This is a genomic window from Streptomyces sp. NPDC017202, from assembly GCF_044331705.1.
In the GTDB taxonomy this organism is placed as follows: domain Bacteria; phylum Actinomycetota; class Actinomycetes; order Streptomycetales; family Streptomycetaceae; genus Streptomyces.
Genome location: NZ_JBIRNP010000006.1, coordinates 168539 through 224521, shown reverse-complemented (window position 1 = coordinate 224521; position 55983 = coordinate 168539). Strand labels below are relative to the sequence as shown.

The 55983-nt window shown below is 72.9% G+C and carries 52 protein-coding genes, 3 tRNA genes and 1 riboswitch (1 of these 56 running past the window's edge); of the genes, 33 read left to right on the top strand and 22 right to left on the bottom strand.

Annotation, left to right across the window (positions count from 1 at the left end; all coding sequences use genetic code 11):
* The 4 genes from ACH4N1_RS15180 to ACH4N1_RS15165 form a co-directional block, all read left to right on the top strand.
* Window positions 1–2189, top strand: the 3' portion of a protein-coding gene (locus tag ACH4N1_RS15180) for a lipopolysaccharide biosynthesis protein (protein WP_398097540.1). Its footprint begins 385 nt before the window's first position; the window shows 2189 of its 2574 coding nt (coding positions 386–2574); its start codon lies beyond the left edge, outside the window; it ends in the stop codon at window positions 2187–2189.
* Window positions 2190–2312: 123 nt separating this feature from the next.
* Window positions 2313–4085 (top strand): glycosyltransferase, encoded by a 1773-nt coding sequence (locus tag ACH4N1_RS15175; RefSeq protein WP_398097360.1) that lies wholly within the window; start codon window positions 2313–2315, stop codon window positions 4083–4085.
* Window positions 4082–4507 (top strand): hypothetical protein, encoded by a 426-nt coding sequence (locus ACH4N1_RS15170; protein WP_398097359.1) that lies wholly within the window; start codon window positions 4082–4084, stop codon window positions 4505–4507. The genes ACH4N1_RS15175 and ACH4N1_RS15170 overlap by 4 nt, the downstream gene beginning before the upstream one ends.
* On the top strand, window positions 4504–5808 hold the full coding sequence (locus ACH4N1_RS15165; RefSeq protein WP_398097358.1) for a glycoside hydrolase family 26 protein: 1305 nt from the start codon (window positions 4504–4506) through the stop codon (window positions 5806–5808). Before ACH4N1_RS15170 ends, ACH4N1_RS15165 begins: the two co-directional genes overlap by 4 nt.
* 42 nt (window positions 5809–5850) lie before the next feature.
* On the opposite strand, the gene ACH4N1_RS15160 is transcribed toward ACH4N1_RS15165, so the two are convergent.
* The 3 genes from ACH4N1_RS15160 to ACH4N1_RS15150 all read right to left on the bottom strand — a co-directional run bounded on the left by ACH4N1_RS15160 (window position 5851) and on the right by ACH4N1_RS15150 (window position 9248).
* Window positions 5851–6657 (bottom strand): polysaccharide deacetylase family protein, encoded by an 807-nt coding sequence (locus ACH4N1_RS15160; protein ID WP_398097357.1) that lies wholly within the window; start codon window positions 6655–6657, stop codon window positions 5851–5853.
* Window positions 6654–8093 (bottom strand): glycosyltransferase, encoded by a 1440-nt coding sequence (locus tag ACH4N1_RS15155; protein WP_398097356.1) that lies wholly within the window; start codon window positions 8091–8093, stop codon window positions 6654–6656. The genes ACH4N1_RS15160 and ACH4N1_RS15155 overlap by 4 nt, the downstream gene beginning before the upstream one ends.
* Before the next feature lie 87 nt (window positions 8094–8180).
* Window positions 8181–9248 (bottom strand): GNAT family N-acetyltransferase, encoded by a 1068-nt coding sequence (locus ACH4N1_RS15150; RefSeq protein WP_398097354.1) that lies wholly within the window; start codon window positions 9246–9248, stop codon window positions 8181–8183.
* Window positions 9249–9487: 239 nt separating this feature from the next.
* Between ACH4N1_RS15150 and ACH4N1_RS15145 the strand changes: the two genes are divergently transcribed.
* Window positions 9488–10312, top strand: coding sequence for an HAD family hydrolase (locus ACH4N1_RS15145; RefSeq protein WP_398097352.1), 825 nt, complete (start codon window positions 9488–9490; stop codon window positions 10310–10312).
* A gap of 241 nt (window positions 10313–10553) precedes the next feature.
* Here the strand turns inward: ACH4N1_RS15145 and ACH4N1_RS15140 are convergent, their stop codons facing one another.
* Window positions 10554–11036 (bottom strand): transglycosylase SLT domain-containing protein, encoded by a 483-nt coding sequence (locus ACH4N1_RS15140; protein WP_398097350.1) that lies wholly within the window; start codon window positions 11034–11036, stop codon window positions 10554–10556.
* 5 nt (window positions 11037–11041) lie between these two features.
* Window positions 11042–11225: riboswitch (cyclic di-AMP (ydaO/yuaA leader) on the bottom strand.
* A 1000-nt stretch (window positions 11226–12225) separates the two neighbouring features.
* Here ACH4N1_RS15140 and ACH4N1_RS15135 point away from each other — a divergent pair.
* From ACH4N1_RS15135 to ACH4N1_RS15120, 4 genes are all read left to right on the top strand, one after another.
* Entirely contained in the window at window positions 12226–13236 is a 1011-nt protein-coding gene (locus ACH4N1_RS15135) for a polyprenyl synthetase family protein (protein WP_398097348.1), read from the top strand.
* A gap of 304 nt (window positions 13237–13540) precedes the next feature.
* On the top strand, window positions 13541–14767 hold the full coding sequence (locus ACH4N1_RS15130; RefSeq protein ID WP_398097347.1) for an outer membrane lipoprotein carrier protein LolA: 1227 nt from the start codon (window positions 13541–13543) through the stop codon (window positions 14765–14767).
* Between the two features lie 34 nt (window positions 14768–14801).
* Window positions 14802–15845 (top strand): ABC transporter ATP-binding protein, encoded by a 1044-nt coding sequence (locus tag ACH4N1_RS15125; RefSeq protein WP_398097539.1) that lies wholly within the window; start codon window positions 14802–14804, stop codon window positions 15843–15845.
* Window positions 15832–16824 carry an ABC transporter permease gene (locus ACH4N1_RS15120; protein WP_398097346.1) on the top strand — a complete coding sequence of 331 codons (993 nt, stop codon included), beginning with the start codon at window positions 15832–15834 and terminating at the stop codon, window positions 16822–16824. Before ACH4N1_RS15125 ends, ACH4N1_RS15120 begins: the two co-directional genes overlap by 14 nt.
* Window positions 16825–16870: 46 nt before the next feature.
* Here ACH4N1_RS15120 and ACH4N1_RS15115 read toward each other — a convergent pair whose 3' ends face one another.
* The 3 genes from ACH4N1_RS15115 to ACH4N1_RS15105 form a co-directional block, all read right to left on the bottom strand.
* Window positions 16871–17494: a flavodoxin family protein gene (locus tag ACH4N1_RS15115; RefSeq protein WP_398097345.1), complete on the bottom strand. Its 624-nt coding sequence runs from the start codon at window positions 17492–17494 to the stop codon at window positions 16871–16873.
* Between the two features lie 44 nt (window positions 17495–17538).
* Window positions 17539–18654 (bottom strand): amidase family protein, encoded by a 1116-nt coding sequence (locus tag ACH4N1_RS15110; RefSeq protein WP_398097343.1) that lies wholly within the window; start codon window positions 18652–18654, stop codon window positions 17539–17541.
* Window positions 18655–18761: 107 nt separating this feature from the next.
* Window positions 18762–19283 (bottom strand): hypothetical protein, encoded by a 522-nt coding sequence (locus ACH4N1_RS15105; protein WP_398097342.1) that lies wholly within the window; start codon window positions 19281–19283, stop codon window positions 18762–18764.
* Window positions 19284–19491: 208 nt separating this feature from the next.
* Between ACH4N1_RS15105 and ACH4N1_RS15100 the strand changes: the two genes are divergently transcribed.
* Window positions 19492–20904: a tetratricopeptide repeat protein gene (locus ACH4N1_RS15100; RefSeq protein WP_398097341.1), complete on the top strand. Its 1413-nt coding sequence runs from the start codon at window positions 19492–19494 to the stop codon at window positions 20902–20904.
* Between the two features lie 152 nt (window positions 20905–21056).
* On the opposite strand, the gene ACH4N1_RS15095 is transcribed toward ACH4N1_RS15100, so the two are convergent.
* Complete coding sequence (locus ACH4N1_RS15095; protein ID WP_398097340.1) at window positions 21057–22010, bottom strand: M28 family metallopeptidase; 954 nt, start codon at window positions 22008–22010, stop codon at window positions 21057–21059.
* Between the two features lie 160 nt (window positions 22011–22170).
* A complete protein-coding gene (locus tag ACH4N1_RS15090; protein WP_398097339.1) occupies window positions 22171–22647 on the bottom strand; it encodes a VOC family protein in 477 nt (158 codons plus the stop codon).
* Between the two features lie 21 nt (window positions 22648–22668).
* Between ACH4N1_RS15090 and ACH4N1_RS15085 the strand changes: the two genes are divergently transcribed.
* Entirely contained in the window at window positions 22669–23325 is a 657-nt protein-coding gene (locus ACH4N1_RS15085; RefSeq protein ID WP_398097337.1) for a CGNR zinc finger domain-containing protein, read from the top strand.
* Between the two features lie 108 nt (window positions 23326–23433).
* Here ACH4N1_RS15085 and rarD read toward each other — a convergent pair whose 3' ends face one another.
* The 8 genes from rarD to tnpA all read right to left on the bottom strand — a co-directional run bounded on the left by rarD (window position 23434) and on the right by tnpA (window position 33662).
* Window positions 23434–24444, bottom strand: a complete 1011-nt coding sequence (gene rarD, locus ACH4N1_RS15080) for an EamA family transporter RarD (RefSeq protein ID WP_398097537.1) — start codon at window positions 24442–24444, stop codon at window positions 23434–23436.
* A gap of 212 nt (window positions 24445–24656) precedes the next feature.
* Window positions 24657–25511, bottom strand: a complete 855-nt coding sequence (locus ACH4N1_RS15075; RefSeq protein WP_398097335.1) for an NAD(P)H-binding protein — start codon at window positions 25509–25511, stop codon at window positions 24657–24659.
* 290 nt (window positions 25512–25801) lie between these two features.
* Window positions 25802–26881: a 2-oxoacid:ferredoxin oxidoreductase subunit beta gene (locus tag ACH4N1_RS15070; protein ID WP_398097333.1), complete on the bottom strand. Its 1080-nt coding sequence runs from the start codon at window positions 26879–26881 to the stop codon at window positions 25802–25804.
* Entirely contained in the window at window positions 26874–28820 is a 1947-nt protein-coding gene (locus tag ACH4N1_RS15065) for a 2-oxoacid:acceptor oxidoreductase subunit alpha (protein ID WP_398097331.1), read from the bottom strand. Before ACH4N1_RS15065 ends, ACH4N1_RS15070 begins: the two co-directional genes overlap by 8 nt.
* A gap of 213 nt (window positions 28821–29033) precedes the next feature.
* A complete protein-coding gene (locus ACH4N1_RS15060; RefSeq protein ID WP_398097536.1) occupies window positions 29034–29693 on the bottom strand; it encodes a LuxR C-terminal-related transcriptional regulator in 660 nt (219 codons plus the stop codon).
* Between the two features lie 496 nt (window positions 29694–30189).
* The gene (locus ACH4N1_RS15055; protein ID WP_398097330.1) at window positions 30190–31623 is read right to left on the bottom strand and encodes a sensor histidine kinase; all 1434 of its coding nucleotides are present in this window, start codon (window positions 31621–31623) and stop codon (window positions 30190–30192) included.
* A gap of 177 nt (window positions 31624–31800) precedes the next feature.
* Entirely contained in the window at window positions 31801–33066 is a 1266-nt protein-coding gene (locus ACH4N1_RS15050; RefSeq protein WP_398097329.1) for a sensor histidine kinase, read from the bottom strand.
* A 134-nt stretch (window positions 33067–33200) separates the two neighbouring features.
* Window positions 33201–33662 carry an IS200/IS605 family transposase gene (gene tnpA, locus ACH4N1_RS15045; protein ID WP_398097534.1) on the bottom strand — a complete coding sequence of 154 codons (462 nt, stop codon included), beginning with the start codon at window positions 33660–33662 and terminating at the stop codon, window positions 33201–33203.
* Window positions 33663–33689: 27 nt separating this feature from the next.
* On the opposite strand from tnpA, the gene ACH4N1_RS15040 reads away from it, so the two are divergent.
* The 13 genes from ACH4N1_RS15040 to ACH4N1_RS14980 all read left to right on the top strand — a co-directional run bounded on the left by ACH4N1_RS15040 (window position 33690) and on the right by ACH4N1_RS14980 (window position 46937).
* Window positions 33690–34937: an RNA-guided endonuclease InsQ/TnpB family protein gene (locus ACH4N1_RS15040; protein ID WP_398097327.1), complete on the top strand. Its 1248-nt coding sequence runs from the start codon at window positions 33690–33692 to the stop codon at window positions 34935–34937.
* 123 nt (window positions 34938–35060) lie between these two features.
* Window positions 35061–35456, top strand: coding sequence for an NADH-quinone oxidoreductase subunit A (locus tag ACH4N1_RS15035; RefSeq protein WP_382779888.1), 396 nt, complete (start codon window positions 35061–35063; stop codon window positions 35454–35456).
* Complete coding sequence (locus tag ACH4N1_RS15030; protein ID WP_398097325.1) at window positions 35447–36172, top strand: NADH-quinone oxidoreductase subunit B; 726 nt, start codon at window positions 35447–35449, stop codon at window positions 36170–36172. Before ACH4N1_RS15035 ends, ACH4N1_RS15030 begins: the two co-directional genes overlap by 10 nt.
* Window positions 36169–37743, top strand: coding sequence for an NADH-quinone oxidoreductase subunit C (locus ACH4N1_RS15025; protein WP_398097323.1), 1575 nt, complete (start codon window positions 36169–36171; stop codon window positions 37741–37743). The genes ACH4N1_RS15030 and ACH4N1_RS15025 overlap by 4 nt, the downstream gene beginning before the upstream one ends.
* Complete coding sequence (locus ACH4N1_RS15020) at window positions 37740–38708, top strand: NADH-quinone oxidoreductase subunit H (protein ID WP_398097322.1); 969 nt, start codon at window positions 37740–37742, stop codon at window positions 38706–38708. The genes ACH4N1_RS15025 and ACH4N1_RS15020 overlap by 4 nt, the downstream gene beginning before the upstream one ends.
* A gap of 110 nt (window positions 38709–38818) precedes the next feature.
* A complete protein-coding gene (locus tag ACH4N1_RS15015) occupies window positions 38819–39391 on the top strand; it encodes a 4Fe-4S binding protein (protein ID WP_398097533.1) in 573 nt (190 codons plus the stop codon).
* The gene (locus ACH4N1_RS15010) at window positions 39388–40026 is read left to right on the top strand and encodes an NADH-quinone oxidoreductase subunit J (RefSeq protein ID WP_398097321.1); all 639 of its coding nucleotides are present in this window, start codon (window positions 39388–39390) and stop codon (window positions 40024–40026) included. Before ACH4N1_RS15015 ends, ACH4N1_RS15010 begins: the two co-directional genes overlap by 4 nt.
* Window positions 40026–40418, top strand: coding sequence for an NADH-quinone oxidoreductase subunit NuoK (gene nuoK / locus ACH4N1_RS15005; RefSeq protein WP_398097319.1), 393 nt, complete (start codon window positions 40026–40028; stop codon window positions 40416–40418). Before ACH4N1_RS15010 ends, nuoK begins: the two co-directional genes overlap by 1 nt.
* A complete protein-coding gene (locus tag ACH4N1_RS15000) occupies window positions 40415–42409 on the top strand; it encodes an NADH-quinone oxidoreductase subunit L (RefSeq protein WP_398097317.1) in 1995 nt (664 codons plus the stop codon). The genes nuoK and ACH4N1_RS15000 overlap by 4 nt, the downstream gene beginning before the upstream one ends.
* A gap of 6 nt (window positions 42410–42415) precedes the next feature.
* Complete coding sequence (locus ACH4N1_RS14995; RefSeq protein ID WP_398097316.1) at window positions 42416–43990, top strand: NuoM family protein; 1575 nt, start codon at window positions 42416–42418, stop codon at window positions 43988–43990.
* Window positions 43987–45504: an NADH-quinone oxidoreductase subunit N gene (locus ACH4N1_RS14990; protein ID WP_398097315.1), complete on the top strand. Its 1518-nt coding sequence runs from the start codon at window positions 43987–43989 to the stop codon at window positions 45502–45504. Before ACH4N1_RS14995 ends, ACH4N1_RS14990 begins: the two co-directional genes overlap by 4 nt.
* Window positions 45505–45687: 183 nt before the next feature.
* The gene (htpX, locus tag ACH4N1_RS14985; RefSeq protein WP_398097314.1) at window positions 45688–46548 is read left to right on the top strand and encodes a zinc metalloprotease HtpX; all 861 of its coding nucleotides are present in this window, start codon (window positions 45688–45690) and stop codon (window positions 46546–46548) included.
* Window positions 46545–46937: a YccF domain-containing protein gene (locus tag ACH4N1_RS14980; protein ID WP_382782503.1), complete on the top strand. Its 393-nt coding sequence runs from the start codon at window positions 46545–46547 to the stop codon at window positions 46935–46937. The genes htpX and ACH4N1_RS14980 overlap by 4 nt, the downstream gene beginning before the upstream one ends.
* 360 nt (window positions 46938–47297) lie before the next feature.
* Here the strand turns inward: ACH4N1_RS14980 and ACH4N1_RS14975 are convergent, their stop codons facing one another.
* Complete coding sequence (locus ACH4N1_RS14975) at window positions 47298–48560, bottom strand: APC family permease (RefSeq protein WP_398097312.1); 1263 nt, start codon at window positions 48558–48560, stop codon at window positions 47298–47300.
* A gap of 166 nt (window positions 48561–48726) precedes the next feature.
* On the opposite strand from ACH4N1_RS14975, the gene ACH4N1_RS14970 reads away from it, so the two are divergent.
* Window positions 48727–48993, top strand: coding sequence for a GlsB/YeaQ/YmgE family stress response membrane protein (locus tag ACH4N1_RS14970; RefSeq protein ID WP_363089004.1), 267 nt, complete (start codon window positions 48727–48729; stop codon window positions 48991–48993).
* Between the two features lie 179 nt (window positions 48994–49172).
* On the opposite strand, the gene ACH4N1_RS14965 is transcribed toward ACH4N1_RS14970, so the two are convergent.
* Complete coding sequence (locus tag ACH4N1_RS14965; protein ID WP_382782494.1) at window positions 49173–49661, bottom strand: YajQ family cyclic di-GMP-binding protein; 489 nt, start codon at window positions 49659–49661, stop codon at window positions 49173–49175.
* A gap of 226 nt (window positions 49662–49887) precedes the next feature.
* Between ACH4N1_RS14965 and ACH4N1_RS14960 the strand changes: the two genes are divergently transcribed.
* Window positions 49888–49969 (top strand) — tRNA-Tyr (locus tag ACH4N1_RS14960).
* A gap of 241 nt (window positions 49970–50210) precedes the next feature.
* On the opposite strand, the gene ACH4N1_RS14955 is transcribed toward ACH4N1_RS14960, so the two are convergent.
* Window positions 50211–50546 carry a hypothetical protein gene (locus ACH4N1_RS14955; RefSeq protein WP_398097310.1) on the bottom strand — a complete coding sequence of 112 codons (336 nt, stop codon included), beginning with the start codon at window positions 50544–50546 and terminating at the stop codon, window positions 50211–50213.
* 98 nt (window positions 50547–50644) lie between these two features.
* Here ACH4N1_RS14955 and ACH4N1_RS14950 point away from each other — a divergent pair, with 98 nt between their 5' ends.
* On the top strand, window positions 50645–50857 hold the full coding sequence (locus tag ACH4N1_RS14950) for a hypothetical protein (RefSeq protein ID WP_382795854.1): 213 nt from the start codon (window positions 50645–50647) through the stop codon (window positions 50855–50857).
* 18 nt (window positions 50858–50875) lie between these two features.
* Here ACH4N1_RS14950 and ACH4N1_RS14945 read toward each other — a convergent pair whose 3' ends face one another.
* Window positions 50876–51532 carry an SDR family oxidoreductase gene (locus ACH4N1_RS14945; RefSeq protein ID WP_398097308.1) on the bottom strand — a complete coding sequence of 219 codons (657 nt, stop codon included), beginning with the start codon at window positions 51530–51532 and terminating at the stop codon, window positions 50876–50878.
* A 217-nt stretch (window positions 51533–51749) separates the two neighbouring features.
* Window positions 51750–53018 (bottom strand): amidohydrolase family protein, encoded by a 1269-nt coding sequence (locus ACH4N1_RS14940; RefSeq protein ID WP_398097306.1) that lies wholly within the window; start codon window positions 53016–53018, stop codon window positions 51750–51752.
* A gap of 248 nt (window positions 53019–53266) precedes the next feature.
* Here ACH4N1_RS14940 and ACH4N1_RS14935 point away from each other — a divergent pair.
* The 6 genes from ACH4N1_RS14935 to ACH4N1_RS14910 all read left to right on the top strand — a co-directional run bounded on the left by ACH4N1_RS14935 (window position 53267) and on the right by ACH4N1_RS14910 (window position 55940).
* Window positions 53267–53339: transfer RNA gene (locus ACH4N1_RS14935), tRNA-Thr, on the top strand.
* Between the two features lie 46 nt (window positions 53340–53385).
* Window positions 53386–53458, top strand: a tRNA-Met gene (locus ACH4N1_RS14930).
* Between the two features lie 87 nt (window positions 53459–53545).
* Entirely contained in the window at window positions 53546–53710 is a 165-nt protein-coding gene (gene rpmG, locus ACH4N1_RS14925) for a 50S ribosomal protein L33 (RefSeq protein ID WP_003948671.1), read from the top strand.
* Between the two features lie 111 nt (window positions 53711–53821).
* The gene (locus tag ACH4N1_RS14920; RefSeq protein WP_398097304.1) at window positions 53822–54274 is read left to right on the top strand and encodes a MaoC family dehydratase N-terminal domain-containing protein; all 453 of its coding nucleotides are present in this window, start codon (window positions 53822–53824) and stop codon (window positions 54272–54274) included.
* A 1-nt stretch (window position 54275) separates the two neighbouring features.
* On the top strand, window positions 54276–54704 hold the full coding sequence (locus tag ACH4N1_RS14915; protein WP_398097303.1) for a MaoC family dehydratase: 429 nt from the start codon (window positions 54276–54278) through the stop codon (window positions 54702–54704).
* A 180-nt stretch (window positions 54705–54884) separates the two neighbouring features.
* The gene (locus ACH4N1_RS14910; protein ID WP_398097301.1) at window positions 54885–55940 is read left to right on the top strand and encodes a UDP-N-acetylmuramate dehydrogenase; all 1056 of its coding nucleotides are present in this window, start codon (window positions 54885–54887) and stop codon (window positions 55938–55940) included.
* Window positions 55941–55983: the final 43 nt, after the last annotated feature.

The window sequence follows — 55983 nt, the reverse complement described above, 5'->3', positions numbered from 1 at the left end:
TCACGCTCGACACGTGGGGGGCGTCGTACGCGCCGCTCGGCACGCCGGCCGCCGGGGCGGCGTTCGTCGTCGCGTGCGTGGCCTGGGCGCTGCTCACCCTCCAGGACGGCGTGCTGACCGGACTGCGCAGGTCCGGGTGGGTCCCGGTCGGCAACGCGGTGTTCTCGACCGGCAAGCTGATCCTGCTGGTCGTCCTCGCCACCGCGCTGCCGGCGCTCGGGATCTTCGTGTCCTGGGCCGCCGCCATCGCCCTGTCGACGGTGCCGCTGGGCTGGCTGATCTTCCGCAGGCTCATCCCGCGCCAGGCCGCGGACGACCGGGATCTGGAACCGCCCGGGGTCCGCGAGATGGGCCGGTTCCTGGCCGGGGACTCGCTCGGCGCGCTGTTCAGCCTGGCGATGATCAACCTGCTGCCGGTGATGGTCGCCGTCCGCTTCAGCGCGGCGGAGAACGGCTACTTCTACGTGGCGTACACCGTCGGCGGCACGATGGAGTTCATGGCCATCAACATGGCCTCCTCCCTCACCGCCCACGCCTCGCACGACCCGCGCCGGCTCGCCGACGGCGTCCGCGGGGCGCTGCGCCGGATGACGCTGCTGCTGGTGCCGGTGGTGCTGGTACTGGTGGTGTTCGCGCCGCAGATCCTGCTGCCGTTCAACGAGGACTACGCCGAACACGGCACCACCGTGCTGCGGTTGCTGGCCGCCGGGGCGCTGCCGCGGGTCGTGGTGGAGCTGTACATCGGGGTGCTGCGCGTGCAGGGCCGCACCGGCGTGCTCGCCGCGCTCCAGGGCGCCATGTGCACGCTGGTCCTGGGCAGCGCGGCCGTACTGTTCACCCCGGCCGGGATCGCGGGCGCGGGCTGGGCGGTGCTGCTGAGCATGTCGCTGATCGCCGTCGTGTCGGTCGCCGGGCTGCGGGCGGCGCTCCGCGAGGGCGGCCGGGGGCCCGCCACCGTGCCGGCCGACGCCCCGCCCGCGGACCGCTCCGCCCCGGCCGTCGCGACCGCGACCGCCACTCGCACCGCGACCGCGACCGCGCCCCGTACCGCGACCGTGACCGCGACCCGCCCTGCGTCTGCGCCCGAGCCCGAGCCCGAGCCCGAGGCCAAGCCCGAGCCCGTGACCACGCCCGCGTCCGCGTCCGCGGCCAGGACCGACGGCACGGTCGAGGTGGACGGCGTGCGCGGGGTCCGGCTGAACGCCACCGCCGGGTACGGCACGAACTGGGCGCGCCGGGCGGCGTACGAGCACGAGGCCCGCGACGAGGACACCGTCGCGCTGTTCATCGGCCGCCCCGGATACGAGAGGGAGGCCCTCCAGGCGGACACCCTCGCGCTGATCGTCCGCCCGCGCCGGGACGCACCGCCGGTCGGGCCCGGCGAGGGGCCGAGCGCGCCGGCGCCCGACCCCAGGGGCGACGGCCTCTGGTCCGAGCGCGGACAGCGCCGGCTGCGCGCCGGACTGTGGGGCCTCCTCGGCGTCGCCACGGTGTCCTACGCCGTGGCGCTGCGGAACCTGCCGTGGCTCGGCGGCCGGCTCACGGGCGGTCTCGCCAAGCCGTTGAGCGGGCGCGGGATGCTGGGCCTGCTGCCCGGCCCGGCGCTGCTCGCCGGGGGAGTGCTGCTCCTGCTGTTCGTCGCCGCCGTGACACTGGTGACGCGGCGCGAGGCGTGGCTGCCGGGCACGGCGCTGGGAGCTGTCGTCCTCGCGCTGTACGCCGTACCGGTGGCCCTCGGACGGGAACCCCGGGCACTGGGTGGGACGTTCTCCACGCGGACGGCGGATTTCTTCGCGCGGACCCTGGGTCTTCCCGGCCCCGACCCGCTGCTGCGCTGGGTGCCGCCGGTCTGCCAGCTGCTGTGCCTCGTGCTGCTGTGGCTGCTGCTCGACCGCGCCGGCCGGCGCTTCGGTGACCGGCGCTTCGGCGGCCGGCCGCTCGGGCGGCTGCCGTGGGCGGCGCGCTGGGGGATCGTCCATCTCGCCGCCGTGGGGGGCTGGGCGGGGAGAGAGACGCTCGCGCCCGCCGCGCCGCCGGCGCTCGGCCTGCTGTTCCTGCTCGTCCTGCTCCTGTCGCTGCGCCGTGCCGACCCGCCGTCGGAGCCCGCGCCGGATCCGCACCCGTCACCGACGGGCGGCGGAAGCGGCCCAGACGCCCCGAACACACCCAGCGACCCGTCCCGCGACTGATCAAGCCCAGAGCCGAACCGCCAGGGGGGAACCGTCGTGCGTCCGCCAACCACTCCACGGGAGAGATCCGAGCCGGAGCCCGCGACCGCTGCGGACGCGCCGGGCCCGGCGGGCGGGGAACCCGTGACCGACCTCTCCGACCTGCCGCCGGGCCGCCCCTGGTGGCACGCCGCGCTGCACCCCGCGTCCGCGCTGCTCGTCGCGCTCGCCCTGTGGGGCTGGGCGGTGACCCGCACCGACGTCTCCGACCTCGACGACTTCGGTCTCGTCACCGCCGTGCATCCCGCCTTCTGGGCGGGACTGACGCTGCTCACGGTCGGCTTCTGGGTCACGCTGCGCGGCCCGCGCCGCCACCCCCTCTGGGCACCGGCGTACGTCGTGGCCCTGCTGGTGATGGAGCGCGCCACCCAGGCGGTGCTGTACCCGACGCCCCTGTACGCCTGGGCGTGGAAGCACGACGCGGTCGTCGACCACCTGCTGACGGCGGGCCGGCTGGAGAACGCGGACGCGATCGGCGACATGGCCGTCTACGACCAGTGGCCGGGCTTCTTCGCCGCCCAGGCCACGCTGGTGCGGCTGCTGGGCGTGGACTCCGCCGCGCACGTCATGGCGTGGTGGCCGCTGGTGTCCGGCCTGGTGCTGCTGCTCCCGCTGCTGCTGCTCTACCGCACGTTCACCGAGGACCGGCGGCTGATCTGGACCGGAGTCTGGCTCTTCTGCGTCGCCAACTGGGTCGGCCAGGACTACTTCTCGCCCCAGTCCGTGGCCTTCGCCCTGCACCTCGGCGTGCTGGCCGTCGTCCTGCGCCGTTACGGCCGCCCCGGCGGGTCCGCCGCACGGCAGCGGCAGGCCGTGTGGACGGTGCTGCTCACCCTGCTGATCACGGCCGTCGTCATCACGCACCAGCTCACCCCCGGCATGCTGATCGTCTCGCTGGCCGCCCTCTTCCTCACCCGCCGCTACCGCGACAAGGTCCCGCTGATCACGGCCGTCGTGATCTTCCTGGCCTGGTGCCTGACGGCCGCCCTGCCCTTCCTCTCCGCGACGATGCCCGACATGATCCGCTCGATCGGCGACATCGGCGGCAACGTCTCCACCGGCTACGGCGCCACCCCGACCGGCACCGGCGCGGTGACCACGTCCTGGGCGGCCCGGCTGCTGTCGGCCTCGGTGCTGCTGCTCGCGGTGGTGGGCGCGCTGCGCCGGCCGGTGCTGCGCCACCGCGCGACGCCGCTGCTGCTGATCGCGGCGGCACCCCTGCCGATGCTCGGGGCGAGCAGCTACGGCAGCGAGATGATCTTCCGGGTGCTGATGTTCACGCTGCCCGGCGCGGCCTTCTTCGCCGCGGCGGCCCTGCTGCCGCAGGTGCGCACGCTTACGGCGATGGAGAAGTCCGGCCCGACCGAGCCCCGCCGCCACCTGTGGCTGCCGCCGCTCGCCCTCCTCGTCGGCACGCTCGCCTTCGTGCCGAGCTACTCCGGCAAGGACCGCATCAGCTACTTCCCGCCGGCCGAGGTGGACCTGGTGCGGCAGGTCGTCGACCGGGCGCCGGACGACTCCCTCGTCGTCGCGGCCGACCGCAACTACCCGCTCGCCTTCGCCGACTACTGGAGGGTGGACCACTACTGGTTCCTCGACGACGGCCGCGAGCACGTCGACGCCGTCGTGCGCGATCCGGCGGCCGTACTGGCCCGCGACATGTCCGTCGTGAAGTCACCGGGCCGGGCCTACCTGCTTTTCACCCGTGGCCAGTTCGCCGACGCCGAGATGAACGGGCTTCTCGAAAAGGGCCAGTTGGAAAGCATCCGGCGGTCCGTCGACGCCTCGCCCCTGTTCGAACGGGTGGCGGGGAACGACGCCGGGGTGGCCTACGTCCTGAAGGAGACGGGCCGATGACACCGCGGGAACTGGTCGTACGGGCACTGCCACCGCTCGGCGGCTGGCTTGCGCTGTCGGCGCTCGCGCTGCCCGACGGCTCCGTGCCGCGGGGCGCGGCCATGGTCGCCTTCCTGGCGGCGGGGCCGGGCGCCGCCGTGCTGAGGATCTGCGGTCCCGCGTTGGCCGTGGCGCCCGCCGCGGGGCCCGTGGAGCGCCGGGACCCGGCCTTCGAGCGCCACTCCGACCTGCTCGAACGGCTGATGCTGGCCGTCTTCGTCAGTGTGGCCCTCGTGCTGCTCGCCGGGACGGTGTTCATCGCCACGCACGCCTTCAGCGCGCAGCGCGTCCTGCTGACGCTCACGCTGCTCACCACGGTCGCCGCGTTCTGCCCGCGGCTGCGCGCCTCCCCACCGAGGACTGCGAAGGGTTCTGCTCCGTGAGGTTGCTCCACCCCGGCGGCGACGGACACTCGCCCCGTGACGACGACCGCCCGTCCGGCGGCGACGACCGCCCGTCTCCCGGCGACGGCCATGCGCCCGGCGGCGACGACCGCCCGTTCCCCGGCGACGGCCGGGCCCAGCGGCACCGGCGCCCGCGTGACCCCGGCCCCGCTCCCCGGCCCCGCGCGCCACGCTCCGCGATCCCCGGCCCCCGGCCCGGCCCCCGGCCCGGACCCCGGCCCCGCTTCCTCACCGTCGCCGCGGTCGCCTGTGCCGTCCTGACGGTCGTCCTCCTCCTGCGGGGCGGCACCGGCCTGGGCGACTCCGGTTCCGGGCCGGTGCCGGGCGGGTCGCGGCCCCCCGCCCTCGGCGGCAGGTGCGCGCCGACCGCGCTGCTCGAACCGCCCTGCGGGGCCTGGTTCGGCGCGTTCGTGCCGCACGGCAAGGACAACCTCGCGGAGAAGGTCCGCGGCTACGAGCGGCGCATCGGCCGCAAGCTCGACATCGTGTACACGTACCACGACATGTCCCTGGTCCAAGGGGACCGCCTGGAAGGGCAGTTGCTCACCCCGGAGGAGCAGCGCGTCGCCGGCGAGGAGCATCTGCTGCTGCTGTCCTGGGAGAGCAAGTGGTGGGGCGGCACGAAGGCGCAGCAGCCCACCTGGAAGCAGATCGCGGACGGCGACCTGGACGCCTCGGTCATCGACGTCCAGGCCGCACGGGTCAGGGATTTCGGGGAGAAGGTGTTCCTCTCCTTCGACCTCGAGATGGACACCCGCACGCCCGCCAACGGCACCCCCGAGGACTACGTGCGCGCCTACCGCCACATCCACGACCGGTTCCGGGAACTGGGCGTGACCAACGTGGTGTGGACGTGGATCACCACCGGCTACCTGGAGCACGCCGACCTGATCGAGCGGATGTACCCGGGCGACGACTACGTCGACTGGGTCGCCTACAACCAGTACAACTACTACCGGTGCCACGACGCGGGCTGGCTCTCCTTCGCCGAGACCCAGCGGGCCACGCACGACTGGATCCGCGAGAACATCTCCGACGACAAACCGCTGATGCTCTCCGAGTTCGGCACGGCCGACGACCCGTCCCGGCCGGGACGGCAGGCGCAGTGGTACGCGCAGGTGCCGGCGGTCCTGAAGGGCCTGACGGGCGTCAAGGCCGCGCTGCAGTGGAACTACCGCGACCCCGGCCCGCACTGTGACCTCGCGCTGGCGGGCGACGCGTCCTGGGCCAGCCTGCGCAAGGCGGTCTCCGACCCCTATCTCAACCAGCCGTTCGGATGACCCGGACGAGCCGCGAGCCCGGCATGATCCAAACGAGAGGCCCTAGCCCGCGAACACGGGCCCGCGCAGCACCGCGCGGGCCCGCCGGTACCAGCGCCACCCCACCGTCCTCGGGCCGTCCCGGTACGGCGCGACCCGTGCGCCCCCGCCCGCCAGCCAGTTCTCCACGTCGGCGACGGTGTGGGAGCGCCGCACGATGAGCCGGGCGATGCGGTACGCCTCGTCCCGTTCCGAACTCAGCGCGTGCCGCACGGCGGTGGCCGTCTCGTACCCGGCGGCGGCCGCCATGCGCCGCACCCGCCCGCTGTTGTAGCCGTGCGGATAGGCGAGATGGCGCACCGGACGCCCGAGGGCGTCCTCCAACACGGCCCGCGAATCGCGCAGTTCGCGGGCGAGGTCACGGGACGGCAGGGTGTCGAGCTGGGCGTGCGTGACGGTGTGGCTGCCGACCTCCATGCCGGACTGCTCCAGCCCGGCGGCCTGGGCCAGCGTCATCATCGGGGCGGGCGGCAGCAGACTGCGCCCGCCGGGGCTGATCGCGCCGGTGGTGAGGTAGGCGGTGGCGGCCAGGCCCCGCGCGGTCAGCGCCTGGGCGGTCGGTCCGGGCAGGTCGGCGAACCCGTCGTCGAAGGTCAGCAGCACGGGCCGGTCGGGCAGCGGCGCCCGCCCCGCGAGGTGGTCGGCGAGCGCGCTCACCGTCACGGGCGTACGGCCGCTGTCGACGACGGCGTCGAGATGCGCCGCGAACTCCTTCGGGGTGACGGTGAACTCCGCGATCCAGTCGGGCGGTTCCTCCATCACGGCGTGGTACAGGAGAACCGGGACGGCCTCGCCGCCCATCCCCGTCATCGCGACCTCCCGGCCGTCCCGGTCACCCCGGTCGTCCCGGTCGCCGGCACGGCGCGCAGCGCACGCCGGGCGCGCAGGTAGCCGACCGGCCCGTACACCATTCCCTTCCGCTGCAGCCGGGACAACCGGCGGGGCCACGGATGACCACGGTCGTCGTGCCCGCCCGGAGCACCCGAAGCACCCGGAACACCCGAAGCACCCGGCACGCCCTCCGTATCGCTGGCGTTCGTCCCCCGGGCGTCCGTGCTCCGGGCCGCCGTCAGCGTGCGGGCGTGCGCGAGTCCGCGGGGGAGCCGGGCGAGGAACGCCGGCAGCAGTGCGGGCCGGTTGACCAGGAGCGCGGTGAGGTAGGCGGTGAGGCCGGCGCCGTAGCCGTACGCCTGCGTCTCCAGGTCCCGCCAGGTCTCGCGGTGGTGGTGCCAGACCAGGGCCTGCGGGGTGTAGCGCAGGCGGTGTCCCTGGGCGAGCACGCGGACGAAGCCGTAGAGGTCGTCGCCGCCGCGCGCCGGCGTCCCCGCCCCCGTCGCGGGGTCGAAGCCGCCGACCGCGCGCAGCACGCCGGTCCGGAACGCCATGTTGGCGCCGGACCCGAACCGGCCCGCGGTGAACGGGAACAGCGGCTCGTCGGCGGGCGGGGCGGCGGGGTCGTACGTCCGTGGCGCGAAGCCCTTCGCGAAGCCGCCGTGGCTCTCCAGCAGCACCTGCGCGGGGGTGCGCAGCCGGGCCGGCAGGATCAGCCCGGTGGCGCAGCCGAGGCCGGGGTCGGCCGCGAAGGGCGCGGTGAGTTCGGTCAGCCAGCGCCGGTCGGCGACCACGTCGTCGTCGGTGAAGGCGACCACGTCGCCGCGCGCGGCCGCGAGGCCGGTGTTGTGGGCGACGGCGAGACCGGGCACGGGCTCGGTCACGTACCGCACGCGCTCGGCGTACTCGCGCCCGACCAGGTCGCGGGTCGCGTCCGTCACCGGGGCGTTGTCGACGACGACGATCTCGAAGTCGGGGTGGTCCTGGGCGAGCATCGAGTCGAGCGCGTGGGCGAGCCGGTCGGCGCGCTCGCGGGTGGCGATGACGACGGTGGTGAACGGGACGGCGCTCCCGGTGGCGACGGGTGCCGGTGCCGGTGCCGGTCCGCTGTCCGGGTGCTGCCGGGCGAGTTCGGTGAGGACCGCTGTCGGGTCGGCGCCCTCGGGCACCCGCCCGAGCAGTGCGGCGACCGGCCGGCCGCCCCTGCGGACCAGGAGGAACACCTCGCCGTGCGTCACGGGCGGGCTGCCCGGACCGGGTCTCAGCACACCGCCGCCGTCCGGCCCCGGCCCAGGCCCCGGCCCCGGCCCCGGTCCCGGTCCCGGTCCCGGTTCCAGGTCCAGTTCGGCGATCTGCACCGGCTCGATGGCGAGGTACCTCTGGATCTCCCGCCCTACACGTGTCACGTGGGACACGAATCCTCCCCTCCACTCCCATGGACCGTCGGAGCCCGTCGGAACCCGATGGAACCGCTGGAAACCGCCGGAACGCGTCGGGACGCCTCAGGGCCGGCGCAGCCGCCCGACGCCCCTCAGTGCCCGTGCGGCCGTCGCCGCCAGCCGCGGCCGGTTGCGCACGAAGTGGTGCGCCCGGCGCGCGGGCTCCCGGCTGAGCCAGTGGAGCGCGGCGCCCGCCCCCGGACGCGTCCACGCCCCTTCGTGGACGGGCAGTTCGCCCGTCTTCAGCGCGTCCTTGTACTCGGCGGCCCCCCGGCCGAGGTCGAGCAGGCCGATGCCCTCGGCGGCGGCCGCCTCGGCCATCCGCAGGTGCAGCACCAGACCGGGCGAGTACTTCGCGAACTCCGGGTCGTAGGCGGGGAACCAGCAGGCCAGCACGGCCGTCGAGCGCAGCCCGAAGTGCGCGGCGACCGGCTGCCCGCCGGCGTAGAGGACGGACAGGGCGCCGGAGCAGTCCGGGCCGCGCGTCTCGCGGGCGAGCAGGTGCACGAGCCGGGTGATCCACTCCTGCGCGAACCGGTCCCGGCGGCCGGTCCTGCGGTACTGCGCGGACTTCCACGCCATCAGCGTGCGCAGCGCGGCCGGGTCCCGCTCGTCGAACACGAACCGCAGGTCACCGACCTGACGGCCGAGCCTGCGCTCCTTGGCGAGCGTCGTCTTGAGGAACTTCGGGGACTGCGCGCGCAGGACGGACTCGTAGGTTTCGTACCCCTTCTCCACGTCGACGACGTAGGAGGTGTACTCGGCCGCCGCGTGCGGGACGAACAGCTCCTGCTCCGCCTCCAGGTTGTCGAAGGCGAAGCTCGACAGGGAGCAGGCCCGCAGGAGTTCGTCCGCGTCCAGCCCGAGACCCGGGCCGAGGACGGCTCCCTGGGCGTCCGAGACGCCGTGGGCGAGGGCCTGGCCCCGGCCGAACCGGCCCCGCTCGTGGGGCAGGAAGCCGACCGGTTCGCCCCCCTCGTACACCACCGCCACGCGCGTGCGGGGCCGCACGCGGCCCACGGCCTCGGTGAACTCCGGTTCCATGAACGGGTTGCGCGGAGCCGTCGACGCGGCGCGCAGCGCGCGCCACCGCTCCCGTTCCCCCTCGCCGAGATCCCCCGGATCCAGCACACGGATACGTCCGCCACGTCCGCCGCTCAACCTGACCCCCCGATCAAGTCCCCCCTGGACTGTCTGGACGGTACCGCTCCAGGTGCCGGGGGCGGTAGGTAGCGGACCAAGTTGTTGCCAACCGGTGCATAGGCCTTCAACGTTCCGGTACCCGGCGTTGCGGCGGAAAGCCGTTTCCCGCGTGAACGGTGCCGAACCGGAGGTGAGTCGGAGCCCGTCGCGGTCCGTATTCTCTGATCATGGCCGCACCCACCGCACCCGCCGCGCGCTGCGCGTACTCCCTCGTCGCCACCGACCTGGACGGAACGCTCCTGCGCGGCGACGACACCTTCTCCGACCGCTCGCTCGACGCGCTCGCGAGGGTGACGGCCGCAGGCGCCCGCCATCTCGTGGTGACCGGCCGGCCGGCCCCCCGCGTACGGCCGCTGCTGGACGTCCTGCGCGGACGGGGGCTCGCGGTGTGCGGACAGGGCGCGCAGCTGTACGACGCCGGAGCGGACCGTCTGCTGTGGTCGGTCACCCTGGACCGGGAGCTGGCCGAGACGGCGCTCGGCAAGATCGAGGCCGAGGTGGGCGAGGTGTACGCGGCGGTCGACCAGGACGGCGTCGACGGGCTCACGCTCATCGAACCGGGCTATCTGATGCCGCACCCGACGCTGCCGGCCCTGCGCGTCGGAGCGCGCGACGACCTGTGGTGCGAGCCGATCAGCAAGGTCCTGCTGCGCCATCCCACCCTGTCCGACGACGAGTTGGCGGCGACGGCCCGTTCGGTGGTCGGCTCGCTGGCCACCGTCACGATGTCCGGGCCGGGCACGGTGGAGCTCCAGCCGTGCGGCGTCACCAAGGCCACCGGACTGGCCCTGGCGGCCGAGCACCTCGGACTGCGGCCGGAAGACACGATCGCCTTCGGCGACATGCCCAACGACCTCCCGATGTTCGACTGGGCGGCGCACGGCGTCGCGATGGCCAACGCCCATCCGGAACTCAAGGCGGTGGCCGACGAGGTGACGACGTCGAACGAGGACGACGGCGTGGCCGTCGTCCTCGAAAGACTGTTTCCCTAGGGCGTGTCTGACAATTCGCGTCGGATCAGTGCGCGGCGTCTGGTGCGGTGCATCGCAAGGCGGAGGATCGCCCGTGTACTGGATGTACTCGGGTGATCCGACAACGCGGCGAGGTGCCGTGCCAGGCGTCGCGCGCCCGACGGGAATTGTCAGACACGCCCTAGCGCGGCGGGGCCCCGTCACCGGGGCCCTCGTCCCCCGAGGCGGATCAGCGGGGTGGACCGGCGGGGGGTGGCAGCCGTCAGTAGGCGCCGAAGACGTTGTCGATCGAGCCGTACCGCTGGGCCGCGTAGTTGCAGGCGGCGGTGATGTTGGCGACCGGGTCGAACGGGTCGAAGGCGGTGCCGGCCACGTGGTACGCGGCGAAGGTCGGGTCGATGACCTGGAGCAGGCCCTTGGACGGGATGCCCGCGGCCGCGTTGGAGTCCCACAGGTTGATGGCGTTCGGGTTGCCGGAGGACTCCCGCATGACGTTGCGGTAGATGCCGTCGTAGGTGCCCGGAATGCCCTTTTCGGCCATGATCGCGAGGGACTCGCGGATCCACCCGTCGAGGTTGTTGGTGTACCCGGCCGTGGTGGTGGCGGCCGTGGTGGCCGACGCCGTGGTGGCTGCGGAGGCGCTGGTCGAGCCGATGAGCGGGAGGGCCAGCACGGCGGCGCCGGTGGCGGCGACGGCGAGGGTGCGGGCGAGGCGGGTGCGGCGGTGCTGAACGGCGGCAGGCATGGCGAAAGGTTCCTCTCCGGCGCCTACGAGGTGAGCTGTCGGGTTCGGGCTGGAAAGTGCCCGGCCGGCCGCCGCGGGAGTGCGGCGACGCGACTTCACCCCGAGCCGGTCCGGTACGTGCGTGACGTGCGGTCCGGCGACTTACCTGGGTCCCCCGCTCCTGCCGTGCGTGAGTGTCGGTCGATGGATGACGGGCGGCGGCAGGATTAGGCGTCTGCCCGACAGGCCGGGAACGTATGCGAGAGCACATGTCCGGAACAAGTGCCGGATTCACAGATGGCACCTATTGACCTTGATCAGAGGTGTATGCCCGCTTGATCCTTTGCGTTCGCCAAGTGTCAACTCGCCTACGGGCAAAGTGGAATCACAACTTCCGTGCCAGGTCGGCCGTGTGTGCCCGCAGTGAGCCAACTCACCAGCGTCCACAAGAGGGGTAAAACGGGCATTGAGCGTCAAGTCCCTTTCAAAGGGGCGCGCGTGGGGTGTGTCTTCGCCGGGTCCGGTGGAGCACCGCCTCGTCGTCCTCCTCCGTGCGCGTGCCGTCGTCCGGTGGGACCTCGTCGCTGTCGCTGCCGCTGCCGCTGCCGCTGCCGCTGCCGCTGCCGCTGCCGCCGCCGCGGGCGGGCGCGGGCGGGCGCGGGCGGGCGCGTGCCGCGGTGCGGTCGCGGAGCCGGACCGGGGTGCTCCCGGGGATGCCGGTAGGGGCTCGTCCGTCGGTGGGTGCCGCGCGCGGGCGTACCGGAGGGCTCTGTCGGGCACACGGATGCGGAGGTGCTCGTGGGCCGTCTCGTGGGGGAGGGCGAACGGATGCGCAGGCGTGTGGTCCCCTCCCGCGGGGTCGGCGGGGAGGGCGGGTCCGACGGCTGTGGTCGGCCGGGGGCGAGGGCGGTCGGCCGGGGGTCGAGGGCGGCCGGGCGGGGGCGCCGGTCCGTTTCGCGGCCCGTTCCGGCCGCTCGTTCCGGCCGCTCGCGTCGGCCGCTCGTACCGATCGATCGGCGACATGACGGCAGTGATCCGGCGCCGCCCGGCCGCTCGGGGGACGCCTCCCGGTCGAGCGAAGTTCGAGACGGGGGGACGTGGGGCCTGTCGGTGATCGAAACGTGACCGGATACGCTGACTTGAGTGAGGGCAGCGACCTATCGACAAACCGCGTAATCGCCAGAAGACACCAGCAGACAGGAGACCCCTCGTGACCGTCGTCGGGCCGTTCGGGCTGAGCGTGCGGGACCAGGCTCTGGAAGCCGATGTCCAGGCAGGATTGACGGCTGTCGAGGAAGGCTTGCTCGAGGCCACCAAGAGCGAGGTCCCGTTCATCACGGAAGCCGCGCAGCACCTCGTCCGGGCGGGCGGGAAGCGGTTCAGGCCGCTGCTCGTGATGCTCGCCGCGCAGTTCGGCGACCCGTACGCGCCCGGCATCGTGCCCTCCGCCGTGGTGGTGGAGCTGACCCACCTGGCCACGCTGTACCACGACGACGTGATGGACGAGGCCGAGGTGCGCCGCGGGGTCTCCAGCGCGAACACCCGCTGGGGGAACTCGGTCGCCGTCCTGACCGGCGACTTCCTGTTCGCCCGTGCCTCGCACATCCTCGCCGACCTCGGGCCCGAGGCGGTGCGGGTGCAGGCGGAGGCGTTCGAGCGGCTCGTCACCGGACAGATCCTGGAGACGGCCGGGCCGGCCGACGGCCGGGACCCCGTCGACCACTACCTCGACGTGCTCGGCGGCAAGACCGGGTCGCTGGTCGCGGTGGCGTGCCGGTTCGGCGCGATGATGGCCGGCGCCGACGAGACCGTCGTGCACGTGCTCACCCAGTACGGCGAGCGGCTGGGCGTCGCCTTCCAGCTCGCCGACGACGTGCTCGACATCGCGTCGGACTCGCACGAGTCGGGCAAGACGCCGGGGACGGACCTGCGGGAGGGCATCCCCACGCTGCCGGTGCTGCGGCTGCGCGAGCGGGCCGCCCGGATGGCCCTGCCCGAGGACATCGCGCTGTGCGAGCTGCTCGACTCCGACCTGAGCGACGACGCCCGGCTCGCCGAGGCGCTCACCGCGCTGCGCGGGCACCCCGCGCTGGAGCAGGCCCGACGGGACACCGTGCGGTACGCCGAGGAGGCCCGGGCGGCGCTGGTGCCGTTGCGGGAGTGCGACGCGAAGGTGGCCCTGATGGAGCTGTGCGACGCGGTGGTCCACCGGGCGGGATGAGACGCGGCGGTCCACCGGGCGGCTGACGCGTACCGGGCCGGCCCCGCCCGTCCCGCCCCGGTCCCCGCCTCATCCCACCCCGGTCTCCGCCCCTCACCCCACCCTGACACTTCCGCCCCCGCGTCATACCCCAGGCGTACGTCGACTTGGGTCCGCGGGTTGACGTAAGCGTCCGGCCGATTTGGTCAGATGGGAGCTACGGAAATCACCACTCCTCACCGATTCGGGTGAGAATGGCGGCTCGGGTGGGGGACGCTGACCCGCGCGACGACCGGCCGCCGCCGACGACGGAGGTAAGGCACACATGGCACCGTACGCATCCGACGACAGCACGCACGCCGGGGAGGCCGACGATCTGCGGGTCGGGCGGCGCAGGGCGGTGCGGTACATCGTTCCGGTCACCGTGGTGGGTGTCGCGGCGGCGACGATCGGGCTGGTCCCGGCGCTCGCCGACTCGGGGGACCCCGACCTGCCGAAGATCACCGCACAGCAGCTCATCGAGAAGATCGCCGCGTCGGACGTACAGCAGCTGTCCGGCACGGTGAAGATCACCACCGACCTCGGCCTGCCCGACCTGGGCGGCCTGGAGAGCGGGCTGCTCTCCGGAGCCACCGGGGGCGACGACGGCGGGTCCGCCGCCGACCCCTCCACCAAGCTCACCGAACTCGCCTCCGGCACGCACACCCTGCGCGTCGCCGCCGACGGCCCGGACCGGCAGAAGCTGTCGCTCCTGGAGAGCGCCGCCGAGTACAGCCTCATCCACAACGGCAAGGACGTGTGGGGGTACGACAGCGCCTCCAACGAGGTCCACCACTCCACCGTCGAGCAGGGGAAGGCCACCGAGCCCGTCCCGGCCACGCCCAAGGACCTCACCGACGAGGCCCTGAAGGCCGTCGACGACACCACGTCCGTGACCGTGGACGGCACCGTCCAGGTGGCCGGCCGCGACGCCTACAAGCTGCTGGTCGAGCCGAAGCAGTCCGGTTCGACCGTCGGCGCGATCAGCGTGGCCGTGGACGCGAGGACGGGACTGCCGCTCAAGTTCACGCTGACCCCGGCGGGCGGTGGCGCCGCCGTCGTCGACGCGGGCTTCACCCAGGTCAGCTTCGCCAGGCCCGGTGCCGCCACCTTCGACTTCACCCCGCCCAAGGGGGCCAAGGTGACCGAGGGGGACGCCGCGGACGCCGCGGACGCCGCGGACGCCGCGGACGGGGTGCCCGGGCCGCCCAAGGGCGCGGAGGAGGGCTTCGCCGAGGGCCTGGCCGGGCTCGACGTCCTCGGCGAGGGCTGGACCTCCGTCGCCACCTTCGACACCGGCGGCGAGGGCGTCCCCTCCGCCGGTGACCTTCCCGACGCGGGCGGTCTCGGCGGCTTCCTCGACTCCTTCGGCGACAAGGTCGACGGCAAGTTCGGCTCGGGCACCGTCTTCTCCACCCGCCTGGTCAACGCCCTGGTCACGGACGACGGCAAGCTCTACGTCGGCGCCGTCACCAAGGACGCCCTCGTGAAGGCGGCGAACGCGGGGCAGTAAGTACCCTGACGTGAACCGACGATCGGGGGAGCCGATGGACGACGAGTCGGCGGCGCGGGCGCTGCCCCGCCCGCCCGCTCCGGGTGGCGTCGCCGGTGCCGGTGCGAACGGCGTCACGGACGGCGTCACGGACGGCGTCACGGACGCCGACAGCGTCATCCGCACCCGCGCCCTCACCAAGCGCTACCGCGGCGGACAGCTCGCCGTCGACGGCCTCGACCTGGCCGTCCCGGCGGGCAGCGTCTTCGGCTTCCTCGGTCCGAACGGCTCCGGCAAGACCACCACCATCCGCATGCTGATGGGCCTGATCGCGCCCACCTCCGGCACGGCGCGGGTGCTGGGGCACCCCATGCCCCGCGCGTCCCGCGCCGTGCTGCCGCACGTCGGCGCCCTCATCGAGGGCCCCGCCCTCTACGGCTTCCTCTCCGGCCGCGACAACCTCCTGCGCTACGACGCCGCCGATCCGACCGCCGACCCCCGCACCCGGCGCGTCCGCGTGGCCGAGGCGCTGGACCGGGTGGGCCTGACGACCGCCGCCGGCAAGAAGGCGAAGGCGTACTCGCTCGGCATGAAGCAGCGGCTGGGCCTGGCCGCCGCCCTCCTCCAGCCCCGTCGGCTGCTGGTCCTGGACGAGCCGACCAACGGTCTCGACCCGCAGGGCATGCGCGAGATCCGCGTCCTCGTGCGGGAGCTGGCGGCGGACGGCACCACCGTCTTCCTCTCCTCCCACCTCCTCGACGAGATCGAGCAGGTCTGCACGCACGCGGCCGTCATGGCACGCGGGCGGCTCCTCACCCAGGGGCCGGTGTCGGACCTGGCGGCCCGGGCGCGCGGCCGGCTCGCCGTGACCACTCCGGACACGGCGGACGCGGCCCGGGTGCTGAAGGAACAGGGCGTGACGGACGTCGTCGTCACCGAGGACCGGGTGACGGGCGAGCCCGCCGACCGCGAACTCGCAGATCTGAACGCGGCGTTGGTGACGGCAGGCGTCCGGGTGCGCGGCTTCGGCATGGAACGGGCCTCTCTGGAGGACGCGTTCGTCGCACTCACGGGGGAGGGTTTCGATGTCGCGGGCTGAGCGGGCTGAGCGGGCTGAGCGGGCTGAGGGGGCTGAGCGGGATGGGCATGCCGAAGCGGAGGCCGCACCGGAAGCGGCGCCGCGAGCCGTACCGGAAGCCGCACCGCGGGACGAGGGCGGCCTCCGGCGGGTGAACCCGCTGTGGAGCCTCGGACTCTTCCGCAGCGAACTGGCCGTCACCCTGCGCCGCTGGCGCACCCTCGCCCTGCTCGGTGTGCTGGCCGCCGTACCGGTGCTCGTCGGGATCGCCGTGAAGATCGAGACCGGTGACGGACCGGCCGGCGGTCAGCGGGGCGGCGGCGGTGAGGGGCCGGCCTTCATGGCGCAGATCACCAACAACGGCCTGTTCCTGGTGTTCACGGCGCTGGCCGCGACGCTCCCGTTCTTCCTGCCGATGGCCGTCGGCGTCGTCGCGGGGGACGCGGTCGCCGGCGAGGCGAACTCCGGCACCCTGCGCTACCTCCTCGTCGCCCCCGCCGGCCGCACCCGCCTGCTGCTCGCCAAGTACGCGGCCACGGTGACCTTCTGCCTGCTGGCCACCCTGGTCGTCGCGGTGTCGGCGCTGGCGGTCGGCGCGCTGCTGTTCCCGCTCGGCGACCTCACGACCATCTCCGGCACCCGCGTCTCCTTCGCCGACGGCCTGGGGCGGGCCCTGCTGATCTCCCTGGCCGTCACCGCCTCGCTGCTCGGCCTGGCCGCGCTCGGAATGTTCGTCTCCACGCTCACCGACAGCGGCATCGCGGCCATGGCGACGACCGTGGGCCTGCTCATCACCGTGCAGATCCTCGACCAGATCCCGCAGCTGCACGCGATCCAGCCGTACCTCTTCTCCCACTACTGGCTGTCCTTCGCCGACCTCATGCGCGACCCGGTCTACTGGGAGGAACTCCGCAGGAACCTCGGTCTCCAGGCGGTGTACGTCGCCGTGTTCGGGTCGGCGGCCTGGGCGCGGTTCACGGCGAAGGACGTGACGGCGTGACGGCCGTGCCCGCCGGTCACCCCCCTCGGCAGGCGGGCACGGGCCGTCAGCCGGTCTCGAGCGAGTGGTCGTTCTCGAACGCGTGGTCGGTCTCGAACGTGTAGCGGGCGAGCGGCGCGGGCCGCTCGAAGAAGGTCTTCGCGCGGGTCAGCGCCTGCGCGTCGGTCAGCACGTCACCCGGCTTGCTGCCGTTCCCCAGCAGCACCCCGCCGAACCGCATCCGCAGGTACGCGGCCGAGTTCCGCAGCGCGCCGACCAGCGGGTCCGCCACCGCCTGCTCCTCCTCGGCGAGCACCGTGACGCCCCACAGGGTGCGCCCGGCGAGGGTCGCCCCGAAGTCGACGCCGGGGACGCGCAGCCAGCCGGACCAGTGGTCCAGGTAGCGCTTGGCCTGGCCGGACAGCGTGTACCAGTACAGCGGCGACGCGATCACGATGTCCGTCGCTGCGAGCGTGGCGTCGAGCAGCAGGGCCGCGTTGCCCTCGGTGGGACGGACGTGGTCGGTGTCGTGGCGCTGGTCCTCGAAGTCGGGAAGCGGATGCTCGACGAGGCTGATCCACTCCTGCTCCACGTCGGCGGGCAGCTGCTCGGCGGCCGCGCGGGCCAGCCGCTCCGTGTTGCCGTCGGGACGGCTGCTGCCCAGCACGAACAGGAAACGGCGAGTGCTCATGGATCCCCCAAATGGTCGGCGCACGATCAATAAGCGCATCTGCATTATATGTATGTGCAATCACTGGTGCCAGGGGGAGCCCGGAACCCCGTGAGCGCCTCCGCGTCCGCCGCCAGGGCCAGCAGCACGCTCTCCCGCCCGTGCGCCGCCACCGCCTGGAGCCCCACCGGGCAGCCGTCCGCGCCGACCCCCGCCGGAATGCTGATCGCCGGATGCCCGCTCAGGTTGAACGCCCACGTCAGCGCCGTCGAGCAACGGTCGCCGGGGCCGTCGTGGCCGTGCGCCGGATCAGGGGTCGTAGGAGTCAGCAACAGGTCCGCCCGGTCGAAGAGGGCGGCCAGCCGGCGGTCGTTGACGCCCCGCTGTCCCCGGACCGCCGAGGTGGCACCCGGCCCCCGCAACGCGAACCAGGCGGGTGCGGGATCCTCCAGCCGCACCGGCGCCCCCGACCGCGACAGCCGTACGGCGCCGGCGTCGGCGAGGCGGTCCACGGCGGCCCGGGCGAGGGCCAGGGGCTCCGGGCGGGGCTCGGCGAACCCCAGACCGGGGGAGAAGACCGCGGTGGGCGCCCCGAGCCGCCGCCCCGGCCCCGCTCCGCACGGCACCGCCCGGCCGGACAGCACCGCCCAGTACGCCGCCGCGTCCGCCGCGTACCGTGCCAGGACGCCCGGTGCCGCCAGCCCCGTGCGGTCGGGGGACGGGAAGCGGCCGTTCGTGACCTTCAGGCCGAGGACGCCGCACCAGGCGGCCGGGATGCGCACCGAGCCCGCGCCGTCGCTGCCGGTCGCCAGCGGCACCAGGCCGGCCGCGACCGCCGCCGCCGAACCGGCCGAGGAACCGCCCGGTGTGCGGTCGGCCCGCCAGGGGTTGACGGTACGGCCGCGGGCGCCGAGACCCCAGGTCTGCCAGGGGGTTCCGGGCCCGGGCACGGCCGTCGCGCCCACCGGCACGCAGCCGGCGGCCACCAGCGGTCCCGCCGTCCGCAGCCCGTGCCGCCCCTTGACGCCGATCGGCACTCCCGCGAGCGGCAGCCGCTCACCGGCGGCGACCCGCGCGTCCACCTCGGCCGCCCGCTCCGCCGCCGCGTCCTCCCACACCTCGGCGAACGCCCCCAGCGCACGGTCCGCCCGCTCGATCCGCTCCAGGGCCCCGCGCACCACGTCGACGGCCCGCGACCGCCCCTCCCGTACGGCGGCCGCGAGCCCGACGGCCGAGGAGGCGGGCGGCGCCGCGCGCGGGGGTTCCCGCGGCTCCGACGGATCCGCGCTCAGCGCGTCCGCCGGACGGCCGTGCCCGTGAGGCGGATCAGGGGTTCCGTCTCGCGGGGCGGAGGGCCCGACAGGTCACCCAGGCGCCAGTCCTGGACCCACGGCACCCGGTACACGTCGACGGCCGACTCGATCAGCCGCACCCGCTGCGCCAGCGGGCGCGGCAGCCGGCCGGGCGCGTCCGCGACCAGCACGACCGCGTCCAGGTCGAGGCCCGGCGGCGCCTGCCCGCGCCGGAAGACCTCCAGGGCCCGCAGCACCGACTCCAGTCCGGCCGCGTGGGTCCGGGCCACGAGCAGCACGGACGGCGGGTCGTGCGGACCGGGCCAGTCACGTCCGCAGTCGTGGCCGCCGTAGACCGCGGCGAGCGTGGAGGCACCCGCCCCGCCGTGCGTGCCGAGCCAGGAGAAGCGACGGGGTCCGGCCGCCGCGCCGTACGGCCACGGCGGCGGCTGCGGCGCGGGCACCGGACCGCGGATCCAGATCTCCGGTCCCGGCCGCCGCCCGTCCGTCGTCCGCATGCCCGCACCCCCTCGTCGTCGCCACCGCCCGCCGCGCGGCCGGACCACCGCCGGACCCCCGTGGCCGCGGGTCCTTGGAACGAGGCTGTGACGCCGCGGTGACGTGCGGACGGGCACGGCCGGAGAGACTCAACAGTACGTGTACGTCCGAGTGCACGGGTGATGAGCACAACGTACGTGTACGGCGACGTGTCAGGGTGAGGAACCGATGTCTCGACTCAGCCGCGAGAAGAAGCGGGCACAGCAGTACGACGAGGGGCCGGCCGTCGCGGTGGCGCCGCTCGACGTGCGCGTCCCGGGGGGCGGGCCGGCGGACATCGGCGGCGTCCCCGTCGTCGCCGCCGACGGGCAGGAACTCCAGCAGGCCGTTCTCGGCCACCTCCACCGCATCGCCCTCGCCACCGGGCACCCGGTGCTCGCCACGGTCCACGACGAGCGCATCGGCTACGTCGTCCCGCTGCGCGTCGAGCCGGACGGTTCCAGCCATTTCGCGGGCGAGCCCCTACGGGTGCCCCCGCCGAGGGAGCCGGACGACCGGCCGTCGGCCCGGCCCACCGAGGTCCTCACCCCGCCGACCCCGCTCACCCCGCCGGCGCCGCCCGCCGAGGGGCGGACACCCACCGGACCGGACCGGCCCACGCGCTTCCTGCGCCGCGAGCCGGCGGCGGAGCCGCGGGACGAGGTCCCGGGCGCGGCAGCCGCCCCGACGGGCGTCTTCGGCCCACCACCGGTGATGGACCGTACCCCGCGGGACGCCCGCCCCGGTCCCGCACCGGAGCCGGTCCAGGAAGCGCAGCCGCACCGGGGCTCGCAGCCGGTCCAGGACTCCCGGCCGGTCCCGGTCCCGGCTCCGCACGCGGTTCAGGTTCCGGAGCCGGTCCAGGCCTCCCAGCCGTCCCCGGCCTCCGACCCGATCCCGGATCCGGCCCCCGACGCCGTGCCGCGCCTGGCCCCCGACGCCGTGCCGGGCCCGGTTTCCGACGCCGTGCCGCGCCCGGCAACCGACCCCGTGCCGCTCCTCGACCCCGAGGCGGCCCGGGGGTTCGAGCCCGATCCCGAGCCCAGGCCGACCCCCGCCCGCGGCTTCGACGCCGTGGCGGAGGCCGTGCTCGGGGACGACCCGCGCTCGCTCCCCGGCGCCGACGGCGCGCCCGCCCTGCTCGGCGAACCGATGGCGCGGATCAACGAGGCCGTGCGGGCGGGACGCACGGACACGGCCGCGGCGCTCGCGGAGCGGACCGTGACCGAGGCCTCGGCGACGCTGGGACCCGAGCACCCCGAGGTGCTCCGGCTGCGCGAACTCGCCGCGTACATCGCCTACCTGGCCGGTGACCCGGTCCGCTCCTTCCACCTCTCGCTCGACCTGGCCGGCATCCACCGCCGCCACCGGGACGCGGAGGCCGCGTACGGCAACGTGCAGAGCGCGGCGACGGCCTGGCGTGCCGTGCGCGACCCCTTCCAGGGCCTCAACCTGGGCACCGAACTCCTCGGCTTGTGGACCGAGTTGGCCACCGAGGAGGGTCCGGCCGCCGACGACGCCGAGGAGTTGGAGTCGGCCCGGTCCCGGATGACCCGGCTGGCCCGACGGGCCCGCGACGCGGGCGCGGGCCCGCAGGGTTAGGGGACGAGCCGGCAGGACCGGGGGGCGGGCCGTCAGGGCCCGGACCCGGACTTGCGGGGCCGGGGCACGAGCCCGTGGGGCCGGGGACGAGCCCGTGGGGCCGGGGCACCGGACCCACGGGGCACACGCCTGCTGCGGCAGCAGCCGCACCGCTACTGCGACAGGGTCCACACCGCGTACGCGAGCGCGTCCGCGTTGCGGTCGAGCGCCGTGTCGTTGACGTTGGCGGTGGTGTCGCAGGAGGAGTGGTAGCAGCGGTCGAAGGCCTGCCCGGCCGTACCGCCCCACTTGGTCACCTGCGCCGCCGTCTTGGTGCGGCTCGCCCCGGTGAACAGGCCGCCGACCGGGACGCCCGCGCTCTTGAAGGGCGCGTGGTCGGAGCGGCCGTCGCCCTCGGTCTCGATCTCCGTGGCGACGCCGATGCCCGCGAAGTAGTCCTTGAAGGTCTTCTCGATGGCCGGGTCGTCGTCGTAGACGAAGTAGCCGGGATTCGGCGAGCCGATCATGTCGAAGTTGAGGTAGCCGCTGATGCGGGCGCGGTTCGTGGAGGACAGGCTGTTGACGTAGTACTTGGAGCCGACCAGGCCGAGTTCCTCCGCGCCCCACCAGGCGAATCTCAGGTGCTTGGTGGGCTGGTAGCCGGTGCGGGCGACGGTGAGGGCGGCCTCCAGGACGGCCGAGGAGCCGGTGCCGTTGTCGTTGATGCCGGCGCCGGAGGTGACGCTGTCGAGGTGCGCGCCGGCCATGACGACCTGGTTGGTGTCGCCGCCCGGCCAGTCGGCGATCAGGTTGTAGCCGACCCGGCTGGACGCGGTGAACTGCTGGATCGTGGTGGTGAATCCGGCGGCGTCCAGCTTGGCCTTCACGTAGTCGAGGGAGGCCCGGTAGCCGGTGCGGCCGTGGGCGCGGTTGCCGCCGTTGGCGGTGGCGATCGACTGGAGCTGGTTCAGGTGTGCCTTGACGTTCGCCACCGGGATGTCGGGCGCGGCGGCGATCGCGACCGGCTCGGGGGCGGGGGCCGCGCCGGCTATGGATCCGGTGGCGAGCAGCGAGGCGGCCGCGACGACGGCGGTCGCCGTCGCCCGCCCGGAAACGGAGAGCTTCATGGTGGGGGGCTCCGGGTTCCAGAGGGGTTCCCCGCGGGGTGGCCACAGGGAACCCACAGTGAATGGGGTGCCTGGATGGTGAAGCTGTGGCCAACTCTCCGTCAAGAGTGCTATCAGGACAGCGAGTTCACTTGTCGGGCCCCGGCGCCGCCGTTCCGGCTCAGTGCACGCAGAACTCGTTCCCCTCCGGGTCCGCCATCACCACCCACGCCCCGGACGGTTCCGCCACCTCCCGCAGCACGCTCGCCCCGAGCGCGGTCAGCCGCTCGACCTCCGCCTCCCGCCGCCCCGCGCCGGGGTGCAGGTCGAGGTGGAGCCGGTTCTTGACCGTCTTCTCCTCCGGCACCCGCTGGAACAGCAGCCGCCGCCCCAGCCCCGTGCCGGAGTCCGCGTCGAAGGGGTCCGCCGGATGCCGTACGGCGATCAGGTCCCGGAAGGCCGGGCGGCCGTGGTGCTCCACCGTCGCCGCGCCGGGCAGTGCCCCGAGTCCCAGCAGGCGCTCGACGAGCGCACTGTTGTCCTCGACCGCGTAGTGCAGCGCGGCGGCCCAGAAGTCCGCCTGGGCGTGCGGGTCGAGGGAGTCGACGACGAGCTTCCAGTGGACGGGAGTGGGTTCCGCTGTGGGTGTCTCGCTCATGTAACCAGTTATATTGGTTACATGAGCGCGCGGGCAACGGAAACGCCGGAGCATCCGGAAACACCGGGTGGCCCCGGATCACCGACCGGTCGGTCCCCCGGCCTGACCCTGGTCTCGCACGACGGCCGGCCCTACCGCTTCGACCCGGGCGCCCTCTGCCTGGAACTGCTGGTCACCGGCGGCCCCGGCGCCTTCGCCCGCTACGAGGTGCTGCACGAACCCGCCGACCTCGTCGCCTGGGCCGGCCGCAGCCGCCTGCCCGAAGGGCTGGAACCCACCGTTTCGCAGGCGGAGCTGAGCCGGGTGCGCGCCGTGCGCGACGCCCTCTTCCTCCTCACGGCCGACCGGGCCCACGGCCGCCCGCAACGGCCGGAGCACCTGGACGCCCTCAACGCGGCCGCGGCCGAGGCCCCGCTCGTCCCCCGCCTCACCCCGGACGGCACCCTCGCCTGGGCCCCCGGAGCCACCGGCACCCAGCTGCTCTCGACCGTCGCCCGCGACGCGATCGACCTCTTCACCGGCCCGTACGCGCACCGCGTCCGCGAGTGCGGCGCGCACGACTGCCGACTCCTCTTCGTCGACACCTCCCGCCCCGGCCGCCGCCGCTGGTGCGCGATGGAACACTGCGGCAACCGCGAGAAGGTGCGGGCGCACCGGGCCCGCGGACGGCTCGGCTGAGGGCCCTGCGGCCGGATCCCGCCGGTGGCCCCGCCGGGCGCGTCCGGCCGCCGGGTCTCCACGGTGACCGGGGCCCGGCGGTGACGGGCGCTCCGCGGCGACCGCCGGCTACGGCTTGGCGACGGGGGAGGCCTCCGGCACTTCGGCCGCGGCCGCGGCCTCGGACCGCGCGGTGTCGTCCTCCCGTACGGCGCCGGCGATGGCGTCCGTCGCGGCGGGGCCGCCCGGCACGGCGACGCCGGGCACCCCGGCCTCGGCGGCGAGCAGCCGGGACGCCCGGAGCGCCTGAGCCGTCCGGCGCGAGGTGCGCCACGCGTCCCCGGTGAGCAGCACCAGCGCCAGCCAGACCAGCGCGAAGCCGGCCCAGCGCTCGGGCGGCATGGCCTCGCCGAAGTACAGGATGCCGAGCAGGAACTGGAAGACCGGCGCCATGTACTGCAACAGGCCCAGCGTGGACAGCGGCACCCGGATCGCCGCCGCGCCGAAGCAGACCAGCGGGAGCGCGGTGACGATGCCGGTGGAGGCGAGGAGCGCGGAGTGCCCGACACCCTCGCCTGTGAAGGTGGAGCCGCCGTGCGCCGACAGCCACAGCAGGTAGCCGAGCGCCGGCAGGAACTGGATCGCGGTCTCGGCGGCCAGCGACTCGACCCCGCCGAGGTTGACCTTCTTCTTCACCAGCCCGTAGACGGCGAAGGAGAAGGCGAGGCAGAGCGAGATCCACGGCGGACGGCCGTACCCGACGGTCAGCACGAGGACGGCGGCCAGGCCGACACCGACCGCCACCCACTGCACGGGCCGCAGCCGCTCCTTCAGGAGCAGGACGCCCATCGCGATGGTGACCAGCGGGTTGATGAAGTAGCCGAGGGAGGCCTCGACGACGTGGCCGCTGTTCACGGCCCAGATGTAGACGCCCCAGTTCACCGTGATGACGGCGGCGGCCACGGTGACGAGCGCGAGCCGGCGCGGCTGGCGCAGCAGCTCACCGGCCCACTTCCAGCGCCGTACGACGATCAGCGCGACGGCGACGAAGGCGAGGGACCACACCATGCGGTGGGCGAGGATCTCGCCCGCGCCGGCGGGCTTGAGCAGAGGCCAGAAGAGGGGAACGAGCCCCCACATCCCGTAGGCGGCGAAACCGTTCAGCAGGCCTGTCCGGCTCTCACCGGCCTTGGTCGTCCCGGCCTTGGTCTTCCCGGCCACGGGCCCCTCCTTCTGGCGATCGCACCGCCTCGTGACGGGCGCGCGTGGTCGAAGGTAACGCCGGACACCCCCGTCTGTCATGCCCGTATCGCCATACGGTCGTGACAGACGAGGGTGTCCGGCGCGGCGGGTCAGCCCTTGAGCGCGGCGGCGATCGCCTCGGACAGCGGGGTGGTCGGGCGGCCGGCCAGCCGGGACAGGTCGCCGGTGGTGACGACCAGCTCGCCCTTCTCGATGGACGCGTCCACGCCGGCCAGGATCGCGGCGAACGGCCCGGGCAGCCCGGCGCCGGTCAGGATGCCGGTCAGGGCCTCGGTCGACACGGCGTTGTAGGCGATCTCCCTGCCGGTCTGCCGGCTCAGCTCGGCCGCGTACTCGGCGAAGCTCCACGCCTCGTCGCCGCCCAGCTCGTACGTCGTGTTCTCGTGCCCCTCGCCGGTCAGTACGGCGACCGCGGCGGCGGCGTAGTCGGCGCGTGAGGCGGAGGAGACGCGGCCGTCACCGGCGGCGGCGACGACGGCGTCGTGCGCCAGCACCGGGGCGAGGTTCTCGGTGTAGTTCTCGTGGTACCAGCCGTTGCGCAGCAGGCTGTAGGGGAGACCGGAGGCCAGCAGTGCCTTCTCGGTGGCGCGGTGGTCGTCGGCCAGCGCGGCGCTCAGGCTGCCGGGCGCGCTCGTGTACGCCAGCAGCGCGACGCCCGCCGCCACGGCGGCGTCGATGACGACCTGGTGCTGGGCCGGGCGGCCCTTGTCGAACTCGTTGCCCGAGATCAGCAGGACCTTGTCGCCGGCGGCGAACAGGCCGTCGAAGGTCCCGGGATCGTTGTAGTCGGCGACCGCGAGCCGCACGCCGCGCCCGGCGAGGTCGGCGGCCCTGGCCTTGTCGCGCACGACGGCCGTGATCCCCTCGGCGGGGACCTTCTCCAGCAACTGCTCCACGACGTGACGGCCGAGGTGTCCGGTGGCTCCGGTGACGACGATGCTCATGATGCAGAACTCCTTGGGGGGTGCGGTCTGCAACTAACCCTAAGGCGTGCGCTAACCAAGAGAAAGTACCCACTTTGAAGTAAGGTACTGGCATTCAGGTAAGTTTCAGCGCCGGCCGGGTACGGGGCCGAGCGGTGCTGCCGCAGGGGCGCGGTGAGCACGGCCGCGGTGAGCAGCGTCGGCATCCGTACGGGTGAACATGCAGGCCCGGAACCGCGACGGTTCCGGGCCTGCGTGTGTCGCGTGCGGTGCGTAAGGTGCGTGTCTCGCGTGCGGTGCGTCGCCGTCGCTCAGCCGACGACCGTCCAGGTGTCCCCGCCCGCCAGCAGCGCCGCCAGATCCCCCTTGCCGTGACGGTCGATGGCCGCGTCGAGCTGGTCGGACATCTGGGTGTCGTAGACCGGCCGCTCGACGGAGCGCAGCACGCCGATCGGCGTGTGGTGCAGGGTGTCCGGGTCGGCGAGGCGGGACAACGCGAACGCGGTGGTCGGGGACGCGGCGCGCGCGTCGTGGACCAGGACCTCGGACTCGTTCTCCGCGGTCACCGTCACCACCTTCAGATCGCCGGTCGCACGGTCCCGCACGACCCCCCGGGACCGGTCGGCACCGAACCGGATCGGCTGCCCGTGCTCGAGGCGGATCACCGCCTCCTCGGCCGACTCCCGGTCCTTCAGCGCGTCGAAGGCGCCGTCGTTGAAGATGTTGCAGTTCTGGTAGATCTCCACCAGCGCCGTGCCCGGATGGGCGGCGGCCTGCCGCAGCACCTCCGTCAGGTGCTTGCGGTCGGAGTCGATCGTGCGCGCCACGAACGACGCCTCCGCGCCGAGCGCCAGCGACACCGGGTTGAACGGCGCGTCCAGCGAGCCCATCGGCGTCGACTTGGTGATCTTGCCGACCTCGGAGGTGGGCGAGTACTGCCCCTTGGTCAGCCCGTAGATCCGGTTGTTGAACAGCAGGATCTTCAGGTTCACATTGCGCCGCAGGGCGTGGATGAGGTGGTTGCCGCCGATGGACAGGGCGTCCCCGTCCCCGGTCACCACCCACACGCTCAGGTCGCGCCGGCTGGTGGCGAGCCCGGTCGCGATCGCCGGGGCCCGCCCGTGGATCGAGTGCATCCCGTAGGTGTTCAGGTAGTACGGGAAGCGCGAGGAGCAGCCGATGCCCGAGACGAACACGATGTTCTCCCTGGCCAGCCCCAGCTCCGGCATGAAGCCCTGGACGGCGGCCAGGATCGCGTAGTCACCGCAGCCGGGGCACCAGCGGACCTCCTGATCGGACTTGAAGTCCTTCATGGACTGGCGGCCCTCGGCCTTGGGGACGAGCGAGAGCGCCTCGATCGTGCCCGCGCCTTCCGTGGACGTCTCAGCCATCGATGGCCTCCTTGAGCGCCGAGGCGAGCTGTTCCGCCTTGAACGGCATGCCGTTGACCTGGTTGTAGGAGCGCGCGTCGACCAGGTATCTCGCCCGGATCAGGGTGGCGAGCTGGCCCAGGTTCATCTCCGGGACCACGACCTTGTCGTACGCCTTCAGCACCGTGCCCAGGTTCTTCGGGAACGGGTTGAGATGCCGCAGGTGGGCCTGCGCGATCGCCTCCCCGGCCGCCCGCAGCCGCCGCACGGCGGCGGTGATCGGCCCGTAGGTGGAACCCCAGCCCAGGACCAGGGTCCTCGCCCCGTGCGGGTCGTCCACCTCGACGTCCGGCACGTCGATGCCGTCGATCTTGGCCTGCCGGACGCGGACCATGAAGTCGTGGTTGGCCGGGTCGTAGGAGATGTTGCCGGTGCCGTCCTGCTTCTCGATCCCGCCGATCCGGTGCTCCAGCCCCGGCGTGCCCGGCACCGCCCACGGCCGTGCCAGGGTCTGCGGATCCCGCAGGTAGGGCCAGAAGACCTCGGAGCCGTCCTCTAGGGTGTGGTTGGGGCCCTGCGCGAACTGCACCGCCAGGTCCGGCAGCTCGTCCAGCTCGGGGATCCGCCAGGGCTCGGAGCCGTTGGCGAGGTAGCCGTCCGACAGCAGCATCACCGGCGTGCGGTACGTCAGTGCGATCCGGGCCGCCTCCAGGGCGGCGTCGAAACAGTCGGCGGGCGTGCGGGGCGCGACGATCGGGAGCGGGGCCTCCCCGTTGCGCCCGAACATCGCCTGCAGCAGGTCCGCCTGCTCGGTCTTGGTCGGCAGACCGGTCGACGGCCCGCCCCGCTGGATGTCGACGACCAGCAGCGGCAGCTCGAGCGACACGGCGAGCCCGATGGTCTCCGACTTCAGCGCCACCCCGGGACCGGAGGTCGTGGTCACCGCCAGCGACCCGCCGAAGGCGGCCCCCAGCGCCGCGCCGATGCCCGCGATCTCGTCCTCGGCCTGGAAGGTACGTACGCCGAAGTTCTTGTGCCGGCTCAGCTCGTGCAGGATGTCCGAGGCCGGCGTGATCGGGTACGAGCCGAGGAACAGCGGGAGGTCGGCCTGCCGGGAGGCGGCGATCAGCCCGTACGCCAGCGCCAGGTTCCCGGAGATGTTCCGGTAGGTGCCGACGGGAAACGCCTTCGCCGCCGGGGCGACCTCGTAGCTGACCGCGAAGTCCTCGGTCGTCTCGCCGAAGTTCCAGCCCGCCCGGAACGCCGCGAGGTTGGCGGCCGCGATGTCCGGCTTCTTCGCGAACTTCGCCTTCAGGAACCTCTCGGTCCCCTCGGTCGGCCGGTGGTACATCCACGAAAGGAGGCCGAGCGCGAACATGTTCTTGCTGCGCTCGGCCTCCTTTCGGGTGAGGTCGAAATCCTTGAGGGCCTCGACGGTCAGTGTGGTCAGCGGGACCGGGTGGATCTGGTAACCGTCGAGGGACCCGTCCTCCAGCGGCGAGGCCGCGTACCCCACCTTCTGCATCGCCCGTTTGCTGAACTCGTCCGTGTTGACGATGATCTCCGCACCGCGCGGCACATCGCCGATGTTCGCCTTCAGGGCCGCCGGATTCATCGCGACCAGCACGTTCGGCGCGTCACCCGGCGTGAGGATGTCGTGGTCGGCGAAGTGCAGCTGGAACGAGGACACGCCGGGCAGGGTGCCGGCGGGCGCCCGGATCTCGGCGGGGAAGTTCGGCAGCGTCGACAGGTCGTTGCCGAACGACGCCGTCTCCGAGGTGAACCGGTCACCGGTGAGCTGCATGCCGTCACCGGAGTCCCCCGCGAACCTGATGATCACCCGGTCGAGACGACGTACGTCCTTCGTCCCGCCCGGTTTGCGCTGCTCTCCCACGACGGCTGCGTCCGTTCCGTCGCTGCCGTCGGCCTGTTCCGCTGGGCTGCTGACCTGACTGGTCACTGAACTGGACCTCCCTCGAGGCGGCTGTCCGGGGGAGCGGCCTTCCCACAGACCCTCCCTGGATCAACCCTACGTCTGTAAGGGTCGCCTTCCTCGGCCATTCGCACGACGGTCACCGCCCCGAGCCGGCCCGGCACCCTGACGTGCCATGATTTCCGACTGCCCGGCATGTGCGAGAAGGCACGACGAAGAAAAAGCGCTCTTCCGCCGTCCTCAGGAGTTGAGATAGGTGAGGACCGCGAGAACGCGCCGGTGATCCCCGTCGCTCGGGGACAGCCCGAGCTTCAGGAAGATGTTGCTGACGTGCTTCTCCACCGCGCCGTCGCTCACCACCAGCTGCCTGGCGACCGCCGAGTTCGTCCGCCCCTCGGCCATCAGCCCCAGCACCTCCCGCTCCCGCGGGGTCAGCCCGGCCAGCACGTCCTGCTTACGGCTGCGCCCGAGCAGCTGCGCGACCACCTCGGGGTCCAGGGCCGTGCCCCCCTCGGCCACCCGCACCACCGCGTCCACGAACTCCCGCACCTCGGCCACCCGGTCCTTGAGCAGGTAACCCACCCCGCGGCTGGAACCGGCCAGCAGTTCGGTGGCGTACCTCTCCTCCACGTACTGCGACAGCACCAGCACCCCGAGCCCCGGATACGACCTGCGCAGCAGAACGGCGGCCCGCACCCCCTCGTCGGTGTGCGTCGGCGGCATCCGCACGTCGGCCACGACCACGTCCGGCAACGCCCCCTCCGCATCCAGCTCGGTGACCGTCTTCACCAGCGCCTCGGCATCCCCGACCCCGGCGACCACGTCATGCCCCCGGTCCGTCAACAATCGCGTCAGCCCCTCCCGCAGCAGCACCGAGTCCTCGGCGATGACCACCCGCACCCTGACCTCCACGCTCTTCGGCCCCCCAGCCACAACCCGCCCGCGAAACCGGTCCGTCCGCGGAACAGCCCCAGCATCCCAGCAATCGGCCCGCGCCGGGTGAGTCCGGCGACGACGACGGGAAATCTCCGACCGGGAGCGCCCACAGGCCTGCCGGCCCCGCCCCTGCCTCCGGCCCGAGTCCGAGTCCGAGTCCGAGCCCGAGTCCGAGCCCGAGTCCGAGCCCGAGTCCGAGCCCGAGCCCGAGCCCGAGGCCGAGTCCGAGTCCGAAGCCGACCCGAACGGCTGGTGGAGACACCAGCGCCCGACCGGACCGGGGGTGCCGCCCCGACCGGGGTTCGGGAGGGGGCGTACGGGGTTCGGTTCGGGAGGGGGCCGTACGGGGTTCGGGGAGGGTGGGGGAAGTCCCGCCGGGGTTCAGGGCAGACCCTCGGCGGGGTGGAAGGGGTGGAGCCCCCGGGGGGCAAGGGCAGGGCCGGCGGGGGAGGGGAAACCCCTACTCCCCGCCCCGCCAGGGCAGCTCCGCCGTCACCCGTGTGGGCCCGCCGACCGGAGAGTCCACCACCAGGATCCCGTCCACCGCGTCGAGCCGCCCGGCCAACCCTGCCAGCCCCGACCCGCCGGAGGCATCCGCACCACCCACGCCGTCATCGCTCACCTGCACCAGCAGCCGGTCCTCCGCCCGCCACACGTCCACGGACGCCGACCTCGCCCCGCTGTGCTTGCTGACGTTCTGCAGAAGCTCGGACACCGTGAAGTAGGCGATCCCCTCGATCGCCGCGGCCGGCCGCTCCACCAGGTCCACCTCCACCCGCACCGGCACCGTGCACCGCGAGGCCACCGACGACAGCGCCGCGTCCAGCCCCCGGTCGGTCAGCACGGCCGGGTGGATCCCCCGAGCCAGGTCCCGCAGCTCCTGCAACGCCGTCTTCACCTCGCCGTGCGCCTCGTCCACCATCCGCGCCGCCTCCTGCGGATCCTCCCGCAGCTTCTCCTTCGCGAGGCCCAGACCCATCGCCAACGCCACCAGCCGCGCCTGCGCGCCGTCGTGCAGATCCCGCTCGATCCGCCGCAGGTCGGCGGCCGCCGTGTCGACCACGACCCCCCGGTCGGACTCCAGTTCCACCACCCGCGACGCCAGCCGCGACGGCCCGAGCAGCCCGTGCACCATCACCCGGTCCACCGTCGTCAGCGCCCGCACGATCCACGGCGTGGCCAGCGTGAACAACAGCCCCACCAACGCCGTCACGGTGATCTCGAACGGGTTGTCCAGGTACACCCGGTGCCCCTCGTCGCCGTACAGCTGCAGGCCGCCCTGCCCGCCGTACAGCGGGAAGAGCCAGAACCACAGCGGATACGTCAGCGTCGCCCAGCCGTACGCCCAGAACACGACCGCGACGCAGAAGGAGAACACCGCCCACGGCAGGTGCAGCACCGCGTACAGGACGTGACGCCAGGACGTGCCGCTCCTGAGCACCGCGCCCATCCGGGCCAGCGCCCCCGGGCCCCGCGGCCGCAACGGCTCCGGCGCGGCCACGTCCAGCCCGAGCAGCACCCGCGCCCGCGCCCGCTCCACCGCCCCGAGGCCACGGCACGCCGCCAGCCCCGCCGCCAGTACCGGAACCCCGAGGAACGTCACCAGCAGGCCTGCCCCCACCGACAGCATCGTGACCGCGAAGGTGAACAGCACGATGCTGATCGGCAGGCTCAGCAGCACGTAGGTGAACTCCCGCCAGGCACGCGCCTCGACCGGTGCCCGCAGCGCGGCCGGCAGCCGGTGCCGCCGGCGCCCACCGGCCCCGGCGCCGGCGCCGGGCGTCCCCCCGTGCCGCGAGCGGTCCCCGGGGCTCTCGGGAGCCCCGGGGGCCCCGCGGCCCAAGTGGTCCTCGTGGTCCCGGTAGTCCCCGTACTGCCCGTACTGCGTGGCCATCGGCGTCGTCCGTTCCGCTCGTCTCGTCCGCAGGTGTCGTCCCCTACCTCCACCCTCCTCGGCGGCGGCCCCGCGGACCATGGAGTCCGTCGGCGTCTCGGGAGGGGGGTTTTCCCCACCCCCGACCTCAGGGGCGGTCAGGGGCACGCAGCCCGCGCAGCCCCGCGGTGAGGTCACCTACTCCGCCTGCTCCGCCGGCCCCGCCTGCCCCGTCGGCTCCGTCCGGTCCCGCCAGGGCAACTCCGCCGTCACGGTCGTGGGCCCCCCGACCGGGGAGTCCACGATGAACAGCCCGTCCACGGCGCCCAGCCGGTCCGCCAGCCCCCGCATCCCCGACCCGCCGTCGAGCCGCGCACCGCCCCGGCCGTCGTCGGACACCTGGATGAGCAGCCGGTTCTCCACCCGCCACACGTCCACGGACGCCGACCTCGCCCCGCTGTGCTTGCTGACGTTCTGGAGCAGCTCGGAGACGGTGAAGTAGGCGATGCCCTCGATGGCCGGCGCCGGTCGCGCCGGCAGTTCGGCCGTCACCTGCACCGGCACCGTGCACCGCGAGGCCACCGACGACAGCGCCGCGTCCAGCCCCCGGTCGGTCAGCACGGCCGGATGGATCCCCCGCGCCAGGTCCCGCAGCTCCTGGAGGGCGAGCTTCACCTCGCCGTGCGCCTCCTCGACCATCACCGACGCCGCGTCCGGGTCCTCCAGCAGCTTCTCCTTGGCCAGGCCGAGCCCCATCGCCAGATTGACCAGCCGCGCCTGCGCGCCGTCGTGCAGATCCCGCTCGATCCGCCGCAGGTCGGCCGCGGCGGTGTCCACCACGATCCCCCGGTCGGACTCCAGTTCGGCGATCCGCCGCTCCAGTTCGTCCGAGGGGCACAGCAGGGCCCGCACCATCGCCCGGTCCGCGTTGGTCAGCCCCCGTGCGAGGAAGGGCAGCACCGGCCACAGCACGAACAGCGACACCATCGTCACCGCGAAGGTGAGGATCCCCCAGGGCAGCCGGATGAAGTCGTACAGCACCGTCCGCCAGGCCACCGGATCCTTCAGGACCAGCCACATGCCCTGGAAGACGTTGCCCGCCCGGCGCAGCGGCAGCGGGCTCGGCTCGTCGACCCGCACCGCGAGCAGCATCCGCGCCCGGCCCCGCTCGAACCGGCCCATCAGCCGCGCCCCCAGCAGGCCGAGCGCGAGCAGCGGCAGCCCGACCACCGTGAGGGTCAGCGTGGCGCCGGTGAACAGCACCGTCATGACGTAGACGAAGCCGACGACCGACAGGGGGAGGTTCGTCAGAAGGTGGACGATCTCCTTCCACGTCTGCGGGTCGTAGGCGAACCGGACGCGCGGCAACGGCTCGTCGCGCCCCGGCGCACCCGGGCCGACGGCGGGCACGACGGGCACGGCGCGCGGACGCACGGCCGTGGAAGCGGCTTTGGATACGGTCATGTCCGTCAGCGTGCCGCGCGACGCGCCTCCGCGCCATGGAGTTCGCCGCCGGGAGTCCCTGGGGAAAACCCCACCCCCCCTCGCCCCGGCCGTGACGGCCTGCTTACCGGGTTCCTTGCAGAAAGCCCCGGCGTTCACGCCGGGGATGAATGCGTCTCAAGGCTGCTCTGACGTGTGTCTTGGAGCGGACGTTTCTGCTGCTCGATGTACTGGCGGATGATCGTCAACGGTGCCCCGCCGCACGATGCGGAGAAGTAGGAGGGTGACCACAGGTGCCCGTGCGTGACGGCGGGGTGGATGTGGCCGGTGAACTCCCGCCGTATCCGGCGGGCGGAGACGCCCTTGAGGCTGTTGACCAGCTTGGAGACGGCGACCTTGGGCGGGTAGTTGATCAGGAGGTGGACGTGATCGCGTTCGCCGTTGAACTCCTTCAGCTCCGCTTCGAAGTCCTCGCACACCTTGCGCATGATCTCTTCGCAGCGTGTCAGCATCTCGTCGGTGAACACCCCGTGCCGGTACTTCGTGACGAAGACCAAATGCACGTGCATCGCCGAAAACACATGCCTGCCAAGCCTGTAATCGTTTCGATCATCGATGAGACCAATCGTAGTAGGAGCGCGGGTGTGCAGCTCCGCTACAACTACCGGGCCTATCCGGACGCCGCTCAGCGCCGTGCGCTGGCGCAGGCGTTCGGGTGTGCCCGCGTGGTGTGGAACGACTGTCTGCGCGACCGCAAGGAAGCACACGCGGCAGGGCTGCCGTACGTGACGTCGGCGGAGCTGTCCCGGCTTCGCATCACCCAGGCCAAGCGCACCGCCGAGCGCGCCTGGCTCGCCGACGTGTCGGCGGTCGTCCTGCAGCAGTCCCTGCGGGACCTGGACACCGCCTACAAGAACTTCTTCGACAGCCTCAAGGGCAAGCGGCAGGTCCGCAAGGTCGGGCCGCCCCGCTACAAGTCGAAGAAGGACACCCGGCAGTCGATCCGCCTTAACACCAACGCCTTTTCCCTCCAGGGCGACGGCACGGTGTACGTGGCCAAGGTCGGCGATCTCAAGGTGAGGTGGTCCCGTCGCCTTCCGGTCGCACCCACGTCCCTGACCGTCACCAAGGACAGCTGCGGCCGGTACTTCCTCAGCTTCGTCGTCGACACCGAACCGGACGTCCTTCCCGAGGCGGCGACCGAAGCCGGTGTCGACCTCGGCCTGTCCGCCTTCGCGGTCCTCTCGGACGGGCGGAAGATCGACAGCCCGCGTTTCCTGCGCCGGGCGGAGAAAAAGCTCAAACGCCTTCAGCGGGAGCTGTCCCGCAAGGTCAAGGGGTCGGAGAACCGGGCCAAGGCCCGCATCAGGGTCGCACGCCAGCACGCCCGTGTGGCGGACCGGCGCCGGGACTTCCACCACAAGGCATCCACACAGATCATTCGCGACAACCAAGCGGTGTACGTGGAAGACCTCGCGGTGTCCGGCCTCGGCCGTACCCGGCTCGCCAAGTCCGTACACGACGCGGGATGGTCCGCGTTCGTAAGGATGCTGGAATACAAGGCGGTCAGGCACGGCCGTACCTTCGCCAAGGCGGACCGCGCCTTCCCCTCCTCCCAGGTCTGCTCGGCCTGCGGATTCCGGGACGGCCCCAAGCCCCTGCACGTCCGGCAGTGGACGTGCGGCGAATGTGGCACCGTGCACGACCGCGACCACAACGCAGCCCGCAACGTCCTCTTCGAAGGATGCCGTATCGTCGCCGCCGGGCGGGCGGAGACGCTAAACGCCTCGTGGAGCGCCGGTAAGACCAGGACGAAAATCCCGGCCCAGCGCGGTGAAGCAGGAAGCCCCCGCAAGGGTCAGACGACCCGGACCGGAATCCCTGGACTTTAGCCCAGGGAGCACGTCAACGTGTCTTTATCAGGCCCTAGACTCCCGTGCGTACAGATCGTCGAACAGGCCGAGGTCGGGTCGGGGAGCGAGGGACGGACCGTGCCGCAGTCGTCGCAAGCAGCGCTGAGGGAACCCACGGTCGTCGTGGCGTCGGACTACTTCGACTCCTACGCGGTCGTCGGACTCCTCGCCGTCATCGGCGTGCTCTTCGTCGCGGTCGCGTTCGGCGCGGGCCGCCTGCTGCGCCCCGTGGTGCCCACCCCCGAGAAACTCCTGACGTACGAGTGCGGCGTCGACCCCGTCGGCGAGGGCTGGGCCCACACCCAGGTCCGCTACTACGTCTACGCCTTCCTCTACGTCATCTTCGCCGTCGACTCGATCTTCCTGTTCCCCTGGGCGACGGTCTTCGCCGCCCCCGGCTACGGCGCGGCCACGCTCGTGGAGATGTTCGTCTTCCTCGGCTTCCTGGCCGTGGGCCTGCTGTACGCCTACAAGAAGGGCGTCCTGACATGGACGTGAACCCGCCCACCCCCGAGCCGGTGGCGACTCCCGAGCCGGTACTGCTCCCCGAGCCGGTGAGGATCCCCCCGACCGAGCAGAGCCGGGAGCGGGGAAAGCTCGGTGCCCTCGCCCGCCTCGCCCCGGAGCCGATGAAGGTCGTCCTGAACTGGGGCCGCCGCTACTCGCTCTGGGTCTTCAACTTCGGCCTCGCCTGCTGCGCGATCGAGTTCATCGCCGCCTCCATGGCCCGCCACGACTTCATCCGCCTGGGCGTCATCCCCTTCGCGCCGGGCCCGCGCCAGGCCGACCTGATGGTCGTCTCCGGCACGGTCACGGACAAGATGGCCCCGGCCGTCAAACGCCTCTACGAGCAGATGCCCGAGCCGAAGTACGTCATCTCCTTCGGCGCGTGCAGCAACTGCGGCGGCCCGTACTGGGACTCGTACTCCGTCACCAAGGGCGTCGACCAGATCATCCCCGTCGACGTGTACGTCCCCGGCTGCCCGCCGCGCCCCGAGGCGCTGCTCCAGGGAATCCTCAAGCTCCAGGAGAAGATCGCCCGCGAGTCGCTGGGGGAGCGCTACGCCACCGGCGCCGACCGCCCCTCGACGGCGGCCCTCCAGAGCGGGCTCGTCCGGCCGCCGGCCGCGGCCCGAGCCGCGGAGGGGCACGGAGACGCGGAGGGGCACGGAGACGCGGAGGGGCACGGAGACGCGCAGGGGGACGTCCGATGACCACCGTCGGCTGGCTCCCTGCCCCCGCCGAGGACCTCTTCGGCCCGGAGGCCACCGCCGAGGAGTCGTACGAGGTCCTGACGGTCGACGTACCGCCGCGGTCCTGGACCGCGGCACTGCTCACGGCCCGCGACCGGCTGTCCTGCACCTACTTCGACTGGCTCAGCGCGGTCGACGAACCGGGCACCGGCTTCCGCGTCTCGGCCCACGTCGTCGCCCTGGCGCCGGTCCGCCGGCTGCTGCTGCGCACGACGGTCCCGCACGAGGCCCCGACGCTCGCCTCCGCCGTGGACGTCTACGCGGGCGCGGCCTGGCACGAGCGCGAGACCCACGAGATGTTCGGCGTCGTCTTCGACGACCATCCGGCCCTGGACCACCTCCTCCTCCCCGAGAATTTCGAGGGCCACCCGCTCCGCAAGGACTTCGTCCTCGCCGCCCGCGTCGCCAAGGCCTGGCCCGGCGCGAAGGAACCCGGCGAGTCCGAGCACGGCGGCCCCAAGCGCCGCCAGATGCTCCCCCCGGGAGTTCCCGACCCCAACGAATGGGGCCCCTTGAAGGGCCAGCTCCCCGCTGCCCCGGCCCGCCCCGTCCGAGCATCCCGCACAGCCCCCGGCGACCGCCCGGCCCGCCCGGCAGGCGACCGCCCGGCCCGGCGCGCACGAACGGCGTCCGAGGGCTCGGCCAGCCAGACGACCAGCCGGACGGCGGAGCAGACGGTGGGGCAGACGGCGGAGCAGGAAGCGACCCGGGAACCGACTCGGGAAGTGAGCCCGGGAACGGGCCGAGTGGCGGGCGAAGCGGCGAGCCGAGCGGCAGGCCGGCCGGCCGCGGAGGCGCCGCCCACCCAGCCCACTGCGCCCGCACGCCCCGCACGACGAGTGCGGACGGCCGCCGAGGGCTCGGTGAGCCAGTCGTCCGACCGGACCCCGCCCCAGCCCACCGCCCGGCCGCGAACCCCGTCGGCGGCCGGAACCGAGGGCGCCTCGGCTCCGACCGCTCCCCGGAGCGCCTCCGGAGCCGGCCCCCGCCGTTCCCGAAGCGCGAGCGAGGGGTCGGCCTCCCAGCGGGCAGAGGACGCGTCTCCAGGGGAGACGTCTCCGGGCGACGAGTCCCCGGCCCAGGAGACAACGGCCCAGGAGGCACCGACTCCGGAGGCAACGGCCTCGGAGGGAACGGCTCCGGAGGCACCGGCCCCCGGCGTGACGCCTCCGGACCGGACAGCCACCGACCCTGCCGCTCCGGACTCCTCGGCGTCCCGACCCCCGGCGGTCCCCCACGACGCGGCGTCGTCCGCCCCGCCGGCCGCCTCCGAGGACCCCGCCGGCCGTCGGTCGGCCACCGGCAGCGGGGCGTCCCGCCGCGCGCGGGCCTCCCGCAGCGCCGATGCCCCCTGGCACCACGCCCGCCCGGCGTTCGACGATCCGCAACGGGACCCGAGACACCCCGAGCCCGACACGGATCACCCGGATCACCCGGACGCCGCGCCCGCTCCAGCTCCCGGGAACGACCAGCCCGACAACGACACCCCCGACAACGACACCCCCGCGAACCCCCAGGGAGGCCCGCAGTGAACGACGCTCTCGACGTCGCCCTGCGACTCCTGATCGTCTTCGTCGTCTTCCTCACCTTCCCCCTGATCGTCGGTCAGACCGAGCACAAGGTGATGGCCCACATGCAGGGCCGCCTCGGCCCCATGTACGCCGGTGGCTTCCACGGCTGGGCCCAGCTCATCGCGGACGGTGTGAAGTTCGCGCAGAAGGAGGACATCGTCCCCGCGGGCGCGGACCGCCGTATCTTCCAGCTGGCCCCCGCCGTGGCCCTGCTCCCGTACCTCCTGGTCCTCCTCGCCATCCCCGTCGGCCCCGGCGAGGGCGCCGTCGGCGAGGTCGTCGACGCCGGCGTCTTCTTCGTCCTGGCCGTCATGGGCGTCGGCGTCCTCGGCTCGCTCATGGCCGGCTGGGCCAGCGCCAACAAGTTCTCCCTCCTCGGCGGCCTGCGCACCGCCGCACAGCTCCTCGCCTACGAACTTCCGATGCTGCTCACCGCAGCCTCCGTCGCCATGGCGGCCGGCACGGTCTCCCTCCCCGGAATCGTCGACGCCTTCGAGTGGTGGTGGCTGCCCTGGCAGATCGTCGGCGCGATCGTCTTCTTCGTCGCCGGCCTCGCCGAACTCCAGCGCCCCCCGTTCGACATGCCCGTCGCCGACTCGGAGATCATCTTCGGCGCCTACACCGAGTACACCGGCCTCCGCTTCGCCCTGTTCCTCCTCGCCGAGTACGCCGGAATCGTCGTCCTGTGCGGTCTGACCACCGTCCTCTTCCTGGGCGGCTGGCACGGCCCCTGGGGCGCCGACGGCCTCGGCTGGGTCTGGACCCTGCTGAAGTCCGCCGTCCTCGCCTTCGTCGTGATCTGGCTGCGCGTCACCTATCCCCGCTTGCGCGAGGACCAGCTCCAGAAGCTGTCCTGGACCCTCCTCGTCCCCCTCTCCCTCGCCCAGATCGCCCTCACCGGCGTCGTCAAGGTGGTGATCTCCTGATGTCCCGCCCGTCACCCGACCACCGCCCCGCGACGACGCCCTCCGTGCGCCCCCGCCGGTCGATTCCCGGCTCCGGCCTCGCCAAGGGCCTGGCCGTCACCCTCCGCACGATGACGCGGAAGACCGTCACCGAGCAGTACCCGGACGCCCAGCCCGACCTCCCGCCCCGCACCCGCGGTGTGATCGGCCTGTTCGAGGAGAACTGCACGGTCTGCATGCTGTGCGCCCGCGAGTGCCCGGACTGGTGCATCTACATCGACTCCCACAAGGAGATGGTCCCGGCGGCGACCCCCGGCGGCCGCGAACGCAGCCGCAACGTCCTCGACCGCTTCGCCATCGACTTCGCCCTGTGCATGTACTGCGGCATCTGCATCGAGGTCTGTCCTTTCGACGCGCTGTTCTGGTCCCCGGAGTTCGAGTACGCCGAGACCGACATCCGTGAACTCACCCACGAACGGGACAAGCTCCGCGAGTGGATGTGGACCGTGCCGGCCCCGCCCGCCCTCGACCCCGGCGCGGAGGAACCGAAGGAGATCGCCGCCGCCCGCAAGACGGCCGAGAAGCTGGCTGCCGCTCCGACCACCCCGGAGACGGAGACGCGGACCACACCGGCGACGCAGGACACCCGGGCGGGCCGGGCCGCTCCGCCCGGACCGGACAACCCTCAGGGAGGCGAGGCGTGACCCTCGCTCAGGCACCTCACGGCTTCCTCTCCCCGACCGGTGTGGAGATCACCTTCGTCCTCGTCGGCCTGGTGACCTTCGGCGCCGCCCTCGTCACCGTCACCACCAAACAGCTGGTGCACGCCGCCCTCTGGCTGGTGGTGTCCCTCGGCGGCCTCGCCGTCGAGTACCTCCTGCTCACCGCGGAGTTCATCGCCTGGGTGCAGGTACTGATCTACGTGGGTTCCGTCGTCGTCCTCCTCCTCTTCGGTCTGATGCTCACCAGAGCGCCCATCGGCCGCTCCCCGGACGCGGACTCCGGCAACCGCTGGGCCGCCCTCACGGTCGCCGTCGCCGCCGCGGCCGCCCTCGTCTGGGTCGTCGTCGACGCCTTCCGCGCCACCTGGATCGACCTCGACGGCCCGGCCGCCGGCTCCACCGAGGCCACCGGCGCGAGCCTCTTCCAGAACTGGGTCCTCCCCTTCGAGGCTCTCTCCGTCCTGCTCCTCGCGGCCCTGGTCGGCGCGATCGTCCTGTCCCGCAAGGCGAAGGCGGAGTCGAGCTCTCCTCCTCTGAACTCCCGAGCCACTGGCAAGAGTTCCCCGTCCGTCCCGGATGCCCGGAAAAATCCGGCCGAGCAGGAAGGCGCCCGCTGATGCACCTCGCCTATCCCGCCGTCCTCTCCGCCCTCCTCTTCTGCACCGGCCTGTACGGCGTCCTCGCCCGCCGCAACGCGATCCTGGTCCTGATGTCGGTCGAGCTGATGCTCAACGCCGTCAACCTGAACCTCGTCGCCTTCGACGTCTGGCTCAGCCGGACCGCCGAGGAGACCCTGCACTCCGGTCAGGCCCTGACCCTGTTCACCATCGCCATCGCCGCCGCCGAGATCGGCATCGGCCTGGCGATCGTCCTCGCCGTCCACCGCAACCGCGGCACCGCGGACATCGACAAGCTGCGCGACACCGCCGAGGGCCACGAGAGCGCCGAGAGCGATGAGCCCGCCGACGGCACCGGCCCCACGGCCGAGAAGGCTGAGGCCACCGCGTGACCACGACCACCCTCGCCGTCCTCGTCCCCCTCCTGCCGTTCCTCGGTGCCGTCACCGGCCTGCTCCTCGGCCGCACCGCCCCCGGCTTCGTGCGCCCGCTCGCCGTCCTGCCGACCCTCGCCTCCCTCGTACTGGCCGTGACCGTCGCGGTACGCCAGGGCGGGGACGCGGCCGTCGACGCCGTCACCGAGCTGACGCCCACCGGTTCCGTCCCGATCGAACTCGCCCTGCACATCGACGGCTTCGCCGCCCTCGTCGCCACCCTGGTCGGCCTTGTCGCCACCTGCGTGCAGATCTACTCGACGGGCTACCTGCGCGACGACCCGCGCTACCCCTCGTACGCCGCCCTCGTCTCCCTCTTCACCTCCGCGATGTTCCTCGTCGTCTACTCGGGCGACCTGATCGTGCTGCTGGTCGGCTGGGAAGTGATGGGCATCTGCTCCTACTTCCTGGTCGGCCACTACTGGGAGACCCCGGAGGCCCGCGCCGCCTCCATCAAGGCCTTCCTCGTCACCAAGCTCGGCGACGTCCCCTTCCTCATCGGTCTGCTCGCCCTCGCCACCGACGCCGGCTCCTTCCGGATCACCGAGGTCCTCGCCACGGTCGTCCACGGCGGACTCGACCACCCGACGCCCATCGCCCTGCTGCTCCTGGCCGGTGTGGCCGGCAAGTCGGCGCAGTTCCCGCTGCACACCTGGCTCCCGGACGCGATGGCCGGCCCGACACCCGTCTCCGCGCTCATCCACGCCGCGACCATGGTCGCCGCCGGTGTCTACTTCGTCGCCCGTCTCCTCCCGGTGTTCGAGGCCTCCCGGGCCGCGATGGTCGTCCTCGCCGTCATGGCCGCCGTCACCATGGCCGGCTCGGGTCTCGCCGCGCTCGCCCAGGACGACATCAAGCGGGTCCTCGCCTACTCGACGATCGGCCAACTCGGCTACATGACCGGCGCCCTCGCCGTCGGCGACCGCGGAGCCGCCGTCTTCCACCTCCTCTCCCACGGCGCCTTCAAGGCCCTGCTGTTCCTCGCGGCCGGCGTGATCATCCACGCCGCCGGCACCAACTCGCTGGCCGCCATGTCCCGCACGACCGGACTGCGCGACCGCGTCCCGGACGCCTTCTGGACGATGACCGTGGCCCTCCTCGCGCTCGCCGCGATCCCGCCCTTCAGCGGCTTCTTCTCCAAGGAGACCGTCCTCGGCGCCGCCGAGCACGTCTCCACCGGCCACACCGAGCACGCCCCCGCCGCGGCCGGCTGGATCGTCCTCGTCGCCGGCCTGCTCACCGCCGTCCTCACCGCCGCCTACGCGACCCGGCTGTGGCTGCTGGCCTTCCGCGGCCACGGCCCCGAGGTCCCCGACCACGGCCGCCAGCCGCTGACGATGACCGTGGTGCTGTGGGTCCTGGCCATCCCGTCCCTCGCCCTCGGCGGGTTCGCCTACCGCTCGCTGCCCGACTGGTTCGACGGCCGTGACCTCGCCCCGACCCTCACCACCTCCGTCCTCGGCACCGGCCTGGCCCTCGTCGGCGGCCTGGCCGTCTACAGCGCATGGCGGCACACCACCGCACTCGCGGCCCGCTTCCCGCTCGGCGCCGTCGCCGCCCACCCCGAGGGCGACGCCGGACTCGTCGAGGCCGAGGCCATCGCGACCCACGCACCCGCCTACGGAGACGTGGCCTCCGCACCCGATCCGGCGGACCCCGGACGGTTCCTGCTCGGCCCCCTGCACCGCCATGCGGCCACCGGCTTCCACCTGGATGCCGTTTACACCACCGCGTTCGTCCGCCCGGTGCAGGCCGCGGCGAGCCTCGTCCGGTTCCTCGACCGCGAGGTCGTCGACACCTACGTACGCGGCGCGGGCACCCTGCCCCGCTGGCTCGGCGCCGCCGTACGGCGCGCCCAGACCGGCAACGTCCAGACCTATGTGAGCGCGCTGCTCGCCGGCACCGTCGTCCTGGTGGTCGCCGCCGTCCTCGTCGCCGCGGGAGCGTGAGCAGGCGTGATCGATATCAGTGAGTCCCTGATGCAGTTCCTTCTGGCATTGATCGTGGCCGGCCCGCTCCTCGGCGCGGTCACCGCCCTCCTGCCCGCCCCGCCCGGGCTGAAGGGGAAGTCGCCCGAGCAGGCCGTCCTGCGGCACGGCGTCACCGTGACCGGCGTGATCCTCGTCGCCGCGATCGTCCTCGCGCTCGGCTTCGACCACGACCAGCCGTCGAAGATGCAGGCCACGACCGACATCAGCTGGATCCCCGCACTCGACGTGCGCATCCACCTCGGCATCGACGGCATCTCCCTCCCCCTCCTGGTCCTGACCGCGCTGCTGACCTTCCTGTGCGCGCTCTACTCGTACTTCAACCTGCCCGCGGGCCCGAGCCCGAAGGCCTTCGTCGCGCTCCTGCTCGTCCTCGAGGCCGGCACCCTCGCCACCTTCGCCGTCCTCGACCTGCTGCTGTTCTTCCTCGCCTTCGAGACGGTCCTGATCCCGATGTACTTCCTCATCGCCCGCTGGGGCGGCGCGGGCCGGACCCGGGCGGCCTGGAAGTTCATCCTGTACACGCTGCTCGGATCCGTGGTCATGCTGCTCGGCCTGCTCCTGATCGGACTCCAGGCGGGCACCTTCGACATGGTGGCACTCGCCACTGACAACGGCCGGTCCCTGACCGCATCCGTGCAGGTCACCGCTGTTCTGGCGATCGGTGTCGGGCTCGCGGTGAAGACCCCGATGTGGCCCCTGCACAGCTGGCTGCCGGACGCCCACACCGCAGCCCCGACCGTCGGCTCGGTCCTGCTCGCCGGCGTCCTGCTGAAGATGGGCACGTACGGGTTCGTCCGGATCGTCCTCCCGGTCGCGCCCGACGGTTTCCACACCTTCGCGCCCTACCTCGCCGCCCTCGCCGTCGTCGGCATCATCTACGGCTCCCTGGCCTGCCTCGCCCTCGCCAAAGAGGGCGCCAAGGGAGACCTCAAGCGCCTGATCGCCTACTCCTCCGTCGGCCACATGGGCTTCGTCCTGCTCGGCATCGCCTCCACGACCCCGACCGGCGTCAACGGCGCCCTCTTCGCCAACATCGCCCACGGCCTCATCACCGGCCTGCTGTTCTTCCTGGTCGGCGCCCTGAAGGACCGCACCGGCACCACCGACCTGGACACCCTCGCGCAGGAGACCGGGGCCGCGCTCTACGGCAAGGCCCCCCGCCTCGGCGGCCTCCTCGCCTTCGCCGCGGTCGCCTCGCTCGGCCTGCCCGGCCTCGCCGGGTTCTGGGGCGAGATGCTGGCCCTGTTCGGCGCCTTCGACCCCGCCGACGACCTCAGCCGTCCCGCCTTCCTCACCTTCACCGCGATCGCCGCCTTCGGGACGCTCCTGACCGCGGCCTACCTCCTCGCCGTGGTCCGCCGCGTCTGCATGGGGGCCGTCCCGCAGGACGCCCCGCGCCTCACCGACGTCCGCACCTACGAGTTCGCGGCCTGGACACCGCTCGTCGTCCTCACCGTCGTCGCCGGCCTCTGGCCCAAGGCACTCCTCGGCCTGACCGACCCGGCCGTGCAGCAGCTCCTCGCAGGAGGCAACCGATGAGCCACCTCGCCGCCGCCCCCTCGCTCGTCCAGTCCGTCGACTGGCTCGCCATCGCCCCACCCACCCTCACGGCGGTCGTCGGACTCGTCGTCCTCGTCGCCGACCTGTTCGTGCCCGACCGCCGCAAGCCGCTCCTGGGCTGGCTCTCCGTCGCGGGCCTGGCCGCCGCCACGGCCCTCCTGCTGCCACTCCTGGACGGCGACCGCTCCACCTTCTGCCTGACCGCCGACACACGCGTGTGCAGCTACACGGCCGACCACTTCACCCTCGCCATCCAGTTCCTGGTGCTGGGCGGGGCGCTGCTGGCCGCCCTCCTGTCGGTCACCGCCCTGAAGGACGAGCGCGGACGGCTCCCCGAGGGCGAGTTCTGGTTCCTGCTCCTGTCCTCCGCCGCGGGCGCGGCCCTCCTGCCCGCCTCCCGCGACCTCGCCACCCTCGTCGTCGCCCTCGAGGTCGCCTCCCTGCCCGCCTTCGCCCTCGTCGGCATCCGGCACGGCGACCGGCGCTCCTCCGAGGCGGCCCTGAAGTTCTTCCTGTCGTCCGTCACCGCGACCGCCGTCAGCCTCCTGGGCATCAGCTTCGTCTACGCCACGACCGGCACCCTCCACCTCACCCAGGTCGCCGACCGCCTCCAGGACGTCGACGGGCAACTGCACACCCTCGCCCAGACCGGCGTCGTCCTCACCCTCATCGGCTTCGCCTTCAAGACGGCCGCCGTCCCCTTCCACTTCTGGGTCCCCGACACCTACGTCGGCGCTCCCCTCCCCATCGCCGCCTACCTGTCGGTCGTCGGCAAGGCCGTGGGTTTCTCCGGCCTCATCCTCGTCACGGTCGTCGCCTTCCCGTCGTACGCCGACGTCTGGGGCCCCGCGCTGGCGGCACTGGCCGCCCTCACCATGACCGTCGGCAACGTCGGCGCCCTCCGCCAGCAGGCCACGCGCGCGTACAGCGCCGTACGTCTGCTCGCCTGGTCCTCCGTCGGCCAGGCCGGCTACCTCCTCGTCCCGATCGCCGCCGCCGCGTACTCCGACGACCCCGAGCACGCCGTCGGCTCCACCGTCGCCTACGCCCTCATGTACGCCGCCGTGAACCTGGGCGCCTTCGCCGTCGCGGCCCTGGTCGGCCGTACGCACGCCGCGAACCGCGTCACGGACTACCAGGGCCTGTACGCGAGGAACCCGCTCTCCGCGCTCGTGCTGGCCTTCTTCCTGCTCTGCCTCGCCGGACTGCCGCCCGGCATCATCGGACTCTTCGCCAAGGTCACCGTCTTCTCGGCCGCCGTCGACGCCGGCCTCGGCTGGCTCGCCGTCGTCATGGCGGCCAACGTCGTGATCGCCCTGTACTACTACCTCCGGTGGACGGCGCTCCTCTTCCGCGCCCCCGAGGGCGAAACCGGCAAGCACCCCGTGCCCGCGCCCCTCACCGCCGCGATCGCCCTCACCGCGGTCCTCGGCATCGCCCTCTCCGGCGCCCCGCAACTGGTCCTGCGTTTCGCCGACACCGCCCTCTTCTGAGGCGTCACCCGGACGGCCCACGCCCGCCGCCGGGAGCACGAGGGAACCCGGGGCCCTCGTCTGGCGTTGTCCAAAACGGGAGGTTCCACTGGACGTGGCACCACGACACCAGCGGAACCGCAGATCAGAAGGCAAGATCCGCAAGCGAAGGGTTCCCCTGCCGCACGACTTGGAGGGCGTACCGTGCACCGCCGGCACAACGGGCTCAGGACCGCAGTACTCCTCGGGGGACTGTCCGCACTCATCATCGTCATCGGCAGCTTCTTCGGCCGCGCGGGGCTCGTCGTCGCGGTCCTGATCGCGCTCGGCACCAACGCGTACGCGTACTGGAACAGCGACAAGCTGGCCCTGCGCGCCATGCGCGCCCGCCCCGTGAGCGAGTTCGAGGCCCCCGGCCTTTACCGCATGGTCCGCGAGCTCTCCACCCAGGCCCGCCAGCCCATGCCCCGCCTGTACATCTCCCCGACCGAGGCCCCCAACGCCTTCGCCACCGGCCGCAACCCGCGCAACGCCGCTGTGTGTTGCACGGAGGGCATCCTGCGCCTCCTCGACGAGCGCGAACTGCGCGGCGTCATCGGCCACGAGCTGAGCCACGTCTACAACCGCGACATCCTCATCTCCTCGGTGGCCGGCGCCCTCGCCTCGGTCATCATGTTCCTGGTCAACTTCGCCTGGCTGATCCCCGTGGGCCGGTCCAACGACGACGACGGCCCCGGCATCCTCGGCATGCTGCTGATCATGATCCTCGGTCCGCTCGCCGCCAGTCTCATCCAACTGGCCATCAGCCGCTCCCGCGAGTACGAGGCCGACGCCTCCGGCGCCCAGCTCACCGGCGACCCCCTGGCCCTCGCCGGTGCCCTGCGCAAGCTCGAACTGGGCACCAAGCAGCTCCCGCTGCCGCCCGAGCCCCGCATCGAGACCGCGAGCCACATGATGATCGCGAACCCGTTCCGCCCGGGCCAGGGCCTCTCCAAGATGTTCTCGACGCACCCGCCGATGGCGGAGCGCATCGCCCGCCTCGAGAAGATGGCAGGACACCAGTGAAAACCATCCTGAACGTCATATGGCTCATCCTCAGCGGCTTCTGGCTCTTCCTCGGATACGTGTTCGCAGGCCTGCTGCTGTGCATCACCATCATCGGAATTCCCTTTGGCGTCGCGGCTTTCCGCATCGGCGTCTACGCCCTCTGGCCCTTCGGGTACACGACGGTCGAGCGCCGTGACGCGGGAGCCCCGTCCTGTCTCGGCAACGTCCTCTGGCTGGTCCTGGCCGGCTGGTGGCTGGCCCTCGCCCACATCGTCACCGGCATCGCCCTGTGCCTCACGATCATCGGCATCCCGTTCGGCATCGCCAACTTCAAGCTGATCCCGGTCTCACTGCTCCCGCTGGGCCGCGAAATCGTGCCCACGGACCAGCCGTTCGCCGCACGCTGATCGCCGCACGCTGATCGCCGCACGCCCACCGCGGCGGTCGGAGCGCGGTTGTCCACAGCCCGCTGCTTTTCCACAGGCCGCCCCCGATGTCAGCGGCAGCCCGCACCATGAACACATGACGGAGAACGAGCAGGCGAAGAAACCGCCCGCAGGAGCCCGGGCCCACGCCCGACACCACCAGGCGTCCCGAATACCCGGCCGGCGCGTCCAGACCGCGTAACGGGCCCGGTCGTGCGGGTCCGGGTCCGGGCCCGGTCGTACGGGTCCGGTGACGCCCAGGCGTCACGGGTGCCGCCGCCCCCCGACCACGCCACACCGCTGGCCGCGCCGGCGACCCGCCCGTCGGTGCCCCCACCCGCCCTACCCGCGCCCTCTCCCCGACCCCACCCGCATCCGCACCCCGTACGCGGCCACGCCCACCGCCAGCACACCCGCCCCCACGACCACCGAGGTTCCCGGCAGCGCGAACGCCAGGACCAGGCAGCCGAGGAGGCCCACCGCCGGCAGGGTCCGCCTCAGCGGGGCCGAATCCAGCGTCCACGCCGACGCGTTGGCCACCGCGTAGTACGCCAGCACACCGAAGGAGGAGAAACCGATCGCGCCGCGCACGTCCACCGTGGCGGCGAGGACCGCGACCACCGCGCCCACGGCCAGTTCGGCCCGGTGCGGCACCTGGAAGCGCGGATGCACGGCCGACAGCACGCCGGGCAGATGCCGGTCCCGCGCCATGGCCAGCGTGGTCCGTGAGACACCCAGGATCAGGGCCAGCAGCGAACCCAGCGCGGCCACTGCGGCCCCCACCCGCACCACCGGCACCAGCCCCGGCACGCCCGCGGCCCGCACCGCGTCCGCCAGCGGCGCGGCAGCCCGCCCGAGACCCCCCGACCCCAGCACGGAAAGGACGGCGACCGCCACACACACGTACACGACCAGCGCGATGCCGAGCGCGAGCGGGATCGCGCGGGGGATGGTCCGCGCCGGATCCCGCACCTCCTCGCCGAGGGTCGCGATGCGCGCGTACCCCGCGAAGGCGAAGAACAGCAGCCCGGCGGCCTCCAGCACCCCGCCGAGCCCTCCGGAGGTCCCGATGTCCAGCCGCCCAGCGTCGGACTCCCCGGAGCCCAGACACACGACGACCACGGAAGCGAGGACCGCCAGGACCACCGCCACGATCAGCCGCGTCAGCCAGGCCGACTTGTGGACGCCGCCGTAGTTCACCGCGGTCAGCACCACCACGGCCGCGACCGCCACCGCGTGCGCCTGCCCCGGCCAGACGTACGCCCCGACCGTCAGCGCCATCGCCGCACAGGAGGCCGTCTTACCGACCACGAAGGACCAGCCCGCGAGATATCCCCAGAACGGGCCGAGCCGTTCACGCCCGTACACATAGGTGCCGCCCGAGGCCGGGTACAGCGCGGCCAGGCGGGCCGACGACATGGCGTTGCAGTAGGCGATGACGGCGGCGAGCGCGAGTCCGAGCAGCAGCCCGGAGCCGGCGGCACGGGCGGCGGGCGTGAGGGCGGCGAAGATGCCGGCGCCGACCATCGAGCCGAGCCCGATGACCACGGCGTCCCCGACACCCAGAGTGCGCCGCAGTTCGGCGGCCGGTCCGGGCTGTGTCATGGGTCGCACCCTACTGAGCCGGGGAACCACCGGGTGTCGCCAGGACGTCGTCCCCGGTGACACCGCACGAACGGGCCGTGGACGACGCGCGGACGCACAGCCTGACCGGAGCGAGATCACAGCTCCGGGACGGTGCGGGCACAGGGCGGAAGGGCAGGGTCAGGACATGAGCATCATCAGCTGGATCATTCTGGGGCTGTTGGCCGGGGTCATCGCCAAGGTACTGCTGCCGGGCCGGGACCCGGGCGGCTTCATCGGCACCACCGTCATCGGCGTGGCGGGCGCGTTCATCGGCGGTTGGATATCGGCCCGTTGGCTGGACCATCCCATCACCAAGGACTTCTACGACGGCGCCACCTGGGCGGCGGCGATCGGCGGATCGCTGGTGCTCTTGATCGCCTACCGCATCCTGTTCGGCAACTCCCGGGACTGACCGCGAACTTGCTGCCCCGGCATCGGCTTCGAGCCTTCGAGCCCTCGGGTCCGCCCGCCGTACCCGCTGACCGCCAGCCGTACCCGCGGCCCGTCCGTCCGCCGGGACGGACGGGCAGGGCGACTGCTGCCGCTGCGCCTGCCCTTCCGTCCCGCTGCCAGGCCCCGGGGAGCCGGGACCTACCGGTAGTTCACGAACTGCAGCGCGAAGTCGAAGTCCTGACCCTTCAACAGGGAGATGACGGCCTGGAGGTCGTCACGGCTCTTGGAGCTGACGCGCAGTTCGTCGCCCTGGACCTGGGCCTTGACGCCCTTGGGGCCCTCGTCGCGGATGAGCTTGGCGACCTTCTTCGCGTTGTCCTGGGAGATGCCCTCCTTGATCTCCGCGAAGAGCTTGTACTCCTTGCCGGAGAGCTGGGGCTCGCCCGCTTCCAGCGCCTTCAGCGAGATCCCGCGCTTGATCAGCTTCGACTGGAAGACGTCGAGGACGGCGTTCACCCGGTCCTCGGAGTTCGCCTCCATGAGGATCTTTTCTCCGGACCACGAGATCGAGGCGCCGACGCCCTTGAAGTCGTAGCGCTGGGAGATCTCCTTGGCGGCCTGGTTGAGGGCGTTGTCGACCTCCTGCCGCTCGACCTTCGAGACGATGTCGAAACTGGAGTCGGCCATGTCCTGTGGCTCCTTGATATCGGGGTGCGTATCGGATGCGTGTCGGCGTGTGTGGGGCTGCCGTCGAGCCCGGCGTGGGACGCGGGCCGCATCCGGACAAGCCTAGCCACCCGGCCCGGCCGTGGCGGTGAGGAATCCGGGTGGCGAAGCACCCCTCCCCATCGGGTATCGTTTACGTCGTTGCCGGAGACCACCGCCGAAAAGCGGTTCGAACGGCGGCAAACCCGGCGGTGTGCCCGAGCGGCCAAAGGGAGCAGACTGTAAATCTGCCGGCTCAGCCTTCCCAGGTTCGAATCCTGGCGCCGCCACGCTGAGTAAGACCCCCTCCGAACTGCGGAAACGCAGGGCGGAGGGGGTCTGCTTCGTTTCCGGCCGTTTTCTCTGGTCCGGACGGGTGGTGCGGGACGGCGCTCGGCTCGTCGGCCGCCGGACGGCGGCTCCACCGACGAGCCCGGCACGGACGAGAGCCCCGACGCCCACCCCCTGCGGGCCCCTGGACGAGAGCCCCGCCACCGACCCCGCTGCGGGCCTGGGCGGCGGTCCTGCCGCCTACCCCGCTGCCGGCCCGGAGGGCGGTCCCGACGCCGGTCCCGACGCCGGTTCCGACGCCTCCTCCCGTTCCCGTGTCTTCGCGGCTTTCCGCACGTCCGCTTCGACGTCGTTACGGGATCTGTTCTCGTCCTTGGCGTACTCCGTGAGCGCGGCCTGGGCGTCGCGGGCGAGGTCGCGCCAGGCGCGCCAGGCGGTCTCGTAGGTGTCGGTCTGGGCCTGGGGCCAAGGGGCCGCCGTGGGCGCGCCGTAGGTGTCCCGCAGGTGCAGGACCCTCGCGTGCGCCTCGTCGGCCGCACGCTGTTTCGCCACGAGTTCCTCGAAGGTATGTGCCATATGTAGCGATGCTAGGGAGAGGACGCCGGTCGCGCGCGGCGAACGGGGCGTGCGTTGCCGCGCGGGACCCACGTGGCGCACTGGGGCAGACTGGGCGCATGTCCAGCCGCCGCAGAACCTGCCCCGAGTGTCGTCGGGAGATCGCCGTCGTCGCCGGACGGTTCGCCCGGCACGACCCGCCCGGCGCGCGCGAGAACGGCCGGCTGACGTCCTGCCCCGGCTCGCGCAGCGCGGCACAACTGGGTGCCGTCCAGCCCTCGTTGGACGGGTACGTGGTGTCCGACATCCCCGGCCAGCTGCCCTTGTTCTGAACGCGTCCGGCGGCGCGCTCAGTTGCCCGCGACCGACTTCACCGCCACCGGTACCGGCGTCGATCCGGAGACCAGCTCCAGGGTCAGGCCGGCCGTCGCCGGGGTGTCCAGCAGTTCCGCGAGGACGGCGGCCACGTCGTCGCGCGGGATCGACCCGCGGCCGGTCCGCGCCTCCAGCCGGACACGGCCCTTGCCCGGGTCGTCCGTGAGGGAACCGGGCCGCAGAATCGTCCAGTCGAGACCGTCCAGCCCCTGGACGTGCGCGTCGGCCTCGCCCTTGGCGCGCAGGTAGACGTCGAAGACCTCGTCGCCCCGGCGGCCGGGGTCGGCACCGTAGGAGGACACGACGAGGAAGCGGCGTACGCCGGCGCGGACCGCCGCGTCCGCGAACAGGACCGCCGCGCCCTTGTCGACGCTCTCCTTGCGGGACGTGCCGCTGCCCGGGCCGGCGCCCGCGGCGAACACCGCCGCGTCCGCGCCCCGCAGGACGTCCGCGACCTCGGCCTCCGACGCCGACTCCAGGTCCAGCACGACCGGTTCGGCGCCGACGGCCCGCAGGTCGTCGCTCTGCTCGGCCTTGCGGACGATGCCCGCGACCTCGACTCCGCGTGCGGCGAGCAGACGCTCCAGCCGCAGCGCGATCTGACCATGACCTCCGGCGATGACAATGCGCATGCCTTCGACCGTACGCCCGGCCGGGCCGTACGGCGCGTCACCGGTGCCGGAGACCGTGTCCCGCACCCACCGCGTTCCGGCACCCACCGCATTCCGGCAGACCCCGATCCCCGGCAGACCCCGATCCCCGGCAGACCCCGATCCCCGGCAGACCCCGATCCCCGGCAGACCCCGATCCCCGGCAGACCCCGATCCCCGGCGGGCACCGGATCCCGGCCTACGGCGACGTGCTCCGCCCCTGCCGCGGCAGTCCCAACTCCTCCGCCGCCGCCGAGTCGCAGTACTCGCGCACCGCGCTGGTGCGGGCCACCACCCGCCCCCGGTGGATCACGATCCGGCTGTACGCCAGCGACAGCGCGCCCGCCAGGCGGTCGCCGCGGACGGCCAGCAGGTCGGCGGGGAAGCCCGCCTCCACCCGCACCTCGGGCAGCCCCAGGGCCGCCCGCGCGGACGTGCTGACGGCGTCGTACGCCTCCTCGGGGCGCAGGCCGTGGCGGGAGGCCAGGAGGTACGCCGCCTCCAGCGGGTCGCCCCGGCCGACCGGGTTGGAGACGTCCCGGAGGGTGCCGCTGCCGGCCGCGATCCGGACGCCGGCCGCGCGCAGCAGCCGTACCGGAGGCGTGTCGCGGCGGTCGGTGGTGCCGCAGCCGCCCTGGGGGAGGCACACCACCGTCACGCCCGCCGCGGCGAGTTGGTCGGCCGTGCGGGCCGCGGACTCGGCGGGGAGGCGGGCGAGGGCGGCGCACGGGCCGAGGGTGACGCCGGGGCGCAGTCCGCCCGCCATCGCGGCCAGGCGGGCCAGGCGGGCCGGGTCGGCGGCGTCGGTGTGCAGGTCGACGGGGCAGCCGTGTTCGGAGGCGACCTCCAGGACGGCCTCCACGTAGCCGGTCGGGTCGGGGTCGAGGTCCGGGCAGCCGCCCACCACCGAGGCGCCCATCTTCAGGGCGTCCCGCAGCATCGCGAGCCCGTCCGCTCCCGCCGCCCCGGTCAGCAGCCGGGGCATCGCCACCGTCGTCACCTCGGCCAGCCCGCGCAGCGAGCGCCGGGCCCGGAGGACGGCCGCCAGCGAGCCGAGCCCCTGGACGTCGCCGACGCGCACGTGCGCGCGGGACGCCGTCGCCCCGTGCCCGAGTTGCAGCAGGGCGGCCTCGGTGGCCCGGCGCTGGACGTCCTCGGGGGCGTACGAGACGGGCCCTTCGGCGTCCGCGGAGAGCGCGGTGTCGGCGTGGGCGTGGGGTTCGGCCGGGGCGGGCAGCAGGAGGTACCCGCCGAGGTCCACGCGGGCGCCGGGGGCGGGAGCGGGGCCGGCCGTCAGGCTGCCGGCGGTGCCGACCGCCTCGATGCGTCCGCGGCCCAGCCGTACGTCCACGGTCCGGCCGTCCGTGAGGCGGGCGCCGCACAGCAGGAGGACGCCGGGGTCCTGCTGCCCGTCCGGGGACGCCGGCGTCCCGGACGGCGGGGGCGGCTGCGGCTGGCTGTCGGGCATCGCGCTCCAGGGGCTCGGCAGAGAGTGGGGGCTCGCTGCCCGGGGCTCGGGCAAGATCACGCAGAGTGAGTCGAGCCTAGGGCGGCCGTCCGACGCCGTCGGGGAGGAGCGCAATAGTCGTACCGGTGTGGTCCGGTGGGCCTGAGGGGCTCAGGAGCCGTGTGCCGCCTGGGCGGAACGGGGGCCGACGGGGTCGGGCGAACGGATTTGGGTGAACGGCTGCGGACCGTGTAATGTCTTCATCGCTCGCCCCAATAGCTCAGTCGGTAGAGCGTCTCCATGGTAAGGAGAAGGTCTACGGTTCGATTCCGTATTGGGGCTCTGGTGGGTGAGGTTCCCGTCGCGAGGCGGGAACTGATCCCATCAAAGCGGTGTAGCTCAGTCGGTAGAGCAAGCGGCTCATAATCGCTGTGTCACCGGTTCAAGTCCGGTCACCGCTACTGACAGTAGCCGATTGTGGGGTCGGTCCTTCGATCGGCTACTCTTTCTTGCGTATATGTCCCATCCGTTCGTCAAGGAGCACTCACGTGGCTGCCACCGACGTCCGCCCGAAGATCACGCTGGCCTGCGTGGAGTGCAAGGAGCGGAACTACATCACCAAGAAGAACCGGCGTAACAACCCGGATCGACTGGAGATGAAGAAGCACTGCCCGCGTTGCAATGCGCACACCGCGCACCGCGAAACGCGATAATTCAGGCTCGTACGCGAGGCCGTCCCCGAGTGATCGGGGGCGGCCTCGCGTCGTTGAGCGACCAGTACCGGTCAGTAGAGCGACGCAGAGCAAGCAGGAGGTGCCGAGCCGATGGCGCTCGACCAGTCCTTCGTGGGGCGGACCTACCCGCCCACCGATCCCTATGAGGTCGGCCGGGAGAAGATCCGCGAGTTCGCGGAGGCCGTGGGGGACACCAACCCGGCCTACACCGACCCGGAGGCCGCCAAGTCACTCGGGTATCCCGACGTGATCGCCCCGCCGACCTTCGTGTTCTCCATCACGTTCAAGGCCGCGGGCCAGGTCGTCCGGGACCCGCAACTCGGTCTCGACTACAGCCGGGTGGTGCACGGCGACCAGAAGTTCGCCTACCGCCGCCCGGTGCGGGCCGGTGACCGGCTGACCGTGACCTCCACCATCGAGGCGATCAAGTCCATGGCGGGCAACGACATCGTGGACGTCCGGGGCGAGGTCCACGACGAGGCCGGCGAGCACGTCGTGACCGCCTGGACCAAGCTCGTCGCCCGCGCGGCGGAGGAGGGCTGACATGACCGCGAAGATCTCCTACGACGACGTCGAGGTCGGCACCGAGCTGCCGGCGCAGTCGTTCGGCGTGACCCGGGCCACCCTCGTCCAGTACGCGGGTGCCTCCGGGGACTTCAACCCGATCCACTGGAACGAGAGGTTCGCCAAGGAGGTAGGCCTGCCGGACGTCATCGCGCACGGCATGTTCACCATGGCCGAGGCGGTCCGCGTCGTCACCGACTGGACCGGCGACCCGGGCGCCGTCGTCGAGTACGGCGTCCGCTTCACCCGGCCCGTCGTCGTCCCGAACGACGACGAGGGCGCGACCATCGAGGTCAGCGGCAAGATCGGCGCCAAGCTCGACGACCGCACGGTCCGCGTGGACCTGACCGCGACCAGCGGCGGACAGAAGGTGCTGGGGATGTCCCGGGCGCTCGTACGACTGGCCTGAGCCGGGCCCGGTCGTACGACCGGTGCGAGCGTGGCCGGCCCCTGGGTGAGGTCCGCCCGGGGCCGGGGACGTCCTCACCGACACCGGTGGGAGCAAGGGGCGTCCTCCCTCGTGGGGCGCCCCTCACCCGTGGTGAGTGCGCGGCGGGGGCTGTCGGTGCCGTCTCGTAGGCTTGGGCGCGTGCTGGAACTCCACGACGCCCCGCTCGCCCCGCTGACCACCTTCCGGCTGGGCGGCCCCGCCACCCGGCTGGTGACCGCGACGACCGACGCCGAGGTGATCGCCGCCGTGCGCGAGGCCGACGCCGACGGCACGCCGCTGCTCGTCATCGGCGGCGGCTCCAACCTCGTCATCGGCGACAAGGGATTCGCGGGCACCGCCCTGCGCATCGCCACCAGCGGCTTCGACCTCGCCGGTACGGCGCTGGAGCTGGCCGCCGGTGAGGTGTGGACCGACGCCGTCGCCCGCACCGTCGAGGCCGGACTGGCCGGCGTCGAATGCCTGGCCGGCATCCCCGGCTCGGCCGGCGCGACCCCGATCCAGAACGTGGGGGCGTACGGCCAGGAGGTGTCCGCCACGATCTCCGAGGTGATCGCCTACGACCGCCGCACCGGCGAGACGGTCACCCTCGGCAACGACGAGTGCGCCTTCTCCTACCGGCACAGCCGCTTCAAGGCCGACCCCGAGCGCTACGTCGTCCTGCGCGTCCGCTTCGCCCTGGAGGACGCCGGCGGGCTGTCCGCGCCGCTCCGGTACGCCGAGACGGCACGCGCCCTGGGCGTGGAACCCGGCGGCCGGGTGCCGCTGGAGCAGGCCCGCGAGACCGTGCTGAAGCTGCGCGCGGGCAAGGGCATGGTCCTGGACGCCGAGGACCACGACACCTGGTCCGCCGGGTCCTTCTTCACCAACCCCATCCTCACCGACGCCGACTTCGCGGTGTTCCACGCGCGCGTGAGGGAACGGCTCGGCGAGGACGCCGTACCGCCCGCCTACCCGGCGGGGGAGGGGCGCACCAAGACCTCCGCGGCCTGGCTGATCGACAAGGCCGGCTTCACCAAGGGCTACGGCAGCGGGCCCGCCCGCATCTCCACCAAGCACACCCTCGCCCTCACCAACCGCGGCGAGGCCACCACGGAGGACCTGCTGGCGCTGGCCCGGGAGGTCGTGGCCGGGGTGCGGGAGGCGTTCGGCGTCATGCTGGTCAACGAGCCGGTGATGGTGGGGGTCGAACTGTAGGGCCTGTCCGGCGGCGCCCCGGAGCCCGCCGTGGGCGCGGTGC

Excerpts from the sequence above, each read along its gene's own strand:
- ACH4N1_RS15170 (WP_398097359.1), top strand. The coding sequence starts at position 4,082 with ATGACACCGCGGGAACTGGTCGTACGGGCACTGCCACCGCTCGGCGGC.
- ACH4N1_RS15160 (WP_398097357.1), bottom strand. The coding sequence starts at position 6,657 with ATGACGGGGATGGGCGGCGAGGCCGTCCCGGTTCTCCTGTACCACGCC.
- ACH4N1_RS15145 (WP_398097352.1), top strand. The coding sequence starts at position 9,488 with ATGGCCGCACCCACCGCACCCGCCGCGCGCTGCGCGTACTCCCTCGTC.
- ACH4N1_RS15140 (WP_398097350.1), bottom strand. The coding sequence starts at position 11,036 with ATGCCTGCCGCCGTTCAGCACCGCCGCACCCGCCTCGCCCGCACCCTC.
- ACH4N1_RS15130 (WP_398097347.1), top strand. The coding sequence starts at position 13,541 with ATGGCACCGTACGCATCCGACGACAGCACGCACGCCGGGGAGGCCGAC.
- ACH4N1_RS15125 (WP_398097539.1), top strand. The coding sequence starts at position 14,802 with ATGGACGACGAGTCGGCGGCGCGGGCGCTGCCCCGCCCGCCCGCTCCG.
- ACH4N1_RS15120 (WP_398097346.1), top strand. The coding sequence starts at position 15,832 with ATGTCGCGGGCTGAGCGGGCTGAGCGGGCTGAGCGGGCTGAGGGGGCT.
- ACH4N1_RS15115 (WP_398097345.1), bottom strand. The coding sequence starts at position 17,494 with ATGAGCACTCGCCGTTTCCTGTTCGTGCTGGGCAGCAGCCGTCCCGAC.
- ACH4N1_RS15105 (WP_398097342.1), bottom strand. The coding sequence starts at position 19,283 with ATGCGGACGACGGACGGGCGGCGGCCGGGACCGGAGATCTGGATCCGC.
- ACH4N1_RS15100 (WP_398097341.1), top strand. The coding sequence starts at position 19,492 with ATGTCTCGACTCAGCCGCGAGAAGAAGCGGGCACAGCAGTACGACGAG.
- ACH4N1_RS15095 (WP_398097340.1), bottom strand. The coding sequence starts at position 22,010 with ATGAAGCTCTCCGTTTCCGGGCGGGCGACGGCGACCGCCGTCGTCGCG.
- ACH4N1_RS15090 (WP_398097339.1), bottom strand. The coding sequence starts at position 22,647 with ATGAGCGAGACACCCACAGCGGAACCCACTCCCGTCCACTGGAAGCTC.
- ACH4N1_RS15085 (WP_398097337.1), top strand. The coding sequence starts at position 22,669 with ATGAGCGCGCGGGCAACGGAAACGCCGGAGCATCCGGAAACACCGGGT.
- rarD (WP_398097537.1), bottom strand. The coding sequence starts at position 24,444 with ATGTGGGGGCTCGTTCCCCTCTTCTGGCCTCTGCTCAAGCCCGCCGGC.
- ACH4N1_RS15075 (WP_398097335.1), bottom strand. The coding sequence starts at position 25,511 with ATGAGCATCGTCGTCACCGGAGCCACCGGACACCTCGGCCGTCACGTC.
- ACH4N1_RS15070 (WP_398097333.1), bottom strand. The coding sequence starts at position 26,881 with ATGGCTGAGACGTCCACGGAAGGCGCGGGCACGATCGAGGCGCTCTCG.
- ACH4N1_RS15055 (WP_398097330.1), bottom strand. The coding sequence starts at position 31,623 with ATGGCCACGCAGTACGGGCAGTACGGGGACTACCGGGACCACGAGGAC.
- ACH4N1_RS15050 (WP_398097329.1), bottom strand. The coding sequence starts at position 33,066 with ATGACCGTATCCAAAGCCGCTTCCACGGCCGTGCGTCCGCGCGCCGTG.
- ACH4N1_RS15030 (WP_398097325.1), top strand. The coding sequence starts at position 35,447 with ATGGACGTGAACCCGCCCACCCCCGAGCCGGTGGCGACTCCCGAGCCG.
- ACH4N1_RS15025 (WP_398097323.1), top strand. The coding sequence starts at position 36,169 with ATGACCACCGTCGGCTGGCTCCCTGCCCCCGCCGAGGACCTCTTCGGC.
- ACH4N1_RS15015 (WP_398097533.1), top strand. The coding sequence starts at position 38,819 with ATGACGCGGAAGACCGTCACCGAGCAGTACCCGGACGCCCAGCCCGAC.
- nuoK (WP_398097319.1), top strand. The coding sequence starts at position 40,026 with ATGCACCTCGCCTATCCCGCCGTCCTCTCCGCCCTCCTCTTCTGCACC.
- ACH4N1_RS14990 (WP_398097315.1), top strand. The coding sequence starts at position 43,987 with ATGAGCCACCTCGCCGCCGCCCCCTCGCTCGTCCAGTCCGTCGACTGG.
- ACH4N1_RS14975 (WP_398097312.1), bottom strand. The coding sequence starts at position 48,560 with ATGACACAGCCCGGACCGGCCGCCGAACTGCGGCGCACTCTGGGTGTC.
- ACH4N1_RS14970 (WP_363089004.1), top strand. The coding sequence starts at position 48,727 with ATGAGCATCATCAGCTGGATCATTCTGGGGCTGTTGGCCGGGGTCATC.
- ACH4N1_RS14965 (WP_382782494.1), bottom strand. The coding sequence starts at position 49,661 with ATGGCCGACTCCAGTTTCGACATCGTCTCGAAGGTCGAGCGGCAGGAG.
- ACH4N1_RS14955 (WP_398097310.1), bottom strand. The coding sequence starts at position 50,546 with ATGGCACATACCTTCGAGGAACTCGTGGCGAAACAGCGTGCGGCCGAC.
- ACH4N1_RS14950 (WP_382795854.1), top strand. The coding sequence starts at position 50,645 with ATGTCCAGCCGCCGCAGAACCTGCCCCGAGTGTCGTCGGGAGATCGCC.
- ACH4N1_RS14945 (WP_398097308.1), bottom strand. The coding sequence starts at position 51,532 with ATGCGCATTGTCATCGCCGGAGGTCATGGTCAGATCGCGCTGCGGCTG.
- ACH4N1_RS14940 (WP_398097306.1), bottom strand. The coding sequence starts at position 53,018 with ATGCCCGACAGCCAGCCGCAGCCGCCCCCGCCGTCCGGGACGCCGGCG.
- ACH4N1_RS14920 (WP_398097304.1), top strand. The coding sequence starts at position 53,822 with ATGGCGCTCGACCAGTCCTTCGTGGGGCGGACCTACCCGCCCACCGAT.
- ACH4N1_RS14915 (WP_398097303.1), top strand. The coding sequence starts at position 54,276 with ATGACCGCGAAGATCTCCTACGACGACGTCGAGGTCGGCACCGAGCTG.